Genomic DNA, 57,671 nt, shown 5'->3' on the forward strand with positions numbered 1-57,671 from the left:
CAGCGGTCACGTATTCAACCTTGGCCATGGCATCACGCCCGAGGTTGATCCGGAGCACGCCGGTGCATTCCTGCGCGCGGTGCATGAGTTGTCGGCGCAGTATCACGAGTGACCGACGCCCAGCTCTAAATTCTGCAAAACAAAAACGCCCGGCTTATGCCGGGCGTTTTTGTTTCCACGATTCAATGTCGGACACAGATCAACTGTGGGAGCGAGCCTGCTCGCGAAAGCGGTGGATCAGCAAACTTTGCATCAACTGACAAAACGTCTTCGCGAGCAGGCTCGCTCCCACATGGGTTTTGTCTCAGGCTTTGACACCCTGCAGCGGCGGTAATTTCGCCAGCTTCAACGCCACCAACAGCGCCACCAGCAACAGCGCGCCGATGAACAAGCCAATCCCGTTCCATCCGCCCAAGTGCCAGAACACCCCGCCTGCCGTGCCGGCAATGCTCGACCCGGCGTAATAGCTGAACAGATACAACGACGACGCTTGCCCCTTGGCCTTGATCGCGCGGCGGCCGATCCAGCTACTCGCCACCGAATGCGCGCCAAAGAAACCAAAGGTGAAAATCAGCATGCCGACGATCACCAGTAGCAGCGGCGTAAACATCGTCAACGCAAGGCCGGCAAACATCAGCGCAATGGTCGCCCACAACACTTTGCGTCGCCCCAGTTTGTCCGCCAGCGAACCGATCTTCGCCGAGCTGTAGATCCCCGACAGATACACCACCGACAGCAGACCCACGAATACCTGATCAAGGTTGTACGGCGCCGCCAGTAAGCGATAACCGATGTAGTTGAACAGGGTGACGAATGCACCCATCAGCACGAATGCCTCCAGAAACAGCAACGGCAGACCGGCATCGCGAAAGTGCATGGTAAAGCCGTCGAGCAAACTGCGCGGGTGCAGCGAGCGTGAGCGGAAGTTGCGCGACTCGGGGAGGATCTTCCAGAACACCGCTGCGGCAATCATCGCCAGACCACCGATCACCAGCATCGCCGTGTGCCAGCTGACGAAGTCGATCAACACGCCGGTGATCAAGCGCCCGCTCATCCCGCCAATCGCGTTGCCGCCGATGTACAAACCCATCGCCAGGCCAATGTGTTGCGGGTGAATTTCTTCACTCAGATAGGTCATCGCCACCGCTGCCAGACCGCTCAGCGACAGCCCGATCAGCGCACGCATGATCAGCACGCCTTCCCAACTCGGCATCATTGCACTGGCCATGGTGCACAGCGCCGCTGCGAACAGCGCAGTCACCATCACCGGTTTGCGCCCGACCCGATCGGAAATCGGCCCGGTGATCAGCAGGCCGATGGCGAGCATGCCGGTGGCCACCGAGAGGATCAGGCTGCTTTGCGCCGCGTTGATTCCGTACTCGTGGGACAGCAGCGGCATCATCGGCTGCACGCAATACAGCAGGGCAAACGTCGCGAAGCCGCCGCTAAACAGCGCCAGCACCGTGCGCATGAACATCGGCGTGCCTTTTTCGATGTAGATCTCTTGTAGCTCGGCGACGACATCGTCCGCCGCAGCAGGCGGGACTTCATGGGCAAGGGGTGCGACAGCAGTTTTCACTTCAGACCTCGGAGGGCACGGCCAGGCAGGCAATGAAAAAATCATATAGCTGGCTAATGTTTCTATCCAATATATTGTTCGACCTGTTTGATAGCTTTAACGACCTAATGGGGTTTCCATGGAATTGCGTCATCTGCGCTACTTCATCGCCGTCGCCGAAGAACTGCACTTTGGCCGCGCCGCACAGGTGCTGGGTATCTCGCAGCCGCCGCTGAGCCAGCAGATTCAGGCGCTGGAACAGGAAGTCGGCGCGCGGCTCTTCGAACGGACCAATCGTCGGGTCGAGTTGAGCGAGGCTGGTCGATTGTTCCTCGAAGAGGCGCGCTTGGTGCTGGCGCAGGTTGATAAAGCAGCGGACGTCGCCCGGCGTGCGCAGCTCGGTGAATTGGGCGAGTTGAAGATTGGTTTCACCTCGTCGGCGCCGTTCAACTCGACCATTCCGCAGGCGATCTTTTCCTTTCGTCAGCGTTTTCCGGCGGTGCATCTCAACTTGCGTGAGATGAGCAGTACCCAAGTCGCTGAGGGCCTGGTGGATGAGTCAATCGAGGTCGGCATCATGCGCCCGCTGGGTTTGCCCGATTCGCTGAGTGTGGTTGAGTTGATGCGCGAGCCGCTGGTCGCCGTGCTCGGTTCCAAGCATCCATTGGCGCAGGGCAGTGAAGAAGGCCTGTTCCTCTCGGCCCTGGCACTGGAGCCGTTTGTGTTCTTTCCGCGCAGCTACGGCAGCGGGCTGTATGCGCAATTGCTGAGTCTGGCGCGCGATGCCGGGTTCAGCCCGCACTTCGCCCAAGAGGCGGGAGAGGCAATGACCATCATTGGTCTGGTCGCAGCGGGGCTTGGAGTTTCGGTGCTGCCGGCGTCTTATCAGCGGATGCGCATCGACGGCGTGGTCTACCGGCCGTTGCTTGATCCGGAAGCGGTGTCGGCGGTGTGGCTGGTGCAGCGCAAGGATCAGAAATCGCCGATGGCCAAGGCGTTTGTCGACCTGCTCACGCGCAAGGTTGAACCTTCAAAGGCGTGATTGCTGCGCAATCAAATCGCGAGCAGGCTCGCTCCCACAGGGGAACGCATTCCAAGGTGGGAGCGAGCCTGCTCGCGAAGGCGTCGGCCCAAACATCACCGATTTCAGGGCAACCGCACCAAATCCCCCCTCAACGCCACCCGCGTGACAAAAATCCCCGCCCGGCACTCGTACGTATTCAAATCCTTGCGCACATGCTGGTCGTAATAGCTGACGATATTGACCACCGCATTCGCCCCGACCCGCTTGGCATCGGCCTGCAACTTGATCAGATTCGACTGCAACACCCACTCGCAGGAGTTGTGGTCACTCTTGTTGAAGCCGTTGGTCTTCAAATCACTGACCACTCCACGGCGCAATAACTGCTGAGTCCCCTGCGGCCCATTACCGAGCAGATAGAACTTCACACTGCCATCCAGCCGTCCGGCGCGAATCGCGTCCGACAGCACGGTTTCGAAGGGCATGTACATGAGATTGGTGGCGTGGCTGGCGCTGGGCAGTAGCGTGAAAAACGCAGCGGCGATCAGGGCTTTCACTTGCATGGTCATCTCCTTGACGTAGCGATGAACATTCGCTGATTCAAAGAGTGTAGACACCGTGCATCTGCTACAGAGAAAACAGTGTGGAGTATGTGTAGCTCAAGGGCTACACTTCAGCCATGACTGAGATTCTTCGAAGTTCTACATTTTCCAACTGGCTTTTAAAGTTGGCTGATAGTCGCGCCAGGATGCGTATTCAGGTGCGAATTGATCGTATGGCTGACGGAAATTTTGGCGATGTCAAAGCCATCGGTGAAGGGCTCAGCGAAGTCAGAATTGACTATGGCCCCGGATATCGAGTCTATTTCATGCAACAAGGTCGGCAAGTGGTCATCCTCCTTTGCGGCGGAGACAAGAGCAGCCAACCCCGAGACATCAAGCAAGCCAGGCTCATCGCGGAGTCCTGGCAGGAGCAAAACCCATGACCGAAAAATTCACTCGTTGGGACTCAGCCGAGTACCTCAAGACAGAAGAGGACATGGCTAACTATCTGGACGCCTGCATGGAGGAGGCTGGAGATGACCCGGCTTTTATCGCCAAGGCACTTGGCACCATAGCGAGAGCGCGAGGCATGACTCAGGTCGCACGTGACGCAGGGTTGTCCCGAGAGAGCCTCTACCGCGCACTATCAGGTGAAGGAAACCCCGAGTTCGGAACAATCCTGAAAGTGGTGAAGGCGTTAGGGTTGAAGTTACACGCCAGTACTTGATCCGGGCTGAATGACAAAGGGCGCCGAATGGCGCCCTTTGTCGTTTCTACAATCCCATCAATCCACGTGCGCCAAGTCCCCGCGCAACGCCACGCTCGACACCACCATCCCCGCGCGGCACTGGAATTTCTCGGTGTCTTTGTAGAGGTCGCGCTGGTCGACACTGGCGATGTTGATCACCGCGTTGGCGTCGGCTTTCTTCGCGGCATTCTGCAAGGTGGCCAAGGCCGACTGCAGGGCCCAGAAGCAGGCGTCTTCGTCGGACTTGTTCGAGCCGTTGGTTTTACGGCTGCTGCTCACGGTGTCGAGTTTGCGCACCTGTTTTGGCAGCGTTTCGCCGGCCAGGTAGAACTTCACGCTGCCGTCGAGCAGGCCGGCGTCGGTGGCGCGTTTGACGCCTTCACGGAAGCTCAGGTAGGTCGGCTCGTCGGCGCCTTGTTTGACGATGCCCAGGTCGTTGACGAACTCGATGTCCGGGTTGATCGACAGCTCTTTGAGCACGTTGTCGCGCAGGCGGTTGACCCAGCGGTTGTAGTTGCCGTGGATCTTGCCGTCCTTGGCATCGAGGCCGTAGCTGCTGCGGTAGTCGATTTCGAACGAGGTCGGGGTGAACGGGATGTCGACTTCGGCGTGATGACGACCGCGCACGGTGATCGCCGCTTTGATCATGCCCGGACGTACCGATTGCACGACCCACTGGCGATCGTTCAGCGCAGTGACGATGGCGCGGCTCATTTGTGACTGGGTAAAGCCGAGGTTCGGCGAGAACTCTTCCTTGGCGTTGTACACCGGTTTGCTGGTGCAACCGCCGAGCACAAAAGCCAGTGCCAACAGAGCGGCGATGCGGTGAAACTGAGTCATTCCCTTCACTCCAAAGGTGTTGCGGTCAGTGCCAGCGGCGGAAAATCAACGAGGTGTTGACGCCACCAAAAGCAAAATTGTTGTTCATCACGTAGTCGTGATGCATCTGGCGGAATTCGCCGCGCAGGTAATCGAGTTTGCCGCAGTGCGGATCGACCTCGTCGAGGTTGAACGTGTGCACGTACAGGTCGCGGTTCATCATCTCGATGCTGAACCACGACTCCAGCGCGCCGCAGGCGCCGAGGGTGTGGCCGAGGAAACTCTTCTGCGAGCTGATCGGCATGCGCTCGCCGAACAAACTGCTGGTTGCCAGTGTTTCGGCAATGTCGCCCTGTTCTGTAGCCGTGCCGTGACCATTTACATAACCGATGGCATCCGGCGTCAGGCCGGCGTCTTCCAGCGCCAGTTCCATTGCACGACGCATGGTCACTTGTTCCGGGCGTGTGGTGTGCTGGCCGTCGGCGTTGCTGCCGAAGCCGACGATCTCGGCGTGGATGTGCGCACCGCGGGCGAGGGCGTGCTCCAGCTCTTCGAGGACCAGCATGCCGCCGCCTTCACCGATCACCAGACCATCGCGGCCCTTGTCGTACGGGCGCGGGCTGGTCTGTGGCGCATCGTTTTTCAGGCTGGTGGCGTAGAGCGCGTCGAAGACCATGGCTTCGGTCGGGCACAGCTCTTCGGCGCCGCCGGCGAGCATCAGCGGCAGGCGCCCGAACTTGATTGCTTCGTAGGCGTAACCGATGCCCTGACTGCCGCTGGTGCAGGCGCTGGACGTCGGGATCAGCCGCCCGGTCAGGCCAAAGAAGATGCTGATGTTGGCGGCGGTGGTGTGCGGCATCATTCGCACGTAGGAGTTGGCATTGAGGCCTTCGGCGACCGAGTTGAGCAGCATATTGCCGAACGCTTTGATCTCGTCGGTGCTGCCGGTGGACGAGCCGCAAGCGACGCCCATGCGCCCATCCTTGATCGATTCGTCACCGAGCAAACCGGCGTCAGCCAGGGCGTTTTCTGCCGCACGAACCGCCAGCCGCGATACCCGGCCCATGCTGCGCAGTTGCTTGCGGGTCCAGTGCGCAGGCACTGCAAAATCATCGATCGGCCCGGCCAGACGCGTGTTGAGTTCGCTGAAGCGATCCCACTCGTCCATCCGGCGGATGCCGCTGCGGTTGGCCGCGAAATTGCCGGCGATGGTCTCCCAGTCACTGCCCAGCGAGGTGATGCCGGCCATGCCGGTGACGACGACGCGCTTCATCAGCACAAGCCTCCGTTGACCGCCAGGACCTGGCGGGTGATGTACGAGGCTTCCGCCGACATCAGGAAATTCACTGCACTGGCCACCTCTTCCGGGGTGCCCATGCGTTGTGCGGGGATCATTTTCATCAGTTCTTCCACCGGCACGTTTTCGTCGAGCATCGCCGTGTCGATCAGGCCCGGCGCGACGCAGTTAACCGTGATTTTGCGCTTGCCCAGTTCGATCGCCAATGCCTTCGCCGCGCCGATCACGCCGGCCTTGGAGGCGCTGTAGTTGACCTGGCCACGGTTGCCGATCAGTCCTGACACCGAGGTGATGCAGACAATGCGACCAGCGGCGCGGCGGCGGATCATCGGCATCATCACCGGGTGCAGCACGTTGTAGAAACCATCTAGGTTGGTGCGCAACACCACGTCCCAATCGTCGTCACTCAGAGCTGGAAACGCACCGTCGCGGGTCAGGCCGGCATTCAACACAACACCGTAATAGGCACCGTGGCTTTCGACGTCGGCTTCCAGAATGGTTTTGCAGGTTTCGCGATCGGCAACATCGAATTGCAGAATGCGCGCGTTGCGCCCCAGCGCTTCGATTTCCGCCTGAACGCCTTGCGCCTCAGTCACGCCGCTGCGGCAATGCAGGACGATATCGTGCCCGGCCTGCGCCAGACGCAAGGCAATGGCGCGGCCGATGCCACGGCTGGAGCCGGTGACCAGTACGGATTCAGTCATCGTTCGACTCCTGTGTCTGTTGCAGATATTGAGTAACCTGGGGCGGGCGGAACACGTTCAGCCGCGCGCTGGCGTGGATGCCGGCGCCGTGGATATGGCATTCGAAGACGCCCATGCCGTTGTCGTCTTCCAGCGAGCGCAGACCATGGATGGTCAGATCGCTACCGGCGGGAAAGGCTTCGACGTTGCACTCGAACTTGCGTGTGCCGAGCAGAAAACCCAGCTCCACCGGGTTGCCTTTCTGCCGCGCGTGGCAGCCGGCAAATGCGGCGACGCTCTGTGCCATCAGCTCGACGCCGACCCACGCCGGCAGGCTGCCATCGGGCAGGCTGAACAAGCCTTCGGGCTTGACCGTGAGGCGGGTGAAAATCTGCTCCTCGTCAAAGCTGAGGATGTTGTCGATCAGAATCATGTCGCCCGCATGGGGCAGCAGTTCGGCGAGCGGCCAATCAGTCATGGGGCGTCTCCGATAATCAGGCTGACGTTGTTGCCGCCGAAGGCAAACGAGTTGCTCATCAGGTAGCGGGGTGCAATGGACGTCAGGCGCTCGCTCGCGGTCACCCACTTCAGCGGTGGCAGCGCGGGATCGGCCTGAGCGTCCCAGACGTGCGGCGGCAAGGCGTGATCGGGGTTGTCGGCGCTCAGGCTCAACCAGCAGAACGCCGCTTCCAGAGCACCGGCCGCGCCAAGGGTGTGGCCGGTCATCGGTTTGGTCGACGAGCACGCGACGCCTTCGGGAAACAGCGCGGCAACCGCTAGGCTTTCCATGGCGTCGTTGTGTTGGGTAGCGGTGCCGTGCAGGTTCAGGTAGTTGATCTGCGCTGCTTGCAGGTGCGCGTGGCTCAAGGCTTTCTGCATCGCTTGCAGGGCGCCGCGCCCGGTCGGCTCAGGGGCGGAAATGTGATGCGCGTCGGAACTGGCGCCAGCGCCAAGCAAGGCAATGGCCGGGCCTTCGCCTTGCTTTTTGCTCATCACGAACAGCACCGCCGCTTCACCGATGTTGATGCCGCTGCGGTTGGCCGAGAACGGATTGCAGCGCTCGTCGGATATCGCTTCGAGTGACGAGAAACCGTTGAGGGTCAGTTTGCACAAACTGTCGACGCCGCCGCACAGCACCGCGTCGCACAGGCCCAGATCGAGCAAACGCTGAGCGCTCATCAGTGCCCGGGCGCTGGAGGTGCACGCCGTGGAAATCACATAGGCCGGGCCGCTCAGTTGTAGCCAGTCGGCAAGGAAATTGGCCGGGGCGCCGAGTTCCTGTTGCCGATAGTCGTATTCCGCCGGGAACTGCTGCTCGCGAATGTAGTGCGCCAGACCACGGCTGGCCTCGTCGATGCCGGAAGTGCTGGTGCCGAGCACCACACCGATGCGCTCGCGGCCGAAGGTCTGGATCGCTTGATCGATGTCATCGCGAATCTGCAACGCCGCTTCCAGCAGCAGTTGATTGTTGCGGCTGCGCTGATCGGCGAGTTCTGCCGGGATCGGCGCCAGTTCGCCCTGGACGGCAGCGACGGGCAACTCACGCTCCGCCACCCAGCCGGACTCGCGGCGCATGCCCGAGCAGTCGCCGGCGAACAGGTTGCGCGCGACGGCTTGCTTGTCGCGGCCCAGCGCGCAGATCACGCCGAGGGCATTCAGGTAAGCGGTCATGGTGTCGGTTCACCCAACGGAGAAACGCGGTAGTGCGGGCCTTGGGGCAGGTTCAATTGAAAGCTCAACGGTTGTGAATAGTGAATATCCCAGCGCGCAGGCAGCGAGCGTTGCTGACCTTGTTGTTGCGCGGAGGGGTAATTGCGCAGCAGCTCACCGGACGGGGTCAGGGCGAACAGCAGCGCGGCGAACAATTCCCGCGCTTCCGGATTCGGTGGCAGCAGACCATCGGCTTGCCAATGGCCGTCGATCAGTTGCTGACGTGCCTGGGGAATACCCAGCGGATCCATCATCGACCAGCGGATGCCCGGGCCTTCACGCTGGATCACCAGCAGCCAGTCCTGGCGTTGTTCGGCTTGCTGGCGTTCGATGTGCAGTTGCAGCGGCAGGGGCAGCGTCGGGTTGCCCGCAGGCAACGGCGCCTGGCTGGCGCAGGCACTCAACAGAAGCATCACGCCGACCACAAAAAGTCGCAGCGCTGCGGTCACTGTGGGAGCGAGCCTGCTCGCGAAGACGCCGGCACATTCAACAAAGAGGCTGGCTGACCCACCGCTTTCGCGAGCAGGCTCGCTCCCACAGGTTATGTGTCGCATCAACGATCACCTTCAAGCGGTTTACGCGCGACAACGTTCACCAACGTCTCTTCACGCTCACCAAACGGTTTCGGCTTGCGCACCCCGAACCGCTCCAGCAAGCCAAAATCCTTCGACCGGCTCCACCACAGATACGGGTAGGAAACATTGCATTCGCCAAACTCAAACCCCTGCCCACGAATCATCTGCAGATACTGCGCCGCACTCTTCTGCACATGCATCGGATGGCGGAATAGCCAGCGAATCACCCACGTATCAATGTAAGCCTCTGTGGATTCGGCGAACAGCAGATAGCCACCCGGTTTCAGCACCCGATAAAACTCGGCCAGCGCTTTTTCCTGCTCGACCAGATGGTGGAACGTCTGGTGACAGAACAGCAGATCAACACTGGCGTCCACCACATTGAGCGTCGCGCAATCACTACCGATCAGCTCTACATCGAGGCCCAGACGCGTCGCTTCTTCAGCGCTCAACTCCAGGCTATGCGGATCGGCGTCAACACCGATCAAACGCTGTGGCGCAAAGGTCTGGCGCAGATGACCGAACGACTTGCCCTGACCGCAACCGGCATCCAGCAGCACCGGATTTTCCGGCAGGGCGTCACTGAACAACCCGCGCAAATCGTTGATCGCCACGCGCAGCACATGGTGCTGCCAGGTGTGGCTGCGCAGGAACCAGAAACCAAAGCGGGTTTCCTCGACGTAGCTGTCGCTCAAGTAATTCATGTGGCGTCCTTTGCACAGAGTTCGGAAATCATCTTCAAGCGGCGGCGGGCTTCGCTGACGAACGGGTTGCGCTCATCCCAGGCGTAGCCGGCGAGGATCGAACAGATCATCCGACGGATTTCCGCCTGACTGTCTTCATAGAAAATCACGTCCTGAAAGGTGCCGGCGTACCAGCCCTCTACGTAGCAGCGAAAGGTGTCGACGCCGCGCTTGAGCGGCTCGGCGAATTCGCTTTGCCAGTCGACGGTTTCGCCCTGCAACTGACGGTGCAAAACCGCTGCCGCCATGCTCGCCGAGCGCATGGCGATGGTCACGCCGGAGGAAAACACCGGGTCGAGAAATTCCGCCGCGTTGCCGAGCAGCGCGAAGCCTGGACCATGCAGGGTTTTCACATTGGCGGCGTAACCGCCGAGGGTGCGCGCCGGGGTGTCCCACACAGCATTGGTCAGTACGCCGGCAAGGCTCGGGGTTTCGGCGATGAAACTGCGCAGGCAGGCATCCAGATCGCTGTCACGGCCGTTGAAATGCTCTTGCGCGGCGACCACACCCACCGAGCAGCGTCCGTTGCTGAACGGGATCGTCCAGAACCAGATATCGCGGTGTTCCGGATGGGTGGTGACGAGAATTTTTTCGCGGTCGAATGCCGGGTTGTCGATGTGATCCTCGACGTGGGTGAACACCGCTTGGCGCACCGGAAAATTCGACGGTGCTTCCAGATCCAGCAGTCGCGACAGGACACGGCCATAGCCGCTGGCATCGAGGACGAAATCCGCTTCGACGCGGTACTCACTGCCGTCCTCGCGGCGTACGTCGAGCAACGGTATTGTCCGCTCGAAATCGACGCTGACGATGGCATCGCCGTAGCGGATTTCCGCGCCCTGCAACGCCGCTTGATCAGCCAGCAGTTTGTCGAAGTCGGCACGTTGCACCTGGAACGTGGTCGGTTTGCCGCCGGTAAAGGTGTCACCGAAATCGAAGGCGCTGTAACGCTCGCCCCAGGCGAATGCGGCGCCGGTCTTGCGCTGGAAGCCGGCGGCATTGACGGCGTCGAGCATGCCGGCCTCTTCGACGAAATCCAGGCAATGGCTGAGCAGGCTTTCGCCGATCGAAAAGCGCGGAAAGTGCTGGCGCTCGATCACCAACACATCGTGGCCCTTGCGCCTGAGCAACGCCGCTGCGATAGCGCCGGACGGGCCAGCGCCGATGATCACGACCTGACGGGATTCCATTTCAACGATTGGCACGTGAGCTCCGGGACAGAGGCTGTTGCAGATTCAAAGGCGCGCGATGCAGGCCGATCAGGGCCGGTAGCAGCGTCGCGATCAGGCCCATCAGCATCAGCGCGAAGTACAGCGCCGGTGTGATCAGCTGTTGTTGCAAGAGCAGATTGAGAAAGACGATTTCGCTGAGGCCACGAATATTCAGCAGCACACTTTCGCGCCAGCGGCTGGCGCCTTCGAACGAGGCGCCGGCCCAGCCGAGGCCTAGCCAGTTGCCGAGCAGTTTACTGGCAATCGGTAACAGCAATAGCGCCGCCCATTGCAGCGGACCAAGGCTGGAGAGGGCGCTGTGCACGTCGATCTGCACGATGCCGAACGTCAGAATCAGCGGAATCGCCAGCCACGTCTGCAAACGGCTCATCCAGCGCGCCGGCAATGGCAGCACCAATGGCACTTTCAGCGCGGCCATGCACAGCAGATAGCCGATGCCGAAGATCAGCGCGTTGAGTTTGTAATGCTCGGCCATCACCAGCAGCGCGAAGAAACCGAGGCTGTAAGTCAGCGGTCGACGCACAGCGAACAGATGCAGCAACAGCGGCACGCACGCGAGGCCCAGCGGCAGTAACAGACTGCTCAGGTGCAGACTGCCCTGAGCGAGGCCGAACAATGTCCAGCAGGTCAGATCAATGAGGATCGCGGTCTGCACCAATCGGCGCGTGGCGGCCGGCGGATAATCGATGTGGCGCAGATACAGGTACAGCACCGGGATCGCGGTAATCGCGAACACCAGACCGATGGCTAGCGAGTTGAGCCACGGTTGCGTCGGCAGTAGCCAATACGCAGCGGCAAGACCACAGGCGAACGGCACGAGGAAACTCGGCACGGCGATTTTCACGCTCTGACGATCGAGTTTCAGATCGATCACATCACTGAGGATATGCCCGAGCAGCAGGGCAAAACTCAGGCTGTAGAGGTTTTTCAGCCAGTCTGGCGCGATCAGCTCGGCGCCGCTGAGCTGCCAGCCCGGCTCGATCCAGAAGTACATCAGCAGCGGCAAGCCGAAGCTCGCCAGCAGCAACTGGCTGACGATCGGGATCAGGCCGAAGTGGCGCCCGATACGAGTGGCTACGGCGAACAATGCCAGGGCCAGCAGCCAGAAACCGGCGACCATCATGCCGCTGGCTCCGCGACTGTCGCGGTGTGTTCGTGGCGCCCGGCCCAGGGTGCGAGCATGAAGCTGAAGGCCAGACCGAGGCTCACCGACAGACCGAAATTGCTCACCGCCGGCGTGCTGGAAACCGCCAGCAAACCAAACGACAACCATGTCGTCACAGCGGCCAGCAAGGTACCCAGCAAGCTCACCGCCGCACCACCCACTTGTTCGCGCATGAGAATCGCGTAATCGACGCTGATCGCCGTCACCAGCAGCAGGCCGAACAGGCTGAACAGGGTCAGCGGCTGACCGAGCCAGCCGAGACTGGCGAGGCTGCACAAAGCGGCGAGCAACGGCAGGGCGACAATGCGCAGCGCGCCGCCGAGACCAAAGGGCAGCATCAGCACCAGCACGATCAACACACAGGAGGCGAGTTTCAGTTCAGCAGCGCTGATCTGCGTCGCGGCAAACACTTCATTCAATTCGCCAAGGCGGTCGACCAGCATCACTCCCGGCAAATCCAGCGCCTGCACCCGTAGCAGCGCCGGGTTGTTAAAACCTTGCAGGCTGGTCATCGCCGCCACGCCGTTTTCGCTCGGGCCGAGCCAAAGCATGCGATAAGGCTCGCCAAGTGGGCCAGCCAATGCCGCGTCGATGTCTTCAGCGGGCACGGTCTGCAGCTGTTGCAGTTCGCTTTGCAGGGCGGCGAGCGGTACACCGAGGTCTAGCAGTGGCTGCCAGTATTGCGGCAGTTTGTTCAGCGCCTCGCGCACCTGTTCTTGCTGGTTCGGTGGGCTGACCAGTTGATCGAGGGCCAGATAACCCTGCAGCTTGTCGAGGTTGACCAGTTGCTGCAGACGCTCGCTCAGCGCGGCCTGCCGCTCGAGCAATTGCTGCTGATTGTCTGCGCGCACGAGGAAAAACTGGCTGGTCGGCTGATAGCCGGTGATGCGCGCGATGGCCTGCGCTTCGTCGGTCAGATGTTGCGGTGCGCCGACCCATTGGCGGATGTCATTCTTGCTTTGCAGCTGCACCAGGCCGCCCACGCAGAAGGCGATCAGCAGCGCCAGCAACACTGGCGTGCGTACCCGTTCGAGGAGTTTTTCGCGCAGATTGACCAGGCGCTGGGCCAGATGCAACGGCCATTGTGCGGGCCGCAGTTCGACGTTGTTCAGTAGCGCCGGCAGCAGGCAGACGGCCGACAAATACGCACCGAGCAATCCTGCGGCAGAGAACACTGCTATTTGCGTCAGCGCCGGGAACGGCGTCCATGCCAGCGCCAGATAACCGATGGCGCTGGTGATCAGGCTCAGGGTCAGTCCGGACAAGGTCAGGCGCAAGGCTGGCCAGCTGCGCCACGGCTTCAGGCTCCAGCTCTTCGACAAATAGTGCAGCGGGTAATCCACGGCCACGCCGATCAGGCTGGAACCGAGCACCAGCGTCATCACATGCATATGGCCGAACAGCGCCACACAGGCCACCGCGCCAAACAACATGCCGACCAGTACCGGCACGAACGCCAGCAACACGCGCCAGCGGCGGAAAGCGAGCAACAGCAGCAATAGAATGCCGACGGTGGCGCCGCCGCCGACCCAGGTCATTTCGCGAGTGGCTTGCTGCTGACCGTTGGCCGCATACAGCAAGCCGCTGGCGGCGAGCAGTTGCACGTCGGATTTCGCGGCTTGATCACGGCTGTGTTGCAGCAGTGCCGCGACTTGCAGTGGCAGGTTCATGTCGAAGGCATTGCCGGTGGTGCGTGCGCGCAGCAGCACCCAGCTCTTGCCGTCGGCATCGGCAATCAACGCGCCGCTGCCGATGTCCAGTTGTACCGAACCGTGTTGCGGTTGACTGTTCTGGATGCGCCCGGTCAGGCCCAGCCAATCGTCCTGACTCGGCACCAGACTGAAACCGCTGAACGGGTCGAACAGGGCCTGTACGCGTTGCTGAATGAAGGCGTCGGGGTGTTCGATCAGCAATTGCCGGTCGTCCGCCGAAAGCATCGCCAGCCGCCCTTGCAGCAGTTGCGTGCGCAGGGCGGGGAGATCCGCTTGCAGGTTCCACTGCACTTTCTCGAACAGACCGCTGGCCTGCCATTGCTCGCCCAAAGTCTGCGCCATGGCCACCGCTTGCTGGCGATCGGCGTGGCCGACCAGCACCAGCATTTCGCGGTTGAGCGGTTCCTGCATACGCTGCTCGGCGCGCTGTTCAAGGGCATCCGGGTGAGTGCCGGGCACCAGCTCCATCAGGTTCGCTGATAGCGGCGCACCGTCGCGCCATTGCCAACCGGCCAGCGCGACAACGGCCAGCAGCAGGATCAGAAACAGCCAGGGCAGCCTGCGTTCACTCGGCAAAGTCATGTTGCTCCGCGTCGCTCAACGGTTGACTGGCGTTGCTGTCCTGCATGCGCAGCACGGTGCTGTCGCCTTGGGTTTCCAGCAATTCGATGGTCTGCACCAGCGCGCCGCCGTCGATATTGATCTGGTTGAACACTTGCTTGAGCAACAGCGAGCGCGGGGTCAGGGTCAGTTTCCACTGTTGTGCATCGCCGCTCAGCGCCAGTTCGAAATCCCGTTGCAGGCCACTGCTGTCACCTTGCAGTACGGCGAGGAACAAGCGGTTCTGCTCGGCCCCGGCGCTCTTGTTCGGCAGCAATTGCCAGCCATTGCCGTCACGCCGGGCGATGCCTTTGGCGCTGATGCGGTAATCCTGTTTCAGCGGCGTTTTCAGCAGCCAGAGCAGGCCGTGGTTTTTTGCCAGAACAAAACTGCCCTTGCTGATCAGTGGCTGCGGTAATGCACGCAGGTGTTTTTCCTGGATGAACTGGCCGTGGATCACGTCCGGTTTCGCCAGTTGTTCGCTGAGCTGTTGCAGGTCGAAGGCGTTGGCCAGCGACGACACGGCCAGCAGCGCCACTGCGCCAAGGCTTTTGAATAACAGGTTCATCGCAGCATCCTTTCCACGGCATCGGTGAAGACCTTTGGCGAAGCCAGTTGCATCTCGCGACTGCTCACTTCAACGGCGACCTGCACCGAGCTGGCGCGGGTCAGGCGCTCGCCGGTTTGCAGGTCGGTGATCAGGTAATTGATCTTCAGCCGGTTTTCCCACTCGACCAGACTGGCGCGCACATTCAGGCGCTGACCGAACACCGCGCCACGCACGTAGCGCAGTTGCAGGTCGATGATCGGCCAGGCGAACCCGGACTCGAGCATCTGCGTGTAGTTGTGGCCGATCTTGTCCAGCAGCGCGCAACGCGCCACTTCCAGATACTTGACGTAATGGCCGTGCCAGACGACGTGCATGGTGTCGACGTCAAAAAACGGCACAAGGATTTCGGTGTCGGCGTGGAGCACTCCGGCGCTACGCATGCAGCCTCCAGTGTTGCGCGGCGATGCGTTGCAGGCACAGGCGCAATTCGCCTTCCAAGGCGCGGTCTTCGATCACCGGCGGGAAGTCTTTGGCCAGTTCTGCGTGCATCGCTGCCAGCGACGGTGGCAACGGCCGGGCATCTTCGGCTTGAGCACGCAGCCACACGCCCTGGTTGGCGGCGAGCAATGTCGCGGCAGCGACCTGTTCGGTCAGCTCCAGCACACGGATCGCATCACGGGCGGCAATGGTGCCCATGCTGACTTTGTCCTGGTTGTGGCACTCGGTGGAGCGCGAGAACACGCTGGCCGGCATGGTGTTTTTCAACGCTTCGGCGGTCCACGCGCTAGTGCCGATCTGCACGGCTTTGAACCCGTGATTGATCATCGCGCTATCCGCCGGCGCGCCGGAGAGATTGCTCGGCAGACCGTGGTTGTAACGCTCATCCACCAGCAAGGCGAGTTGACGATCGAGCAGGTCGGCGACGTTGGCCACGAGGTTTTTCAGGCTGTCCATGGCGAACGCGATATGGCCGCCGTAGAAGTGCCCGCCGTGCAAAACGCGCTCGGCTTCGGCGTCGATGATCGGGTTGTCGTTGGCGCTGTTCAGCTCGGTTTCGATGAACGAACGCAGCCAGTTCAGGCTGTCGGCCAACACGCCGAGCACGTGCGGTGCGCAGCGCAGCGAATAGCGATCCTGCAGGCGATGCAGCGGTGCGGTCGGCGCGTCGATCGCCAGATCCTTGCGCAGCCACGCGGCGACCTGCATTTGCCCAGGATGCGGTTTGGCGGCGAACAGGCGCTCGTCGAAGTGCTCCGGATTGCCTTGCAGTGCGACCACATTGAGCGCGGTGATGCGCGTGGCCAGTTGCAGCAGATAGTCGGCACGGGCGAAGGCCAGGCAGGCGAGGCCGGTCATCACTGCGGTGCCGTTCATCAGCGCCAGCGCTTCTTTCGGGCGCAGTACCAGCGGCGCCCAGCCGAGTTCGCGATGCACGTCGGCCGCCTGACGGCGTTCGCCACGGAACATCACTTCGCGCTCGCCGGAGAGTGTCGCGGCGACGTAGGACAGCGGCGTCAGATCGCCGCTGGCGCCGACCGAACCTTCTTCAGGAATCAGCGGCAGGATGTCGTATTCGAGAAACGCGTGCAGACGTTCGAGAAGCTCTACGCGCACACCGGAAACGCCATGGCACAACGACTGCAAACGCGCCGCCAGCACCGCGCGGGTGGCTTGCGCATCAAGCAGTTTGCCCAGCCCGCAACCGTGGAAGGTATAGAGGTGACGCGGCAACGCTTCAACGTGATGCAACGGCACCGCGACCACGCAGGAGTCGCCGTAACCGGTGGTCACGCCGTAGATCACGCCTTCCTTGTCCAGCAGCGAATCGAGGAACCGCGCGCCCTTGGCGATGCGCTCGCGATAATCGGCGTCGCTCTGCAACTGCACGGGCGCCTGACGGTTGGCCAGGGCCAGCACGTCTTCGATGCGCAAAGGGCGTTCGCCGAAGGTTACCGGCTCATGGGTTGGCGTCGTCATCGGTCTTCCAGAAAGGGTAAAAGTTGAACCATTGTTGCGGCGCTTCGAGGCAATAGTGACTCAGGCGCTGCGCATAGCGGGTGGCCCACTGATGAATGACCTGCTCGCGCTCACTGCGCTTCCATACCACGGCGTCGGCGAAGGGCTCGAGGGTCAGACGATAGTGACCGTCCGGCTGCTTGAGGCACATCAGCAGATTGACCGGGCATTTGAGCAGACCGGCGAGCAGCCATGGGCCTTGCGGGAATGGCGCCGGATGGCCGAGGAAATCGACGGTCACACTGCGCCCGCCATGCAGCGGCACGCGATCGCCGGCAATCGCCAGCCACTCGCCGCGCTCCAGCCGTTCGTGCAGTTGCAGCATGATCACCGGGTCGAGTTCGCTGACCTGAATCAAACGCAGATTGGTCGCTCCGGCTTCACCGAGCAGGCGATTGAATTGCTCGGCGTGCTTGGTGTGCACCAGCACATTCATGGTGACCTTTTCGCCGATCTCCGCCAGTGCGCGGCAGACTTCGAGATTGCCCAGATGCGCACCAACCAGCAGTTGCCCGCGACTGCCGCGCAACTGATTGCGCAGCAGCGCCGGGTCAATGATTTCGATCTGCTCGATGCGCAGCTTGCCGTTCCACACGTCAAGCTTGTCGAGCATCGAATCGGCGAAGGCCATGAACTGACCGAACACCCGCCGATGCGTCGGGCGCAACGCGTCGCGCTGACTCCATGCGGCCAGGCGTTGCTGGTATTGCCAGGCGCTGTGTCGTGCGGTGCGGCCGAACAGGAAAAAGTACAGGACGATGCCGTACAGCAACGGGCTGAGCAGGCGTCGCCCGAGGACCTTGGCGGCGAACGCGGTGAATTTCATCAGCAGGAAACTGCCGCGTTCCTCGCGGTCAGCCCAGTGCTTCTTGTCGGTCTCGCTGGTCATGTTCGCCACCGCCGCCAGAGGATCAGCGGGAAGCGCAGCAACATGCCAAGAAACAGCCGTGTGTGCATGCTGGAAATCAGTGCGTTGTCGTGGAACAGACGAAAGTGCGACACGCCGTCCAGCGGGTAGTGCACGCTGGTTTGCAGCCAGCGCATCGGCTGATTGCGCCACGACAGGCGCACAAGAATGTCCGAGTCGAAATCCATGCGTTTGCCGACTTTCGCCGAGTCGATCACTGCCAGCGTCGGCGCCAACGGATAGACACGAAAGCCGCACATCGAATCGCGGATCTGCAGCGACAGCGTGTTGACCCAGACCATCACGTGGGTCAGGTAGCGCGCGTACAAACGGCCTTTCGGCACGCTCTCGTCGAACAGCGGATAACCGCAGATCATCGCCTCGGGATGGGCGCGGGACTCGTTGACGAAACGGGCGACGTCTTGCAAGTCGTGCTGGCCGTCGGCGTCGACCTGCAATGCATGGGTGAAGCCCAGCAGCGCGGCCTCGCGAAGGCCAGTCATCACCGCGCCGCCCTTGCCTTGGTTGGCGGTGAGGCGTACCAGATACACGTTGTCGCGTTCCGCCAAACCGTCGAGCACCTTGGCGCAGGACTGGGTGCTGGCGTCATCCACCAGAATGCACGGCAGATTTTGCGCGAGCAGAGCATCGACCACAGTACCGATGGCAGTTTCGTGGTTATAAACCGGGATCACTGCACAAGGATTATGCATATCGGTGATCCCTGTAGGAGTGAGCCTGCTCGCGATTGAGTGCGCAGCACTCACCAAGGTCAATCATGCTCTACACCCAAAAGAATCCGCCCACTGGAGCAGGTCGCCGTGTCATTGCGATAGGCAAAATACAACTTGCGCCGCTCCGGGTCGAACCGCAGGTGCAACTGGACTTCATCACCGGGCCGAACCAGTTGCTGGAACTTCAGCACTTCCATCCCGGCAAACGGGCCGGTCAGATTCAGCAACTGCCGCCCAAGGTGCAGCGCCCATTCCACCTGCACCACACCGGGCAATACTGGAGCTTTGGGAAAGTGACCACTGAAATAAGCCAGATCCGGTGGCACGCTCAGTTGCAGACTCCATTCACCCTCGGTCTCGACCTGCGACAGCACTTCGGGCGCTTTCGCTCGCGGCGCCATCAGCAGCGTTTCGATATCGGCCTGCGGCAGCTTGCCTTGGCTGTTCAACGGCAATTGCCGCACCAGTCGCCAGCGTCGGGGCAGCGCCAGGGCTTCGCAGTGCTGGCGCAAATGCTGGCGCAGGGTTTCGGTCAGGTTGCGACGGCCGTGTTCACGCAAGGCAAACAGGCCGGTCTCGCTGAGTACCAGCAGTGCACCGAGGGAGGCGCGGTTTTCCTGCACTACGCCGAGACGTGCTTCGGCGACCCAGTCATGGGTCACCAGCGCTTGTTCGAGCATGGGCAGAGAAATGCGTTTTTCTTCGAGTTTGACGATCCGGTCCAGCCGCCCGAACAGTTCGAAACGACCATCGGCGGCGATGCGCGCTGCATCAGCGGTGTGCTCGACGTGTCCGGCAGGCAGGTAAGGTGAAGCGATCAGTAGAGCGCCGTCGTTATCCTGGCTCAGTTCGACACCGGCGAACGGTTGCCACAGTTGTTCGCCCTGACGCCAGGCGATTCCGCCGGTTTCCGAGCTGCCGAGGATTTCCGTCGGCCATTGTTGCAAGCGTTTTTGCAGACTCTGCGCCGCTTCGAGCGGTAGCGCGCCACCGGAGGAAAACACCCGGCGCACGGCGCTCAGGGCTGGCCAGTCGAGGTTGTCGCCCATGCGTTTGAGCAGCGCCGGGCTGGCGACCCAGGCGAAGGCCGGATATTCGCGGCTGGCACGCTGCAAGTCTTCCGGAAACGCCAGTTGCTTGCGCAAGAACGGGCGCCCGGAGCACAGCGGCCAGAGGACGCGAAAGAGCAATCCGTAAATATGTTGAGTAGCGAGGCTACCGATGATGCAGGCCTCACCGAGGTCCGCGCCCCACAGTTGCTCCAGCGCTTCGACCTCGTTGGCCAGTTGGCGCAGAGTCTTGTCGATGCGCTTGGGCTCGCCGCTGGAGCCGGACGTGCACAGGCTCAGACGGCACTGGTCGAGATCCAGTTCGGCGCCGGGCAACGGCGGATGTTTAAAGTCGCTCAGTTGCGCGTCATCGGCCTGATCCGTCAGCCAGAGGTCGACTTCGCCCGACCAGCGCTGGCGGGTTTGCGCTTGCAGATCAGACGGCAGCAGAACACTGACGCCTGCACGCCATGCACCCAGCAGAGCGATGGCCAGTTCGGCGGCATCCTCCAGGTGCACAGCCAGACGTTTCACGCCCTGAACTTGCAGGTCGGCGGCAACGCTCAACGCCTGTTCGCACAGTTGCGCGTGTTCGAGCGCCGGTGCGTGGCTGATCGCCCGCGCCGGCACAGGCTTGAGCAGCAACTGCTCAAGTTTTATCCAGTTCATGTACGGCCTCTTACCCGTTGTCGTATCAGCCATTCAATGGCAAACATCAGGCCGATCAATCCATAGGAGATCAGACCGGTGTACAACATCCACCAATTCAGCGGCGCCCACAGGGTCAGGAGGGCGGCGCACAAACCGTTGCAGAAGAAAAACATGCTCCAGGCCACCGTGACCTTGCGCGTGTAGCGAATCGCGATGTCCGGCAGCTCTGGCTCACGCAAGCGCGCCAGTCGCTCGACCATCGGCGGCCCGAATTTCAGGCTCAGGCTGAACAGCACCAGCATGAAGCCGCTGATCAGCACCGGGTACCAGCGCAGCAACAACGGGCTGTCGAACAGCGCCAGCAGCAGGCAAAAAACAATGGCCACGCCAGCCATCCACAGGCTGCCGGGTTTGCGCTCGCCGGTCAGCGCCCGCGCCAGCCACAGGCTGCCCAGCAGCAGGCCGAACTGCCACGGAGCAAAATGCTCCATGCCGAAATACACCGCAAAGGGGTACAGCAGACCGGCCAGCAGCAGGCCGAGGCCGATCAGTCGGCTCATGCGGCCGGTTGAACCAGACGGTAGACCGCCTCGACCACGTCACCGACCGTGCGCACCGATTTGAACTCTTCGGCGGCGATTTTCTTGCCGGTCTGGCGCTTGATGTGATCGATCAGATCGACCGCGTCGATGCTGTCGATTTCCAGATCCTGGTACAGATTGGATTCCAGGCTGACACGGGCCGGATCCAGTTCGAACAGCTCGACCAAGGCATCGCGCAGGGTGTTGAAAATATCGTCACGAGTTTGCATGGTCCGGTCTCAAGCTGCCTGTTTTGCCGTGACGAACGCCGCAAGGCTGGCCACGTTGGTGAAATGGTTACGGGTGTCTTTGGCGTCGGCGTCGATCTTGATGCCGTATTTTTTCTGGATCGCCAGACCCAGTTCCAGCGCGTCGACGGAATCCAGACCCAGGCCTTCGCCGAACAGCGTCTGCTCGTCGCCAATGTCGTCGACACTGATGTCTTCGAGGCCGAGGGCGTCGATGATCAGCAGTTTGATGTCACGATTCAGATCGCTCATCTTCGGCGAGCTCCTTAATAAAGTAGGTGTGCAAATAATCGTTGAGCTTGCGCGAAGCTTGCGGGGCTGGCCCCTGCGCGGCGAAAGTCTGTGGGTCTATATCGGCGCCGACGCGAAAACTGAAGTGCACGCGGCGATTGGGGATTCGATACCAAGGCTCGGCTTTGGTCAGCGTGGTCGGGCTGACCTTGATAATCACCGGCGTGAGGATTTTCGCACCGCGCAGGGCAATCGCCGCAGCGCCCCGATGAAAGGCCGGCGCCTGACCGGGCTGGGTGCGCGTGCCTTCGGGAAAGATGATCAGGGTCTGGCCGTTTTGCAGGGATTGGGCGGCGCCATCGAGCATGTCCATGCTGCCGTCGTTGCTGATGTATTCGGTGCTGCGCAGCGGGCCACGGGTGAAGGGGTTTTCCCACAGGCTTTTCTTCACCACGCAATTGGCCTGGCGCACCAGACCGATCAGGAACACCACGTCGATCAACGACGGGTGATTGGCGATGATCATCTGCCCGGGGCGGCCAAGACGTTCAGCCCCTTGAATGTCATAGGTCAGCACGCCGGTACGGGCCATGAACCGGACGAAAAACCAGAACAGCCGACTGACGGTCTGCCGCGCGCGCTGCCGATGTTTCAGCGCATCACCCGGCAGGCATCCGAGCAGCGGAAACACCAGCACGCGCAGGCACAGTCCGCCCAGCCCGAACAGGGCGAAGCTTGCAGCGGTAGCCAGCAAGCGCCAGTAATAGGCGTCGCGGTTTTTCTCGGTCACGGGTTGCGTTGCCAGGTCCATACGCGATTTTTCCAGGCATGTTGGCAATGGGGTTGCTGGCCGAGCAGGGTTCGCAGCAAGTTGAGCGCGTGCGGCCAGTGCGCTTTTGACCGTGTTTCTGTGGTGCTGTTCAGGGTCAGCCGCCAGTCGGTACCGGGGGTGAGCAAAAGACCGAGCGCGTAGGGAAACGGCACGTCGTCGATCCACGCCGAATACGCTTCGGGCGGTTGTTCTTCGGTGATCACCAGCAACACCGCCGGGGCGCCTTCATTGAGCAGGGCTGCGGCTTCGAGCATGCCGTGTTCGAGGCCGTCGCCGGCAGCGGCGAGGGCAGTCATTTCGCTGGTCTCGCCGCGCATGATCGACCACAAGCCGATGATCGCGTTGTGCACCGAGAGGCTGAACTGCGTCGGCGACAGCGGCTGTTCGTTGGCCAGATCGGTGAGGATCTCGTAGGTACGCGGGGTTTCGCCGTGACGCGAAACGAACACCAGCGGCAGATTCTCCCGTCCGTCGGCCAAGGGCCAGCCCACGCTGAACGCCATGCGCGCCAGTCGGCTGAGGCGGCGGCGCTGCATGGCCGGCAAAAACGACACATCGGGCGCGGCATCACTGCGCTGGAGCACGACCGGTTGTCGGCTCCAGGCCTGCCAGGCGTCCACGCTGTCGAGGCCAGGAGCCCACGCGCGCCATTGGGCGATGTTGAAGTTGATCACGGACATTCATCCCGCCCCTGCGGGCTTTTGTTGACGCGTTTGGTCGCCAAAGCCGCAGCAGGCTTGACGTGGCGCTTGGCGCCGGGTGGCGCGCATTATCCCGGTGCGACGAGTGTGTAGCAAATGCTGGTTACATTTTGTGCAATGAAATGTACCGAGTGGTTCGCAAGAAAACTGTCACTTGGCCATTATCCAGATCGTGAGCGGCTTGTCTGTCAGGAATCTCGGCGATCAATGGCGGCGATTGCCCTATCTGTCCGCGGATATTTGCACCTGACTTTGTAGTCCGTGTCCGTCAAGGTAGCGAAGCGAGGTCGAGCGCATCTACACTCGGTCATTCTTTGATACACGGAGGTTTGGTCATGCGGCGCGTGGTGTTCAATCAGAAAGGTGGCGTAGGCAAGTCGAGCATTGCCTGCAATCTGGCGGCGGTCAGCGCGAGCGAGGGTTATCGCACGCTGTTGGTGGACCTCGATGCCCAGGCCAACTCCACTCAATATCTGACCGGGCTGACCGGCAATGACATCCCGATGGGAATTGCCGACTTCTTCAAGCAGACCCTGTCTTCGGGGCCGTTCTCGAAGAAGAATCAGGCGGATATCTACGAAACGCCGTTCGACAACCTGCACATCATCACCGCGACGGCCGAGCTGGCCGATTTGCAGCCCAAGCTCGAGGCCAAGCACAAGATCAACAAGTTGCGTAAGTTGCTGGATGAGTTGTCCGAGGATTACGACCGGATTTACCTCGATACCCCGCCAGCCTTGAATTTCTATGCAGTATCGGCGTTGATTGCCGCTGATCGGGTATTGATTCCCTTCGACTGCGACAGCTTTTCCCGTCAGGCTCTGTACGGCCTGATCGCGGAAATCGAAGAGCTGAAGGAAGACCACAACGAAGGTCTGGAAGTAGAAGGCATTGTGGTCAATCAGTTTCAGGCCCGGGCAAGCCTGCCTCAGCAGATGCTCGATGAGTTGATTACTGAAGGTTTGCCGGTATTGCCGGTGTATCTGAGCAGTTCTGTGCGCATGCGCGAATCGCACCAGGCCAGCATGCCGCTGATTCACCTCGACCCACGACACAAGCTGACCCAGCAGTTCGTTGAACTGCACAATCTGCTCGAAGATCACTGATTTCCCGGATTGCACCCAACCCCCTGTGGGAGCGAGCCTGCTCGCGAAGAGGCCAGTACATTCAACATCTGTGTTGACTGAACGGACGCCTTCGCGAGCAGGCTCGCTCCCACATTGGGTCCTGGTGTGTCAGATCCCCTGGCTACGCAGCCACGCCATCAGCTGCGGCAGCGGAAACGCACCACTCTGCCGTGCCACTTCCTTGCCGTTCTTGAACAGAATCAAACTCGGAATCGAGCGAATCCCCAACTGCGCCGACAACTGCTGATTCGCCTCGCTATCAAGCTTGGCCAAGCGGCACTTGCCCGCCAACTGCGCCGCCGCCTGCTCGAACACCGGCGCAAACGACTTGCACGGCCCGCACCAATCCGCCCAGACATCCACCAACAACGGCAGATCGCCTTTGATCTGGCTGGCGTAATCACCTTGCTTGAGTTCGAAGGGTTTGCTCAACAGCACGGCGGATTTGCAGCGCCCGCACTTGGGCTGATCCGCCAGGCGCTCGGCGGGGATGCGGTTGAGGCCGTTGCAGGAGGGGCAGGGGATGAGGAGTGGTTCGGACATGATGGGTTCTCAGGCAGGACGTCTATGAGACTGATCTGGAGGCAAAGTCACGATTATCAAGGAATTGATCTGTAGGTCGTTACCTTCCTCAGTTGAGGAAAGGGCCTACGCACGTCTGCGCGGAGGCTGACTATCTGTATTTTATCTAATCGGTCATTTTGTGCAGAACTGAGCGAAATACCTTCCTATGACCGCCAAGACCGTTAAACGCCTTCCACTCTCGGAGCTTTTGAAGGGCTCTGAATATCTAAAAACCTTAAATGCCCGGACGAGTTGTTCGCTCACCGGGGACTCTGTTGGCTTTGAAAGTGTTTGCCTTGATTCCGGTGCGGACCAAGGTCCGGGTCTCTTTACTCGTTTTCTGCAGTTGCCAGAAAACGAAGACGACTACGATGCCTTGGTGTTGGCGGTCGACGAACTGCTGGAAATTACCGGCGATGACGAGTCTCATCCGTTGATGAGCTTGGTGGATATCATTGGTGACTGGATTGAAGAATGGGATCAAACGCATCACCCGGTCCCAAAACCTCCGGGTTTTGAAGTATTGGGATATCTGATGCGTGAGCATGGTTTGACCCAGAGCGACTTGCCTGGAGTGGGCACTCAGTCAGTCGTCTCTGAGATCCTGAGCGGCAAGCGGCAACTAAACCTGCGACAGGTTCGATGGTTGGCTGAGTACTTCAAGCTGCCTGTAGACGTGTTTATCTAGGCCGCCTCAGGAAGAACAACTGATCTCCAAATGCTTGCCCCACTCCGGCGGCCGCTCGGCATAACCGTCCATCCCCGGCTGCTCGTCAAATGGTTTGCTCAGCACCGCGTGCAGCCGGCGTACTTCTGAGTAATCCCCTTGCTCTGCCGCGTCGATGGCTTTTTGCGCCAGGTAATTGCGCAGGATGTATAGCGGATTGACTGCATGCATGCGGGTGCGCCGTTGTTCCTGATCGGTGTCGCCATCGCGGGCAACCCGGGCGACGTAGCGTTCGCCCCAGGCGTCGAAACCCTTGATGTCGACGAAGTCATCACGCAACTGGGCGACGGCCTGTTCGGCGGACTCTTCACCGAGACGACGGAAGAACAGCGTGTAGTCGACGCCACTGTTCTGCATCAGTTGCAGCAGGTTTTCCAACAGCTTCTGGTCATCGTCTTCGGCGGTGGTGAAACCGAGGCGCCGGCGCATCAGGTCGAGGTAGTGCGCCTGAAACAGCGGCAGATACAAGCCGAGGGTTTCGCGCAGGGCTTCAACACTGATGAACGGCGTCAACGCTTGAGCCAATGCACTGAGGTTCCACTGGCCCACCGGCACCTGATTGCTGAACGAGTAGCGACCCTGATCATCGGAGTGGTTGCAGATGAAGTTGGCGTCGAAATCGTCGAGGAAGGCAAACGGGCCGAAGTCGAAGGTGATGCCGAGGATCGACATGTTGTCGGTGTTCATTACGCCGTGGCAGAAGCCGTAGGCCTGCCATTTGGCGATCAGTTCGGCGTTGCGCTCGACGATCTCGCGGAACATCGCCAGATACGGTTCCGGTTGCTCCAGGCACTCAGGGAAATGCATCGCCAGCACGTGCTCGCCCAGCTGCTTTTGCTGCTCGGGGCGTTTGGTGTAATAGAAATATTCGAAGTGGCCGAAGCGGATGTGGCTCGGCGCCAGACGCAGGACCATCGCTGCGCGTTCCTGCTTTTCACGCCAGACCGGGGTGTCGGAGCCGATCACGCACGCCGCGCGCGACGAAGGAATGTTCAGCGCGTATAGCGCCTCGGAAGCAAGGAACTCGCGGATCGACGAACGCAGCACCGCACGGCCATCGCCCATGCGCGAAAACGGCGTCTGCCCGGCGCCCTTCAGGTGCAGGTCCCAATGCTCGCCGGCCGCGTTGTACACCTCGCCGAGCAGCAAGCCACGACCGTCACCCAATTGCGGCGTGTAGCCGCCGAACTGATGTCCGGAATAGACCATTGCCCGCGGTTCGGCATCGGCCCACAGCTTGTGGCCGCCGAACAGTTCGGCAAATTCCTGGGTTTCAGCGGTCGCCGGATCGAGATCGAGCAAGGCTAGGGCCGCCGGGCTGGCGACGACTAGGCGCGGATTGTCGATCGGCTCGGGCAGCACATGGGCGGAGAACGCATCGCCCAAGCGGGCGAAGCGATTATCGAAGGTCAGTTCGTCGAGGGCTTTCAAGGGCCGGCTCCAGCAGAATGTCCGAGCATTCTGCTGGGTATAGACCGGTTAGTCGAGTTTGGCCGGCGGCGGCTCTTGCAGCGGTTTCTGATCGTCGGCGATCGGCACGATGGTTTTCGTTTCCGGTTCGATCGGCACCATCTTGTATTCCTGACCGTGAAGGTTCTTCAGGTAGACCTCCATCTGGCGGAACGAGATGTTGATGTGCTGCTTCTTGAACTCGCGGTTGATAAAGCGGTTGACCTCATCGAGCACCGGATTGCGGTCACCGAGGTCGCGCACGTGCATGCGCAACTCGTGGTCGAGGGTGCTTTCGCCGAAGTTGAGGAAGTACACATGCGGCTCGGGTTCCTTGAGCACGCGCGGGTTCTCGCGGGCAGCCTTGAGCAGCAGTTCCTTGACCAGATCCAGATCCGAGCCGTAATCGACACCGAGCTTCAGCGTCACGCGGGTGATGGTGTCGGTCAGCGACCAGTTGATCAATTGCCCGGTAATAAACGTCTTGTTCGGGACAATGATGTCCTTGCGGTCGAAGTCGGTGATGGTCGTGGCACGGATGCGGATCTTGCTCACCGTGCCCGACAGGTTGCCGATGGTGATGGTGTCACCGATCCGTACCGGACGTTCGAAGAGGATCATGATGCCGGAGATGAAGTTCGCAAAGATCTCCTGCATGCCGAAACCGAGGCCGACCGACAGCGCCGCCACCAGCCATTGCAACTTGTCCCAGCTGACGCCGAGGGTCGACAGGGTCGAGACGAAACCGACACCGGCGATCACGTAGGACAGCAACGTCGTGGTCGCATAAGCGCTGCCCTGGGCCAGATTGAGCTTGGACAGCACAAACACTTCCAGCAGGCCGGGCAAGTTGCGCGCGAGGGCGAAGGTAATGCCGATGATGATCAGTGCGCCGAGCATGTCGCCGATGCTGATCGGCACCATGCTCATGTTGGCGCCGGTGCCGCTGGTGTATTCGTAGAGGGTGATGTTGTCGAGGTACGAGAACACCGATATCAGGTCCGACCAGACCCAGTACAGCGCGGCGATGAAACCGCCGAGCAGGGCCAGACGGATCAGGCGCAGGGACTGTTCGTTGACCTTTTCGATGTCCAGAGTCGGCTCTTCGATCACCGCTTCGCCATCGCCAGCCTCTTTCGCTGCCTGACGTTTAGCCAGAGCGCGCTGGTAGGCCAGACGTCGCGCGGCGACGCTCAGGCCGCGAACGAATGTTGCTTCGATGACCAGCCAGAACATCAGCAGGTACAGGGTGTTGATCAGACGGTCGCTGAGTTTCAGCGCGGTGTAGTAGTAGCCGAAACATACCGCGACAAAAAGCGCGATCGGCAGCAGGGTGAACATCACGCCGACGGCCTTGCGGAACAGCGAGGCGTTTTCGTGGGCCGGGCTGCTGATCAGCAAGCGACTGAGCAGCCATGCCATCAACGCGTAGCAGGTCAGCACCACTGGCATGCCGAGGACGTCGTCGGCGAGCGCCGCCGGTTGTAATTCGGCGACCGCCACCACGGCCACCAGCGCCATGACCACCAGCCCGAGCCGGCGTACCCAGCCCTGAAGGAATTCGACCTGGGGTTTTTCCCAGCGGAAGTGCAATTCGGCCACACCGCCGGGCGCGAGGATTCGATAGGCGGTGTAGAACACCAGCCATGCCTGCCCCATCTGCAGGAGCGCTGCGCCCATGTTGGCATTCTGGCCGCGCGCGTCGATCTGCAAGGCCAGCCCGCACAAGGCGAGGCCCAGCGCCACCGGCATCGCCAGCAGAATATTGATCAGAATGGCCTGCGGTGTGTGCCACTGGCTGTCGCGCTTGAAATGGCCGATGTCCTGGTGAACCTTGTTCAGGCGACCGTAGAGACTTTTGCGGCGCCACAGCAGTGCGCCGATCAGCAATGCCAGAGGCAGAAACAGCAAGGGGCGCTGGGTCAGGCCGTCGGTCAGCTCGCTCAGGCTGGAGGCCCACGGCAGTGTATCGACCTGGCGTTTCAGCCGCTCCGGTACACCCCGCATCCACTCCAGATCCAGCGGCTTGTTGCTGGGAATCCAGAACATTTGCTCATCGAGGGTCGCACGCAGGCTCTGCGCGGTGCTCAGCAGTTGTTTCTGGTTGAGTTGCAGGGTGATCGATTCGTTGAGCATCGAGCTCAGTTCGCGGTTCAGGCGCTCCAGCAGATCAACGCGTGTGTTGGCCAGATCCAGCAGGCTTTTGCGCAACTGCGGGGTGACTTGTTCCGGCGGCTGAGTGGCCAGCAGGGTGTCGACATAGGACGCCGGATTGCTCAACAGTTCACGCTGCTGGCTGACGTCGAACTGATACAGGCGAATGTCGGCGATCTGATCCGCCAGATCACGATCGACCTTGAGTCGTGGCAGAGCTTGCTTCTGTTTGTAGAGAATCTTCGACAGCAGCAGGCTGCCCTTGAGCACGTTGATCTGCTCATCGAGGGCGGCATCGCTCTGGGTCAGGGTGTCGAGTTGCTGCTTGGTCTGCAGGTTCTGCTGGGTGACTTCGTTGAGGCGGTCGGTGCTTTTGAGCAGATAGTCCGAAAGCTTGAGGTTGGCTGAACTCTCAGTGGCGAGCAAGCTGCTGCTGCCGGCCTTCTGCGCCTCGATCGACTGCTGGGTCACGGTTTCCTGCGACTGCGCCAGACGCTTCTGATTGATCAGCGTCTGCAGTTCCTGAATCTCGCGGTCGAGGCGGTCGGATTTCTCCGAGAGCAGGTCATGCTGGGCGTTGCCCAGATCCTGCAACTGGCTGTTGCCGGCCAACTCCTGGCGGCGCAAAGGGATCAGCGCGTTCAGCGCTGCCAGTTCCGCGTTCAACTGATCGCGTTGCTCGTTGCTGACAGTCTTGCCGGCGTCCTTGCCGGACTTGAGGATGTTGTTGATCTGCTGGATGCGCGTCTGGCTGGCGGAAATTTCCGCTTGGGCGCGCTCGGGACGGGTCTGGGCAGTGATGATCAGACTGTTGGCGTCGGCCAGCGCTTTTTGCAGATCGCTTTGCTGGGTCGAGCGATCCGTCAGGATCTGCTCCAGCTGCTGGATCGACTCCTTGGGAAAACGCTGTGCCACCGGCACGACCGCCGTGGCCTTTAGGCGCGTCAGTTCGCGAGTGTTTTCGATCGTCTGCTTCGGCGCCGTGGCCAGCTGCTGTTTGAGGTCGATCAGCTTTTGTGCGTAATCACGCTGATTGTTCAGCTGAGTCAGCGTGCTCTGCAGGGTGGTTTGCAGGGCCTTTTTATCGGCATCCGGCAGTTTGCTGTCGGCGAGCTTGTCGAGGCTGGCCTGCACGGCGTCGCTGGACGGCGGTTCGGCGGCGTACAGCGGGCCGACAGTAAGACTCAGGCCCAGCAGGGCCGCGGCGAAAAAGGAGCGCAGGGTAGGCATAGAGACCGGTCAAGCAAGTGAGAGTGGACGCAGTTTAGAGGAAGAGCCCGGGGCCCGGGCGACTTCCTTCGGGGAATCTGACGCCCACTTTGCCGATCTTGTTCCCGTCCATGACCGCAACCGTCCAGTGGGTGTTGTTCCATTCCACCTGGTCACCGACGATGGGCGCACCACCGACTTTCTGCGCGATGAAGGCGCCCAGGGTCATGTCCGGATCAATACCCTCGGCCGGCAGGCCATAGAGTGCGGCAACCGCTTTAAGCTGGGCATCTCCTTCGAGTACGAAATCGCCGAAGAAACGCAGATCGAGGCCACGTTGCGGCGCCTGGCTGAACAGTTTTCCGAGGGCGCCGAGGTTGTGTTCATGGCCGATAACACACAGTAAATCATCGACTTCCAGCACCGTACTACCCGACGGATGGAGCAGTTGCTGGCCACGAAACAGTGCGGCGATACGTGTGCCTTCGGGCATTTTCAGTTCGCGCAGGGGCGAACCGATGCACCATTTCTCTGCGCCGAGCTTATAAACGAACAGCTCCCATTCGCTGGTGACGTGGACTTCCAGCGCCGCGCGGGAAATCGGCGCGGGCTCTGGCGGTACCGTCACCTTCAACAGCTTGGCCACCCACGGCAGGCTCGTGCCCTGCACCAGCAGCGACACCAGCACGATGAAGAACGCGAGGTTGAAGTACAGCTGCGCATTCGGCAGCCCGGCCATCAGCGGGAACACCGCGAGAATGATCGGCACCGCACCGCGCAGGCCGACCCAGGAAATAAAGGCTTTTTCGCGGCCATGGAAGGCCTTGAACGGCAGCAGGCCGACCATCACCGACAGTGGCCGCGCAAACAGAATCATCCACAGTGCCAGACCGAGAGCGGGCAGGGCGATCGGCAGCAAATCATGCGGCGTTACCAGCAAACCCAGCACAAGGAACATGCCGATCTGCGCCAGCCATGCCATGCCGTCGAGCATGTGCAGAATGCCGTGGCGACTGCGCACCGGGCGGTTGCCGATCACCAGACCGCACAGATAAACCGCGAGGAAGCCGCTGCCATGCAGGGCGTTGGTCAGGGCGAATACCACCAGACCGCCAGCGATCACCAGAATCGGATACAGGCCGGCGGCCAGATTGATCCGGTTGACCAGTTGCAACATCAGCCAGCCGCCACCGAGACCGATCACGCCGCCGATGCCGAACTCGCGGATCAGGTGGGTCAACAGGCTCCAGTGCAGGCCGGTCTGGCCGCTGGCGAGCATGTCGATCAGGGTCACGGTGAGAAACACCGCCATCGGGTCGTTGCTGCCGGATTCGATTTCAAGAGTCGCGGTGACCCGTTCGTTCAGGCCTTTGCCGCCGAGCAGCGAGAACACCGCTGCGGCGTCCGTCGAGCCGACGATGGCGCCGATCAGCAAGCCCTGGATGAGGTTCAGATCGAACAGCCACGCGGCGGCCATGCCGGTCAGCCCGGTGGTGATCAACACCCCAACCGTGGCCAGCGATAGCGCTGGCCATAACGCCACGCGGAAACTCGACACCCGCGTGCGCAAACCGCCGTCGAGGAGGATCACCGCCAGTGCGAGGTTGCCGACCAGATAGGCCGTCGGGTAGTTATCGAAAATGATCCCGCCGCCATCGACCCCGGCGGCCATGCCGACAGCGAGGATGATGACCAGAATCGGGATGCCGAGACGGGAAGAAAGTGAGCTGACGAGAATGCTTGCGCCTACCAGCAACGCGCCGATCAAGAACAGGCTGTTGATGGTCGTCGCATTCAAAGGCAGTACTCCAGAAGCGTAAAGACGGGCACAAACTGACCATGCAGTCTGCGTGCCAGCGATTCTAACCTGTTGAAATGTGATGCTGTCAAAAAGGTTTTTACGTTGGGGGATTCGAGGTTTGGGTTCGGCTGGCGATTGCTGCCCTCACCCTAGCCCTCTCCCAGGGGGAGAGGGGACTGATCGCGGTGTTTGTGCGAGGTACGCTGACTTGCAATATCGAGCCGAACTCAAAATCTGAAAGGCCCCCAATCTGCTCCCTTTCCCCCTCTCCCTCTGGGAGAGGGCTGGGGTGAGGGTGCTTTTGATCTTGATCTACTAAATTAAAGGCTGAACCGCCCAACCATGTTGTTCAGATCCAGCGCCAACCGCGACAGTTCATTACTCGCCGCACTGGTCTGATTCGCGCCCGTCGCCGATTGCACCGACAAATCACGAATATTCACCAGATTGCGATCCACTTCCCGCGCCACTTGCGCCTGCTCTTCGGCGGCGCTGGCGATCACCAGGTTGCGCTCGTTGATTTCGACGATGGCGGTGTTGATGGTGTCCAGCGACATGCCGGCACCACGGGCGATGTTCAGGGTCGACTCGGCGCGCTCGGTGCTGTTGCGCATCGAATCCACGGCGTGTTCGGTGCCGCTCTGAATGCTGCCGATCATCCGCTCGATTTCGCTGGTCGACTGCTGGGTGCGGTGCGCCAGGGCACGTACTTCGTCTGCTACCACGGCAAAACCACGACCGGCTTCACCGGCGCGTGCCGCTTCAATCGCTGCGTTCAGTGCCAGCAGGTTGGTCTGATCGGCCAGACCACGAATCACGTCGAGCACCTTGCCGATGTCACGGGATTCATTAGCCAGATCACCGATCAGAGACGCTGTGCTCTGCACATCGGCGCTCATGCGTTCGATCGCGCTAACGGTTTCCTGCACCAGATCACGCCCGTCACCGGCGGAAGTGGTGGCGTTTTTCGAGGCTTCCGAAGTGCTCACGGCGTTGCGCGCGACTTCTTCCACGGCGCTCGTCATTTCATTGACCGCAGTGGCCGCCTGTTCGATTTCATTGTTCTGCTGAGTCAGGCCGCGCGCGCTTTCGTCGGTGACGCTGTTCAGTTCTTCAGCCGCCGAAGCCAATTGAGTGGCCGAGCCGGAAATACGCTGCAGGGTGTCACGCAGCTTCGATTGCATCTTGGCCATGGCCGCGAGCAGACGTCCTGCCTCGTCTTCACCGTCAACGTGGATCGGCTGGGTCAGGTTGCCTTCGGCGATGGTTTCCGCAGCTTCCAATGCTTTGGAGATCGGCTTGGTGATGCTCACAGTCAGCAGCCAGGCAAAGAGGAACGTCAGGCCAGTGGCGATCACCAACAGCGTAACCACAAGGTTGAAAGACATCGAAAACTGCTCGCTCGCGCCTTTATCCGTCTCGGCGATTTGCTGAGTGTTGATCTCCAGCAAACGCGCCAGGGCGGTGTTCACCGCTTCCGAGTTGCTCAGCAAGTCCGAGTTGAGCATTTGCCGCAGTTCATCAATCTGATTGTTGCGCGACAGGGTTTTCATCCGGTCTTCAAGCTGGCGGTACTGCGCGAGCAACTGCACGTATTGATCGTAAGCCGCACGTTCTTGCGGGCCGTCGATCAACGGTTCGTAGGCGCGCTGGGCGTCGGCGATCTGCTTGTTGCGCAACTCGAACAGTTCGACAGTCTTTTGTTGAACGTCCGGTTCACGGTTGATCAGCAACCGATACGACAAAACGCGCAGGCGCAGGGTCAGTTGGGTGAATTCGTCGAGGGCTTTGATGGAAGGCACGCTGGCCGTGGCGATGTCTTCGCCTGCTGCGCGGATTTTGCTCATCTGATTCAGCGCGAACACGCCGAGAATCAGCATCAGGCCGCCGATCAGGGCGAAACCGGTAAACGCCCGTGGGGCGATATTCATATTGCGGAGGGACATGGGCGGATACCAAGAGAGGGCCGCTTCCATGCGGGCTGAGACTGCTGTATGGATGACTTATCGGTCATACGACTAAAGTCTTGAGGCACTGTGCGTATTTGTCGCAGAAGGGCTTGGGCGACGAAGTGCAGGAACCAGATCGGCAGATCACAGTCTTTAAAACTCGCAGGAACGGTCGGCCGCCAGGAAAATCAAGGCTTTGCGCCGGTTTAACCCTGGCATCCGTGATGACTTTTCTTTATCGTACGCGCCCTTTGAAAAACGCTTGGAAGATCAAAATGTTGGAAGCATCCCTCAGCCAATTGGAACAGCTCGTCAGCGACCTGGTGCAACAGAACCAGACCCTCGCGCAAACCAACCAGACCCTGTCCACGGAACTGGCCCAGGCCAAGGATGAAAACGAAAGCCTGCAACTGAACCTGATGGAGCAGGAAGAAAAGCACGGCGCCACTGCTGCACGCATTCAGGCACTGGTTGATCGCGTCAACGCCGGTCCTGTCAGCGCATGAACCACCACACAGCAGGGGTAAAAGTCGTCTCCATTCTCGGGGAGGACTATTCGATCAAGGCACCGGCCGGGGAAGAACAGACCCTGCTGGACGCGGCCATGATGCTCAAGGCTGCGCTGGACGACACCAAACGCAAATACCCGACGCTGATCGGTGATCGCTTGCTGGTGTTGGCGGCGATGAATCTGTGCTCGCAGCAGATCGAAATGAAGAAGCAACACCAGGAAGAACTCGACCGTTACCAAGAGCAAGTCAGCGCCACGGTCGACACCATCGCCAAGACCATTAACCAGGGTTAATGGAGCTGCGCACAACCAAAGAATAGATTGTCGACTGAGTTGTATACAATCGGCACGGCTGTTGCATTGTTTCGGCCACTTATTCTTTGGGGGTGCTCCATGCAGTTGTGGCGACGCAGTATTCAATGGCAGCTGATTCTCAGCATGGGCACGGCCCTGCTGATCAGCATCCTGATCGTGGTTGGCATTTATACCCTGGTGGTCAACCGCCTCGCCCAGAGCTATCTGGTCGAACAAGCCCTGCCGTCGAGCATCGAAGCGACGCGTAACGATATCGAACGCATCCTTGTGCAACCGCTGACGGCGGCCAAGGATATTGCCAGCAACACAATGGTCCGCGACTGGCTCGCTACTGGCGAAGACAGCAGCAAAACGGCGGGCTTCGCGCAGTATCTGGAAGGCATCCGCGCCGAACATAAAGCCTTTACCGCTTTGATCATCGGCACCGAATCCAATCATTACATCACCGAAAAAGGCCTGGATCGCACCCTCAGCCGTTCAAAACCGGCTGACGCGTGGTTCTATTCCTTCCTCGACAGCAATCAGCCGCGCACTCTCAATATCGACAACGACGGCGCCACCGGAGAACTGGCGCTGTTCATCGATCTGAAGGTCGAGCAGGCCGGCAAAGTCGTCGGTGTGGCCGGGCTCGGTTTGAGCATGAAAGAGCTGTCGGAGCTGATTCACAACTTCAGCTTTGGCGAGCGCGGCAAGGTCTATCTTGTGCGTTCCGACGGTTTGATCCAGGTGCATCCCGAGGCGCAGTTCAGCGGCAAACGCACCTTGAGCGAGCAGATCGGCGCCAATGCAGCGCAGGCCGTCATGGGCCAGAAAACGGCGATCAGCAGCAGCTTCCAGAGGGATGGCGAAGATTTCCTCGCCTTCAGCCTGCCGTTGCGTGATCTGGGCTGGACTCTGGTGGCCGAAGTGCCGCAATCGCAGATCTACGCCGAAGCCCGTAAAGCGATGTGGATGAGCGGCGGCATTGGTCTGGCCGTGGCACTGGTGTGCCTCGCGTTGGTGGTGTGGCTGGCGCAAGGTTTGGTGCGGCCGATTCGCCAAGTAACAGCTGCATTGGTAGCAATCGGTAGCGGTGGGGGAGATTTGACCCACCGGTTAGATTCCAGTCGCGCCGATGAGTTGGGCGACCTCGCGCGCGGCTTCAATCGTTTCCTCGACAGCCAGCGCGGGATGATCGCTGAAGTGCTGACCACCAGCGAGCGTCTGCGTACGGCAGTGGGGCAAGTGGCGAAAGTGGTGGAGAACACCGCAGAGCGCTCGGGTCGTCAGCAGGAAATGACTGACATGGTCGCGACTGCCGTTCACGAGATGGGTCTGACCGTGCAGGAGATTGCGCAGAACGCTGGTAATGCGGCACTGGCCTCGCAAACCGCGCGCGATGAAGCGATGCAGGCGCGGGAAGTGGTCGGTGGCTCGATTCGGCATATTGAAAGCATGTCCGATGAGATTGGCGTTGCGGCGGGGGCAGTGGGGGAGCTGGCGCATCAAGTGGCGTCGATCGACTCGGTGTTAGCTGTGATTCGCGGGGTGTCCGAGCAGACCAATCTTTTGGCGCTGAACGCGGCGATCGAAGCGGCGCGGGCTGGGGATATGGGGCGCGGCTTTGCGGTTGTCGCTGATGAAGTGCGCACCTTGGCGCGACGCACTCAAGCGTCTACTGACGAGATTCAGCAGATGATCGGTAGCCTCAAGCAAGGTGCGGAAAACGCCGTGTCGTCGATGCGTACCGGCCAGGCGGCGACTGGCACCGGGGTTGAGTCGAGTCAGCGCACCGGGGCGTCGCTGACGGCGATTACCGGTCAGGTCGAGCGCATCAGCGACATGAACCATCAGGTGGCGACGGCGACGGAAGAGCAGTCGGCGGTGACTGAAGAGATCAACCGTAATGTGCAGGGGATTTCTGATCTGGCGCGGGCGACGGCGGGGGAGGTGCGGGCGTGTCGTGAAGACTGCCAGATGTTGCAGAGGTTGGCGGATGATTTGGCAAGGCAGATGGGTGGGTTCAAGTTGAGTTGAGTGTTGAGCCAGAAAAGCCCCTCACCCTAACCCTCTCCCAGGGGGAGAGGGGACTGACCGAGGTGTCTTTCGCTATACATCGACCTGAAAACGCCAGTCGATTATGGATTCGGTGAGCTTCTTTCAGGTCGACGGAGTATTCAAGCATCCCCCGTTCGGCCCCCTCTCCCTCCGGGAGAGGGCTGGGGTGAGGGTGGCGTTTCAGAACCAAGCATCCTGCATCGCCAGACACGTATCATCCCGCGCCTCCAGCAACACCAGCTCATGGTGGCAACCCGGCACTTCCCACGTCAGAAAATACCGCGCCGCCTGCAACTTGCCCTTATAGAAGTCAGCATCCGCTGCATTCCCTTTGGCCAACCCTTCCTCGGCACGAATCGCCTGCTCCAGCCAGCGCCAGCCAATCACCGTGTGCCCGAACACCTTCAGGTACAGCGCAGAGTTCGCCAGGCTGCTATTGACCTTGCCCTGTGCCAGATCGGTCAACAAACCGATGGTCACCGTTTGCAGGCGCGCCACCAGTTTCTCTAAAGGCTCACGCAACGCGGTCAGCGATTCGTATGCCGTTGCGCGCTCAGCCGTGTTGGCGATCAGTCGAATCAGTTGCTTCAGTCCCGCGCCGCCGTTCTGCGCCAGTTTGCGCCCGAGCAAGTCCAGCGACTGAATACCGTGGGTGCCTTCATGGATCGGGTTCAAGCGGTTATCGCGGTAGTACTGCTCCACCGGGTATTCACGGGTATAACCGTGACCGCCGAGAATCTGGATCGCCAGTTCGTTGGCCTTGAGGCAGAACTCCGATGGCCAGGATTTGACGATCGGAGTCAGCAAATCCAGCAACTCATGCGCCTGTTTACGCTCGGCTTCAGACTCAAGCGTGGTGGTGTCATCGAACAAACGGGCGGCATACAAACCGAGGTCAAAGGCACCTTCGACGTAGGATTTTTGCGTTAGCAGCATGCGTCTGACGTCCGCATGCTGAATGATCGCTACCGGCGCAGTGGTCGGATCCTTGCTGTCCGGCACGCGACCCTGCGGCCGCTCGCGGGCGTACTCCAGCGAGTACAGATAACCGGCATAACCGAGCATCACCGCGCCCATGCCGACGCCGATCCGTGCTTCGTTCATCATCTGGAACATATAGCTCAAACCGCGATGCGGCTCGCCCACCAGATAGCCGACACACTCGCCGTTATCGCCGAAGTTCAGCGCTGTGGAGGTTGTGCCGCGCCAGCCCATCTTGTGAAACAGCCCGGCCAGCAGTACGTCATTACGCTGACCGAGGCTGCCGTCATCGTTGACCAGAAACTTTGGCACGATAAACAGCGAGATACCTTTAACACCCGCAGGCGCATCGGGCAGCTTGGCCAGGACCATGTGCACGATGTTCTCCGACAGCGGGTGATCGCCGCCGGAAATGAAGATCTTGTTGCCCTTCAGGCGATAGGTGCCGTCGGACGCCGGCTCGGCGCGTGTACGAATATCTGACAGCGATGAACCCGCGTGCGGTTCGGTCAAGGCCATGGTTCCGAAAAAACGGCCGTCGATCATGGGCTGCAGGAAGCGCTGTTTCTGCTCGTCGGTGCCAAAACTCTCGATCAGATTCGCCGCGCCCATGGTCAGGAACGGGTACGAGGTCGAAGCCGCGTTGGCTGACTGGAAATGCGCGAAGCAGGCTTGCGACAGCAGTGTAGGAAGCTGCATGCCGCCGGCGTCGAAACTTCTCGCGGCGTTGAGGAATCCGGCTTCAAGGAAGGCATCCACCGCTGGTTTCACTTCAGGAATCAAAATCGCCTGACCGTCTTCGTAGCGTGGTTCGTTCTCGTCGCCCTTGCGGTTGTGTGGTGCAAAGTACTTCTCGGCGATGTTGCGCGCGGTGCCGATGGCGGCGTCGAAGGTTTCGCGATTGTGCTCGGCAAAGCGCTCACGCCGGGTCAGGCCCTCGGCATCAAGGACTTCATACAGCTCGAAAGCCAGATTGCGGGAACTGAGCAGCGTCTCGGACATGGCGGCCTACCTGAAATTGGGGTTGGGCCGAGTCTAGGCGTGCTGATAAAGGCTGAACAGGATGATTGATCGCGGTGATGTTAGAGCCGAGCACCAACTTAACAAACACCCCAAAACAACTGTGGGAGCGAGCCTGCTCGCGAAAGCGGTGGTTCAGGCAACATTGATGTCGACTGACACTCCGTCTTCGCGAGCAGGCTCGCTCCCACAGGGGAATTGCAATCCAGGCGGCCATTGCGGTCGCCTGGGCTTACAGCGGTTTAGCCGATGGTCATCAAGCTCGCATTACCACCCGCCGCAGCAGTGTTAACACTCAACGCCCGCTCAATCACCAGACGCTCCAGCGCAATATTGGTCTCGCCCTGGGACAAGCCCTGAACGCCAACGATCGCGCCGGCACGCTTGGCAATCTGCTGGCAAACGCCGCGCAACTGGTCGGAATGGCCGTGATGCAGAACCGCATCAAACACCACCTCATCCTTGTTCCAGTCAGAAACCAGCTTGATCCGCGCCTGAATCTCCTTCGGCAGGCGTGCGAACAATGCCTTGCTGATGTCGGACTCTGGCCACACCGCCGAACCACCTACCGCCAGCACCGCTGCCAGTTGCGTCAGCAGATCGCCTTCAACCTCGGCCAGGCACAACACGTGCTCGCGCGGCAGAATGGCGTAGCTGTTTTTCTCACCGGTCGGGCCGGCCAGAACGCGAGTGATGCCGCTCTGCGATTGCGCAGCGTACTGCACGCACAGGGTGCTCAGGTCAGCGAACTTGTTGCTGTCAGCCCAGGCTTTCAAGGCGTTCAGCGGTTTGCTCATGGCGTCGCGCAAACGAACGTCCGGTGCTACCACGGCATCACCGCGAGCGAAGGATTGTTCGATGGCGTCGGTAGGGCGTGTCGCCAGCAAACGGTACAGGTACAGCGGGCCACCGGCTTTCGGGCCAGTACCCGACAGGCCTTCGCCGCCGAACGGCTGCACGCCAACCACGGCACCCACGATGTTGCGGTTGACGTAGACGTTACCGGCGTTGACGTTGTCGATCACCTTGGCGATGGTCTCGTCGATGCGCGTGTGTACGCCCAGTGTCAGGCCATAACCGGAAGCGTTGATCTGAGCGATCAGTTGATCGATTTCTTTACGCTTGTAGCGCACCACGTGCAGCACCGGGCCGAAGATCTCGCGTTGCAGTTCGTCGAAGCTTTCCAGTTCGATCAGGGTCGGCATGACGAAGGTGCCGCGTTTGACTTCTTCGGTGTCGGCAATCGCCACCTGGTACACGTTGCGACCTTTGTCGCGCATGCCCTGGATGTGCTTGTCGATGCCAGCCTTGGCTTCGGCGTCGATCACCGGGCCGATGTCCACGGACAAGCGCTCAGGGTTGCCGAGACGGCTTTCGGCCATGGCACCTTTGAGCATTTCGATGACGCGATCGGCGGAATCTTCCTGCAGGCACAGTACGCGCAGCGCCGAGCAACGCTGACCGGCGCTGTCGAAGGCCGAGGACACCACGTCGATCACCACCTGTTCGGTCAGTGCCGAAGAGTCGACGATCATCGCGTTCTGGCCACCGGTTTCGGCGATCAGCGGAATCGGACGGCCCTGGCTGTCGAGACGGCCAGCAATGTTGCGTTGCAGCAGGCGCGCGACTTCGGTGGAACCGGTGAACATCACGCCTTTGACGCGCTCATCGCCAACCAGACCAGCGCCGACGGTTTCGCCGCGACCCGGCAGCAGTTGCAGCACGCCTTCCGGGATGCCGGCTTCGAGCATCAGGCGCACCGCTTGAGCAGCCACCAGCGGAGTTTGCTCGGCAGGCTTGGCCAATACCGGGTTACCGGCAGCCAATGCCGCAGCGACTTGGCCACTGAAGATCGCCAATGGGAAGTTCCACGGGCTGATGCACACCACCGGACCCAGTGGGCGGTGGGCGTCGTTGCTGAAATCGTTGCGCGCCTGCACTGCGTAATAACGCAGGAAGTCGACCGCTTCGCGGACTTCAGCGATGGCGTTGGCGAAGGTCTTGCCGGCTTCGCGAGCCAGCAGGCCCATCAGCGGCTGGATCTCGCCTTCCATCAAGTCAGCGGCGCGCTCCAGAATCGCTGCGCGTTCGGCCGGCGGGGTGGCCTGCCAGATCGGCGCAGCGTTCAGCGCGCATTGAATGGCGTTGTCGACGTCTTCGACGGTGGCTTCCTGCACGTGACCGACCACATCACGGTGATCCGACGGATTCAGAACGGCTGCCGGTGTTTCGTTGCTGGAAGCGCAACCGAGCATCGGCGCGGCTTTCCAGTCGTTGTGCGCAGTGGCGAGCAGGGCGCAGGACAGCGAAGCCAGGCGATGTTCGTTGGCCATGTCGATGCCGCTGGAGTTGGCGCGTTCGGCACCGTACAGGTCACGCGGTAGCGGAATGCGCGGGTGCGGCAGGCCGAAACCACCTTCCACGGTCGCCATCTGCTCGATCTGCGCCACCGGATCGGCCACCAGTTCCTGAATCGAAATCGACTGGTCGGCGATGCGGTTGACGAACGAAGTGTTCGCGCCGTTTTCCAGCAGTCGACGCACGAGGTACGCCAGCAGGGTTTCGTGGGTGCCGACCGGTGCGTACACGCGGCACGGACGATTCAGCTTGCCTTCGGAAACTTTGCCTACAACCTGTTCGTAAAGCGGTTCGCCCATGCCGTGCAGGCACTGGAATTCGTACTGGCCGGGGTAATAGTTCTGACCGGCAATGTGGTAAATGGCCGACAGGGTGTGGGCGTTGTGCGTGGCGAACTGCGGGTAGATGACTTCCGGTACCGACAGCAGTTTGCGGGCGCAAGCGATGTAGGAAACGTCGGTGTACACCTTGCGGGTGTAGACCGGATAGCCTTCCAGGCCTTCGACTTGGGCGCGCTTGATTTCGCTGTCCCAGTACGCGCCTTTTACCAGACGGATCATCAGACGATGACGGCTGCGGCGAGCCAGGTCGATCACGTAGTCGATCACGTACGGGCAACGCTTCTGGTAAGCCTGGATGACGAAACCGATGCCGTTCCAGCCAGTCAGTTGCGGCTCGAAGCACAGGCGCTCAAGCAGATCCAGCGACAGTTCGAGACGGTCGGCTTCTTCGGCATCGATGTTCAGGCCGATGTCGTATTGCTTGGCCAGCAGGGTCAGCGACAGCAGGCGCGGGTACAGCTCGTCCATCACACGCTCGTACTGCGCACGGCTGTAACGCGGGTGCAGTGCCGACAACTTGATGGAGATGCCCGGGCCTTCATAAATCCCACGACCGTGGGAGGCTTTGCCGATCGAGTGAATGGCTTGTTCGTACGACGCCAGGTACTTCTGCGCGTCGTGTTCGGTGAGTGCCGCTTCACCGAGCATGTCGTAGGAATAACGGAAGCCCTTGGCTTCGAACTTGCTCGCGTTGGCCAGCGCTTCGGCGATGGTTTCGCCGGTGACGAACTGCTCGCCCATCAGGCGCATGGCCATGTCGACGCCCTTGCGGATCATCGGCTCGCCGCTCTTGCCGATGATGCGGCTCAGCGACGACGTCAGGCCGGCTTCGTTGTGCGTCGAGACCAGTTTGCCGGTCAGCAGCAGGCCCCAAGTGGCGGCGTTGACGAACAGCGACGGGCTGTTGCCCAAATGCGGATGCCAGTTGCCGGTGCTGATCTTGTCGCGGATCAGTGCGTCGCGAGTGCCCTTGTCCGGAATGCGCAGCAGCGCCTCGGCGAGGCACATCAGCGCCACGCCTTCCTGGGACGACAGGGAAAATTCCTGCAGCAGACCTTGAACAATGCCTGCACGACCACCGGCACTTTTCTGGTTACGCAGTTTTTCCGCGATGGAGGCGGCGAGTTTGTTGGTGGCTTCAGCCATGGCGACCGGCAGGCGAGCCTGCTCGATCAGCATCGGCACCACTTCCGGCTCAGGGCGACGGTAAGCGGCAGTGATCGATGCGCGCAGTACAGACTGCGGCAGGATGCTTTCAGCAAATTCGAGGAAGCATTGGTGGGCGTGATCAGTGTGGACTTCGCCCGCCTCATCGGCGTCCTTGGCGGTCAAACCGTTCAGCTCGGTCAGGGTTGCACCACCCTCGAGTTTCTCCAGGTAATTGAAAATTGCCTGCTTGATCAGCCAGTGCGGTGTGCGATCAATCGAGGTCGCGGCCGCCTTCAGGCGCTCGCGGGTCGGGTCATCAAGTTTGACCCCAAGGGTGGTGGTAGCCATATTTTTATCCTCATGGTTGCCACAGTTGCGTGGCATCAGCTGGCCGCAAGATTAGCCGTGCGCCGAAAGAGGTGCAACCGGGTGCAACCCTTTTTTTGTCGGAATAATAGGCAGCTCGTCAGGAATTATTTTCTGGTACGAAAGTGCTGCTCCTGCTTGGTGCTTTTGCTTCTAGCAAAGGGCCGTGACTGCCACAAAAGGGAGCAAAAACGGGGTGGTCGTCGATAAATCCGACTAGGTGCAACTAATTCTCACGAAACTGGTTGCACCTTATTTGATTTGTTGCATAGCATTCGCGCCCAAGGTGCAACCGGGAATAACCCGGTGTACCGGCTGATGGCTTTCCTGGGGAAACATCAGTCCTAAATGCGCGGGATCCCGGATCGTCTGCCAAACGTCGTCGTTTGCGTGCGGTTCACCACCGCCGCTACATAAAAACAAAGCCAGGGCGTAACTCAATGAGCGTAAGCAATCCAACCCTGATCACGTTCGTGATCTACATCGCAGCAATGGTGCTGATCGGCTTGATGGCCTATCGCTCCACCAACAACCTTTCTGACTATATTCTCGGCGGTCGCAGCCTCGGCAGCGTCGTCACCGCGCTGTCCGCCGGTGCGTCCGACATGAGTGGCTGGTTGTTGATGGGCCTGCCGGGCGCCATCTATATGTCCGGTCTGTCCGAAAGCTGGATCGCCATCGGTCTGGTCATCGGTGCCTACCTGAACTGGCTGTTCGTTGCCGGCCGTCTGCGCGTGCAGACCGAGCACAACGGCGACGCCCTGACCCTGCCGGATTACTTCGCCAGCCGTTTTGAAGATAAAAGCGGTCTGCTGCGGATCATTTCGGCGATCGTGATTCTGGTGTTCTTCACCATCTACTGCGCTTCCGGCATCGTGGCCGGTGCCCGTCTGTTCGAAAGCACCTTCGGCATGTCCTACGAGACGGCGCTGTGGGCCGGTGCTGCGGCGACGATTGCTTACACCTTTATTGGTGGTTTCCTCGCGGTGAGCTGGACCGACACCGTACAAGCCACGCTGATGATTTTCGCGCTGATCCTCACGCCGATCATCGTCCTGCTGGCTACTGGTGGCGTCGATACCACGTTCCTGGCGATCGAGGCGCAAGATCCGAGCAACTTCGACATGCTCAAAGGCACCACCTTCATCGGCATTATCTCGCTGATGGGCTGGGGTCTGGGCTACTTCGGTCAGCCGCACATCCTCGCGCGTTTCATGGCGGCGGATTCGGTTAAGTCGATCGCCAAGGCGCGTCGCATTTCCATGACCTGGATGATCCTGTGCCTGGGCGGCACCGTGGCGGTGGGCTTCTTCGGTATCGCGTACTTCTCGGCGCACCCGGAAGTTGCCGGTCCCGTGACCGAGAACCACGAACGCGTGTTCATCGAACTGGCCAAACTGCTGTTCAACCCATGGATCGCCGGTGTGCTGCTGTCGGCCATTCTGGCTGCGGTGATGAGCACCTTGAGCTGCCAGTTGCTGGTGTGCTCGAGCGCCCTGACCGAAGACTTCTACAAAACCTTCCTGCGTAAATCCGCCTCCCAGGTTGAACTGGTCTGGGTCGGCCGCGCCATGGTGCTGTTGGTTGCACTGATCGCGATCGCCTTGGCCGCCAACCCGGAAAACCGCGTACTCGGCCTGGTGTCCTACGCCTGGGCCGGTTTCGGTGCTGCGTTCGGTCCGGTTGTGCTGATCTCGGTTATCTGGAAAGAAATGACCCGCGACGGCGCACTGGCCGGTATTCTGGTCGGCGCGATCACCGTGGTGGTCTGGAAGCATTTCGAACTGCTGGGTCTGTACGAAATCATCCCGGGCTTCATCTTCGCCAGCCTGGCCATCTACATCGTCAGCAAGATGGGCGAGCCGACCAGAGGCATGGTGCAGCGCTTCGAAGCGGCGGAAAAAGATTTCCACCTGAACAAGTGATTGTTCTGAGCTGAGGCTCACCCGAAAACGGCCCGTTTCCTACAGGATACGGGCCGTTTTTTTGTGCCTGTGATTTCTCGAATCCTGTGGAAATCCATTGTGGGAGCGAGCCTGCTCGCGAATGCGATTGATCATTCAATGAATGTGTCGACTGACATGCCGCTTTCGCGAGCAGGCTCGCTCCCACAGGGTTCGGTGGTGGTTTTGGAGATTTGTCTGTAGTTGAAGGCGCTGCTTTTTGCAGGGTTTTTCGTCAATGAAAGTAGGGCAAATCTGATTTTCTCGTCACCCATTCATCACCCCTTGCCCCTCATGCAGAATCGCCCGCCCTTCATTCTGCAGAGAGACATCGGATGTTCGCGCCTGCCAATCAACCGCGTTTCACGTTGACCCTCGAAGGCGCCCAACATGACCTCAAGGTCCTTGAGTTCACGGGCAAGGAAGCCATCAGTCAACCCTTTCGTTTCGAGCTGGAACTGGTCAGTGAACGACCGGATCTGGATCTCGAAAGCCTGCTGCATTGTCAGGCGTTTCTGAGTTTTGATGCGGACGGCTCCGGCGTTCACGGTCAGATTTATCAGGTCGGGCAGGGCGATTCCGGGAAACGTCTGACGCGTTATCACCTGAGTCTGGTGCCGCGTCTGACGTACCTCGGTCACCGCATCAATCAGCGGATCTTCCAGCATCAGAGCGTGCCGCAAATTGTTGCGCAGGTGCTTAAGGATCACGCGATCCTTCGTGATGCTTTCGATTTTCGGTTAGGCAGTGAATACCCGGTTCGTGAGTATTGCGTGCAGTACGCTGAAAGCGACTTGGCGTTCATTCAGCGGCTATGTGCCGAGGTCGGCATTCATTACCACTTTCAACACAGCCCCGACGCGCACGTACTGGTGTTCGGTGATGACCAGACGGTGTTTCCAAAACTGGCCACGCCGACCCTTTATTTGCCGGGCAGTGGCATGTCTGCCGGAGCCCCGGCGATTCAGCGTTTCAACGTGCGCGTGGAAACCCGCACCAGCGTGGTCACTCGGCGCGACTACAACTTCGAAAAGCCCCGTCTGCACCTGCAAAGCCGTGTCGACGGCGAGCAGCGCCCAGTGCTGGAGGACTATCACTTCCCTGGCCAATTCAACGATCGTGAAACCGGCAAGCACCTCGCCCAGCGTGCCCTTGAGCGACATGTCGCTGATTACCGTCAGGCCGAAGGCATCAGCGACGAATCCGCACTGGTTTGCGGACATTTCCTGCAACTGACCGAGCATCCGCGCCACGACTGGAACGACCTGTGGCTGCTGACTGCCGTCGAACATCATGGCCGACAGCCGCAAGTGCTGGAGGAATCGGTGACCAGTGATGGGGAAGGATTCCAGGGTTACCGTAATACCTTTCTCGCCACGCCGTGGGACGTGTTCTTCCGTCCGGCGCTGGGGCCGGAAAAACCACGCATGCTCGGCTATCAACCGGCGGTTGTGACCGGGCCGACAGACACGGAAATCCACTGCGACGAGTATGGCCGGGTCAAGGTGCAACTGGCCTGGGATCGCGACGGTGAATTGAACGAGCATTCCAGTTGCTGGCTGCGCGTTGCCAGCGGTTGGGCCCATGACCGTTATGGCAGCGTGTTGATTCCGCGAGTCGGCATGGAAGTGCTTGTCGGTTTCATCGATGCCGATGCCGACAAACCGCTGGTCGTGGGTTGCCTGCCCAACGCCGCGACGCCGATCCCGCTGGATCTGCCCGCGGACAAGACCCGCAGCATTTTCCGCAGCCAGAGCAGCCCCGGCGGTGGCGGCTACAACGAACTGCGCATCGAGGATCGCAAAGGCGCCGAGGAAATCTACCTGCGCGCCCAGCGCAACTGGACGCAGCATGTGTTGCACGATCAACAAGTGCAGGTCGATAACCAGCGCAGCATCGTCGTCACCGGCACCGCCCGCCATGAGTTGAAGGCTGATGAGCAGCGCATTACTCACGGTCAGCGGCAGATCGAAGTGAAGCAGGACGACCATCTGAGCGTGAGCGGCGACCGGCATATTCGCGTGAGCAATCAGGCGATCAGCGCCAGTGGGCAATTCCACGTCAGCGCCGGTCAGCAAGTGGTCATTGACGGTGGCGCGAGTGCGACGATTCAGGCCGGTGGGCAGTGGATCAACATCGGTCCCAGCGGCATTTTCAGCAGTGTGCCGATTGTTGTGGGTGGTGTGCCGATGGCGGCGATGAGTGCCGCGCCGGTTGTCCCGGGATTACCGGAGAAACTGGTCGCTGCGCCGGCAGCGATGCTCACTGCCGCACAAATCATGAGCTTCAAGGGTGATGCACCATTCTGCGAAGAGTGTGAGCGTTGCAAGGACGGTCTCTGTGCAGCCTGATTTTCTTTTGCCTGCCGATTGGTTGGCGCGGGAGCCGTTGAAAACTTCCGAGCAGTTGTTTGCGGTTTTCAGTAATGCCAATGAGGCAAAACCGCCTGTCGCTTGGCGAGACACGGCGAGCCCGATCTGGGCCGAGACGATCTATGCCGAGTGGGATGCGGTGATGCCCTACGTGGGAATTGTCGCTACTGACAGTGAGTTTCTGCATTGGGTCACCACCACCGAGTCGCAGGATTGGGGGTGGCTGGCGGTTTCTTCGGCGAGTCTGGAAGAGGTGGTGGCGCACTTTCGCAGTCTCACCCAAGTGCTGATGCCTGGCGGGAAAACGGTGTTTTTTCGTTTTTGGGACGGGCGGTTTCTGTTGCCGATTTTGCAGGCCAACGAAGTGGATGCGGCGCAGCTGTTTCCGCTGATCGAGCGTTGTTTGATCAATGGGCAGGCGCTGGAAATTGGCGGCAGGGCGCAGGTTTCGGGAAGGGTATTTCCGTGGTGGCAGGTGCCGGAGTCGGTGCTGGCGCAGCAAGGCTATGACGTTCGAACCGCCAATGCGTTGCAGTGGTTGAGCGAGGAACATCCGGCAGTTTTCGAGGCCTTCCCCGAGGCGATTTTGCGCTGCAAAGTGAGGCGGTTTTTTCAGGTTTCTATGTCGGAAGAATCGTCGCAATCGGCGTTGCTGGCGTTTTTGCTGGCAGAGTCGGAGTGAGTTTTCGGGGCGAAGGTCTCGGACGATTCCTTCGAGTTGCGGCGGTTTTCATGAACTGGTGGGCGATGGGTTGCAGGGATAGTCTTTTCGTTGTCACTGCGAGAGTGGTGACAGGGTGTAGGAGCCCTCTACCTATGGTGCATCAGCGCTGTTGTTTGCATTGCGGCACGTAACTTGTGTGAGCAATGTCGTCAGCGGCGGCTGTGTGCGGGACACGCTTCGGCGTGGCCGAATTCCATGGGTCGGTTTCCTACTCCCGTGCACGGCTGCCACCCAATCCCGTAGGAAGGAATGCGGCAGTTCACTTTTACACTCTATGGAAGATAGAAATGACGACAATACGAACGGCTCCACCCTACGAAAAAATCATCCCCCATCCCGATAACCGCTTCATGGCCCTGACCGGCAATTGCAGCGACATGCCTACGCTGTTCATCGACACCCACGTGCCCCTCGACATCCTCATGGACGCCGCCAACCATCGTCTGCGCGCCGTGATCCAGGTGCTGGAAAACATGTGCATGCGCGGCTCGGTCGAATGCGACTCCGTCATCCTCAGCGATTTCGCCCAGCTCTGCGTGATCCCCTTGCGTGACGGCTGTGATGTGCTTGATGTCATCGGCAGGCGCCTGCGCAGCATGCCTGCCTGAAAAAGATCAAAAGATCGCAGCCTGCGGCAGCTCCTACACCGGAATAACGCTCACTCTGTAGGAGCTGCCGAAGGCTGCGATCTTTTGATGTTGATGGCGATCGGAGCATCAGTCGGAAATGTACGCGTCCTGAGTTTTGATAAAGCGGTTGAACGCCTCGGAGTTGTAGACCTTCAGGCACACAAGGAACACTACTTTTTCATTCGAGTATTTGCTGTTTGAAGGTGTCTGCTCGCAAGTCGCCAACACGTAGTTTCGGGTTTCTTTGTAGGGATCGTGCAGCACTTGCAGCGTGTCTTCATTTTGCAGGATGGAATGCATGCCTTTGCCCATGACGGAATAGGCATTGGCGGACAGGGCAATGTCTTTTTCCAGCGCGGAGCGCTCGTTGAATGGCTCTAGGATGCAGTGGCTCAGGCCGTAGTTCTTTAGTGTCTGGCGTGCCTGTTCAATGTGGGTTTCGTCGGCAAGGGCGAGGTATGGGCCAAGCAGGCTGAATAAGCAGATGATCAGATATCGCATGAGTTTTTGACGTCCTGTCGTTCATGGTTAGCCAGTTTAACGCCATAAAAGCAAAGCCCCTCACCCTAGCCCTCTCCCAGAGGGAGAGGGGACTGACCGAGTTGCCTGGGCGGTGTACGCCGACTTGCGACTTCAGCGGTGAACTTCGCTTGGCCAAGCCTGGATGGTGGTGCTGTTTCGGGGACTGACCGAGTTGTCTGGGCGATGTACGCCGACTTGCAACTTCAGTGGTGAACTTGGCTTGGCCAAGCCTGGATGGTGGTGTTTTTTCGGGGGGGGGACTGACCGAGTTGTCTGGCTGATCTACGCCGACTTGCGACTTCAGCGGTGCACTTCGCTTGGCCGAGTCTGGATGGAGGTGTTGTTTTGGGGGACTGACCGAGTTGTCTGGGTGATGTACGCCGACCTGCGACTTCAGCGGTGAACTTCGCTTGGCCAAACCTGAGATCACGCTGATCTTTCAGGTCGATGTAACTCGCAAGATCACTCGGTCAGTCCCCTCTCCCTCCGGGAGAGGGCTAGGGTGAGGGAAAGGCTTTTGTCCGCTCGGCTGCGAACCCCTGACTTGCCGCCCGGTAAAAGGTAAACTTTGCGCCCTTCGCAGGAGCAGCCATGAATTATCGTCACGCCTTCCATGCCGGCAATCACGCCGATGTGTTCAAACACCTGACCTTGACCCGCCTCATCGCCCTGATGTCGCGCAAGGAGCAGCCGTTTGCCTATCTCGACACGCACGCCGGCATCGGTCTGTATGACTTGCAGGGCGATCAGGCCAACCGTACCGGTGAGTACCTGGAAGGCATCGCGCGCTTGTGGGAGCAGCCGGATCTGCCGGCGCTGACCGCCGACTACATGAAGGTGCTGCACGAGATGAACCCGGACGGCCAGTTGCGCTATTACCCGGGTTCGCCGGAGCTGGCGCGGCGCCTGACGCGCCCACAGGATCGGGTCATGCTCAACGAGAAGCATCCGGAAGACGGTGTGCTGCTCAAGGACAACATGGCCGGCGATCGTCGGGTCAAAGTTCATCTTGGCGAAGGCTGGCACGTCGCGCGGGCGATGTTGCCGGTTCAGGAAAAACGCGCGGTGATGTTGATCGACCCGCCGTTCGAACAGCTCGATGAAATGCAGCGTTGCGCAGCGTCGTTGAAAGAGGCGATTGGCCGCATGCGCCAAACGGTGGCGGCGATCTGGTATCCGGTGAAGGATCAGCGCGCGTTGCGTCGTTTCTATCAGGATCTGGCCGGCACGGGTGCGCCGAAGTTGCTGCGTGTGGAGCTGCTGGTGCACCCGCTGGATACGCCGAACAGTCTGAACGGCTCGGGCATGGCGATTGCCAATCCGCCGTGGGGCCTGGAGGAAGAGTTGCGTGAGTTGCTGCCGTGGTTGTCGAAGAAGCTTGGGCAGACCCAGGGTGGCTGGCAGATGGATTGGCTGATTGCCGAGAGCTGATCAACGGCAAGATCAAAAGATCGCAGCCTGCGGCAACTCCTACAGCGATCGTTCCCACGCTCTGCGTGGGAATGCCTCAATGGACGCTCTGCGTCCGCTGTTGGGACGCGGAGCGTCCCGGGCTGCATTCCCACGCAGAGCGTGGGAACGATCAGTCGGCGGGGTTAGTTGCCTGCCAGACTCGCTGGCATGCACACGCCGGTGCCGCCAATCCCGCAGTAACCCTCAGGGTTCTTCGCCAGATACTGCTGGTGATACGTCTCGGCGAAGTACACGGTCGGCGCCTGTTCGATCTCGGTGCTGATTTCGCCCAGACCCGCTTTCGACAGTTCAGCCTGGTAGGTCGCTTTGCTTTTCAGCGCTGCGTCCAGGTGCTCAGGTGAGGTCGCGTAGATCACCGAGCGGTACTGCGTGCCGATGTCGTTACCTTGGCGCATGCCCTGTGTCGGGTTGTGCAGTTCCCAGAACATCGCCAGCAGCTCTTCGTAGCTGACTTTGGCCTTGTCATACACCACCAATACTACTTCCGCGTGGCCGGTCAGGCCCGAGCAGACTTCTTCGTAAGTCGGGTTCGGCGTGAAACCGCCGGCATAACCGACGACCGTGCTGACCACGCCTTCACGCTGCCAGAAGCGGCGCTCGGCGCCCCAGAAACAGCCCAGACCGAAAATCGCAAAGTCGACGTCCTGGAAAAACGGGCCAAGCAGCGGGGTTTCTTCGAAAACGAAGTGCTTTTCAGGCAAGGTCATCGCGGTTTCGCGGCCGGGCAGAGCTTGTTCTTTAGTCGGGAGCACGTTTTTGTTCACCAGAATTTCCGAGCGCAGAACCATGATCGTTCCTCTCAGTCAGGATGGGATGTAAAAAGTCAGACCGCCAGTGTGCCGAATGATGCCCGACTTCGCACTATCCAAATGTGGGAGCGAGCCTGCTCGCGAAAGCGCTGTAGCATTCAATATTTGCAGTGACTGACCCACCGCTTTCGCGAGCAAGCTCGCTCCCACAGGGGGAATTCATCCATAGGGGGAGTTTGCGGTGTTTTTAGAGGCAGAGCGGCCCGCGCGGGTAGCGCTTGAGGGCCTGGATCAGTTCGCCACCGGGGATCGGCCGGTCGAACAGGTAGCCCTGGCCAACATCGCAACGATGCCGACGGAGGAACGCCAATTGCTCGGCGGTCTCAATACCCTCGGCCACAACCTTGAGTTTCAGGTTGTGCGCCATGGCGATCACCGCGGAGGTGATTTCCATGTCGTCCTGGTTGTCGGGGATTTCGTGGATGAAGCTGCGATCGATCTTGATGATGTCGATCGGGAATTTCTTCAGATAGCTCAGCGACGAATAACCGGTGCCAAAGTCGTCCATGGCCAGGGTCAGGCCCAGGCGCTTGAGCTGGTCGAGTTGCAAGTGCGTGTCTTCGGTGGCTTCCAGCAGCAGGCCTTCGGTCAGTTCCAGTTCGAGCAGATTGGCCGGCAGCGCTTCTTCCTTGAGGATGTTGGCGATGGAGGCGACCAGATCCGGATCGGAGAATTGCTTGGGCGACAGGTTGATCGCCACTTGCAGATTGCCCATCCCAGCAGCGGTCAGCGCTTTGCTCATGCGGCAGGCCTGACGCGCGATCCACTTGCCGATCGGAATGATCAGGCCGGTTTCTTCGGCGACGCTGATGAACTGGTCCGGGCGGATCATGCCGCGCTCCGGATGGTTCCAGCGCAACAGCGCTTCCATGCCCAGCAGACGCCCGCTGCGCAGGCACAGCTTGGGCTGGTAGAACACGTCCAGCTCGTTCTGGGTCAGGGCGCGGCGCAGGTTGTTCTCGACGAACAGTTTGTAACTGGCCTCGGCATTCAACGCTTCGGTGAAGACCTGCACCTGATGTTTGCCGTTGGCCTTGGCCTTGTGCAGTGCCAGACCGGCGTTGCGCATCAGCGTTTGCGGGTCGCGACCGTGCAGCGGCGCGCACGCCAGGCCGACCGAGCCGGTAACGCTGATCAACTGGTTGTCGACGAACATCGGCTTGTCGAGCGTCGCCAGCAATTGGTTGGCGATCTTCTGACCGGTCGCGAGGTCGGTGTCGTCGAGCAACACCGCGAACTCGTTACTGGCGAACCGCGCGAGGCTGCCACTTGGGCTCAGGCTGTTGCGCAGACGTCGGGCCAGACTGATCAGCAGCTTGTCGCCGGTCTGGTGACCGAGGCTGTCGTTGATCCGTTTGAAGTTGTCGATGTCCACCAGCAACAGGCTGATCGGCGTGTCGCTGTCGCGGGCGAAGCGTTCGTCGAGATTGCGGATAAACGCCGGCCGGTTGCCGAGGTTGGTCAGGTTGTCGGTGTAGGCCAGACGCTCGATGCGCTGTTGCGCCAGTTTGGTCTGGGTGATGTCTTCGTAGATGCCGATGTAATGCGTCAGCTCGCGGTTATCGCCATAGACCTTGGAGATCGACAACTGGCCCCAGTACGGTTCGAGGTTCTTCCGGCGGCTCTTGAATTCACCCTGCCAGCTGTTGCTCTTGGCCAGCGCCGAAGGCGCGTCGAACAACAGTTCACTGAGGTTTTCCAGCGCCGGCAGCTCGGACAGACGCTGGCCGTGGACTTCTTCGGTGGTGTACTGGGTGATCGCGGTGAAACTCGGGTTGACGTACTCGACCACACCGTCGCAATTGACCAGCAAAAAGGCGTTGGCGCTTTGCTCGACCGCACGCTGGAACAGGTGCAGGGCGCTGGTGGCGGTGCGGCGGTTATGGTTGTTGATCACTTGCGCGAACTGGTCGGCCAGCTCCCCGGCAAAGGCGATTTCGTCGGACTGCCAGGCGCGGGTGACGCCGGTTTGCTCCAGACACAGTACGCCGACCACTTGGCCATCGACGCGAATACTGGCGTCGAGCATGGCGTTGACGTCGCGCGGGCGCAGGGCTTCGGCCATTTCCCGGGTGCGCGGATCGCGCATCGCATTGTGTGCGTCGATGGCGCGGCTGCTGTGCAGGGCTTCCATGTAGTCAGGGAAACTGCTGATGTCGATCACGTCCGGGAGGATGTATTCCTGGGTCGCGCGGTGGTACGCGGAGATCGGCACCAACTGCTGGCCTTCGAGGTTCCACAGACTGGCGCAGTCGATTTCATAGATATCACAGGCGCAGCGTGTGATCAGTTCGGCGGCTTCCTGCAGCGAGTTGTGCGTGCTGTAGCGCTGACGGGCGAGCAGCAGAATCAAGTCTTGCTGGGCGCGCACGCGTTCCAGGTGCTGCAGCTGTTCTTGCTGAGCGCGTTGATTGAGTTCAAGGGCGATTTGCAGGCGTGAATTTTGCGTTTCGAGGTCAACGGAGGGGGGCAGCGGCACTTCATCGAAAACGTGATCGACCGCCAGCAGATAGCCACGCAGCAGATGACGGTTGTGTTGTTTGTAGGTTTCGCCCAGCTCAAGGATGTTCAGTGCACCGGCAGCCGTGTGCAGGGTGTAACGCACCAGATAATGCGGGCTGACGGTGAGTTGTTGCTGGATCGCGTCGTGCAGTTGATAGCGCGCTTCGGGTTCCATCAGGCTGGCGTAGGGTGAGCCGACCAGCGCGCAGAGTTCGACGGCCGGCTGGCCGAACTGGCGTTCGCAGTTGGGATCGAGAAACAGCATGGCCCAACTGGCTTCATTCAAGCGCTCGAAACGCAGCATGCCGAGCCGCGAGGGCACAGGCAACTGCGTCACTACCTCGGCCGCCATACGGCTGGCGGCATCGGGTTGGCTCTTCATGAAGGGAACTCGCTTGGAAATATGCTGAACGCGCCGGGCTCTCGCCCTCTTTACTGTTGCCTGCGGCAAGGTTGCATCATTGCGGCACCGACTGACAAGAGACATGAAGGCCAAGTGCTATAAGAATATGTCGGCTGCGCTGAACATTTCTCCAGCGTGCGGCAGAAAGTAATGCTGTTGAATGGAAAAAAACGCCGTTCCAGAGCGCTTTGTGCCCCGAAACGACGCCCCTTCAACCGGTTATTCAACGCAAGGGAATGACGATCGATTGCAGCTGTTTGCCATCGCGATCGTGGTAATTGACCTGAATCTGCCCGGCGTCGACCACCATGTGAGCGAAATTGTCTTCGCTGACCACGGTGCTGGTCAGTTCATGCCGGTAATCGCCCGCCGCCGTGCGCACCAGCGGCTGATCCAGAATGAACGTGGACGCCTTGGCGTAAGGCAGCAGTTTGCTGTTGCAAAGCGGTGAGGACACCACCGTATGGACTTCAAAGTCGGGGTCTTCGCTGTGAGTCAAGCGAGCGGTCAGCGAGCCATGCACGTCCCCTGAGATGAACACGACATTCTTGATCCGTCGGGTGCGGATGGTTTCCAGCAGACGCAGACGCTGCTCGGGAAAGACTTTCCAGGCGTCATCGCCGTGGAGTTTGCGATCGGGGTAGAACATCACGCTGGTGACCACGAACTTGACCCGCGCGGTGCTGTTGCTCAGCCATTCAAGCAAGGCTTGTTCCTGTGCCTCGTCGAGGATCCGTCGATCCTCGGCGGACAAGTTGCGACGGGTACGACTGTCGGTGACAAACCATTCGATATCGCCATCGCTGAATTGATACCAGTAATGCTCGAGTGTTGCGTGATCTATATCTCCGTTAGTTGTCAGTGGGTGGGCCGGGCTGTGACTAACCTGATACAGCTCATAAGCAGCCATGGCATTACGATATAAATCACCGTCGGACTTGCTGGCATTGGCCGGCCAGTTATCTTCGATTTCATGATCGTCAAGAATCATGTAAGTCGAAGTGCCGGACATCAAGCGTTGAATATTCGGTTGGGAAAATGCGGCACGGTATTTGTTAAGGATGTCTTTGTATTCGCGATCCGGTGCGATCAGATTCAAATCATCCACATAAATTTGATCGCCGGTCATCAATACCGCGCTGATCGGTGGCTGTATGCCTTCGATCAGCTGATTGATGGATGCAAAGATCCGGTCGCCTAGTTGCGGCAGGGAGGCGATGCCTGCCGTCATGCGCAGGTAGCGGCAGGAGCCGACGATATAGGCTTTGGGTTGCAGGGTTTTGCTGGAGCGGGTGCGCATGCGGTAGATTTCCCGCGGCCATTGCAACGGCAATTCGGCAACGCTGTCCGGGGTATGCACTGGATTCATCGGGCTGAACCAGCCGGCCTGAAATTCATATTCTGTGTCGGCACTCAAGTTGTTGAGGGCGAACACATGTGACAGGTCGCGTAATTCGCTCAGATGCGCGAAGTTACCGTTGGACCATTGTTGTGTGCCGCAAACGCGATAACGTACTCCGGCAAATACTCTTGAATTGTTCTGCCGGTCGCCACGCATGAAGATGCGTGCATGATGAGTTGTAACGTGGCCGACAATCGGGCCGATAGTTGGTTTTAACATGTCGAATCCATTCGAATTAACTTGAATTAACAGGGTTCTACTAAGTTTTATTAGTTGAATTGGCTGCGCCTAGGTTAGTTGCGTATCGAATAAAAAAGATCAGTGTCAAGCCGACCAGAGTTGTGGCCGATATCAGCGCAACGTGTGGGAAAAAGAAGAGAAGGTGTTTTCTTCAGGCAAAAAAAAGCCCCGCCAAACTGACGGGGTTGAGGTACGAGCGTGTGGCGCTCGAAAGGGTGCAGCAATCGGCCCTCCGTTGCCGGAGGGCCGATCGAGTTACAGCAGGATCGTGCGGATGTCCGCCAGCAGGCTGCCCAGACGCTGGGTGAAGCGTGCGGCAGCGGCGCCGTTGATCACACGGTGATCGTAGGACAGCGACAGCGGCAGCATCAGTTTCGGCTGGAAGGCTTTGCCGTCCCAGACTGGCTGAATGGTTGCCTTGGAAACACCGAGGATCGCCACTTCCGGCGCGTTGACGATCGGCGTGAAGCCGGTACCGCCAATGTGGCCGAGGCTGGAAATGGTGAAGCAGGCGCCCTGCATGTCGTCAGCGGTAAGCTTCTTGTCGCGGGCTTTGGCGGCCAGCGCAGCGGCTTCGGCTGCCAGTTGCAGCAGGCTCTTCTGGTCGACATTCTTGATGACCGGTACCAGCAGGCCATCCGGGGTGTCGACGGCGAAGCCGATGTTCACGTATTTCTTGCGGATGATCGCTTTGCCGCTTGGCGCCAGCGAACTGTTGAAGTCCGGCAGTTCCTTGAGCATGTGCGCGCACGACTTGAGCAGCAGCGGCAGGATGGTCAGCTTGACGCCAGCCTTCTCTGCAACGGCTTTCTGTGCAACGCGGAACGCTTCCAGCTCGGTGATATCAGCCGAATCGAACTGAGTCACGTGCGGGATGTTCAGCCAGCTGCGGTGCAGGCTCGACGCGCCGATCTGCATCAGGCGAGTCATCGGCACTTCTTCGATTTCGCCGAAACGGCTGAAATCGACGACCGGAATCGGCGGGATGCCCGCGCCACCGGTTGCGCCAGCAGCAGCGGCCGGTGCTTCCTTGGCCTTCTGCATCATCGCTTTGACGTAAACCTGCACGTCTTCTTTCAAGATACGACCGTGCGGGCCGCTGGCGCCGACCGCGTTCAGCTCGACGCCGAACTCACGGGCCAGTTGACGCACGGCAGGGCCGGCGTGAACTTTGGCGCCCGGTTTCGCTGGCGTAGCAGCCGGTGCGGCGGCTGGAGCGGCAGCAGGTGCAGCGGCAGCCGGAGCAGCAGCGGCAGGTGCCGGAGCGCTCGAAGCAGCAGCGGCGGCAGCTGGAGCCGGTGCAGCAGCAGGCGCTGCGCCTTTGACTTTCAGCTTCAGAATCAGGTCGCCGGTACCGACTTCGTCATCCAGCTTGATGGAAACGCTTTCCACCACGCCAGCGGCAGGCGATGGAATTTCCATGCTCGCCTTGTCGGATTCCAGAGTGATCAGCGACTGGTCGGCTTCAACGCTGTCGCCAGCCTTGACCAACACTTCGATGATCTTGGCTTTGCCAGCCGAACCGATGTCCGGAACGTGGATGTCCTGAACGCTGTCAGCCACCGGTGCAGCTGGCGCGGCTGCCGGAGCAGGCGCAGCAGCAGCGGCCGGGGCAGCAGCCTGGGCTGGAGCGGCAGCCGCAGGGGCCGCAGCACCCGCCACTTCCAGATCCAGAATCAGGTCGCCAGT

The 57,671-nt window shown here is 60.2% G+C and carries 49 protein-coding genes (2 of these 49 only partly in view); 14 read left to right on the top strand and 35 right to left on the bottom strand.

Annotated features, from left to right (window positions below; genetic code table 11):
- On the top strand, positions 1-112 hold the final stretch of the coding sequence (gene hemE / locus HU718_RS03100) for a uroporphyrinogen decarboxylase (protein WP_016983859.1). Its footprint begins 956 nt before the window's first position; the window shows 112 of its 1,068 coding nt (coding positions 957-1,068); its start codon lies off the left edge, out of view; the stop codon is at positions 110-112.
- 192 nt (positions 113-304) lie between these two features.
- On the opposite strand, the gene HU718_RS03105 is transcribed toward hemE, so the two are convergent.
- A complete protein-coding gene (locus HU718_RS03105; protein ID WP_186612988.1) occupies positions 305-1,579 on the bottom strand; it encodes an MFS transporter in 1,275 nt (424 codons plus the stop codon).
- Positions 1,580-1,697: 118 nt separating this feature from the next.
- On the opposite strand from HU718_RS03105, the gene HU718_RS03110 reads away from it, so the two are divergent.
- Complete coding sequence (locus HU718_RS03110) at positions 1,698-2,600, top strand: LysR family transcriptional regulator (protein ID WP_016983863.1); 903 nt, start codon at positions 1,698-1,700, stop codon at positions 2,598-2,600.
- A gap of 104 nt (positions 2,601-2,704) precedes the next feature.
- On the opposite strand, the gene HU718_RS03115 is transcribed toward HU718_RS03110, so the two are convergent.
- Entirely contained in the window at positions 2,705-3,142 is a 438-nt protein-coding gene (locus HU718_RS03115) for an excinuclease (protein WP_186612986.1), read from the bottom strand.
- A gap of 116 nt (positions 3,143-3,258) precedes the next feature.
- Between HU718_RS03115 and HU718_RS03120 the strand changes: the two genes are divergently transcribed.
- Both HU718_RS03120 and HU718_RS03125 read left to right on the top strand, forming a co-directional pair.
- Positions 3,259-3,564 carry a type II toxin-antitoxin system RelE/ParE family toxin gene (locus HU718_RS03120; protein ID WP_102899512.1) on the top strand — a complete coding sequence of 102 codons (306 nt, stop codon included), beginning with the start codon at positions 3,259-3,261 and terminating at the stop codon, positions 3,562-3,564.
- Complete coding sequence (locus tag HU718_RS03125; RefSeq protein WP_038360089.1) at positions 3,561-3,848, top strand: addiction module antidote protein; 288 nt, start codon at positions 3,561-3,563, stop codon at positions 3,846-3,848. The genes HU718_RS03120 and HU718_RS03125 overlap by 4 nt, the downstream gene beginning before the upstream one ends.
- Positions 3,849-3,905: 57 nt before the next feature.
- On the opposite strand, the gene HU718_RS03130 is transcribed toward HU718_RS03125, so the two are convergent.
- The 21 genes from HU718_RS03130 to HU718_RS03230 form a co-directional block, all read right to left on the bottom strand.
- A complete protein-coding gene (locus HU718_RS03130; protein ID WP_150708724.1) occupies positions 3,906-4,709 on the bottom strand; it encodes a hypothetical protein in 804 nt (267 codons plus the stop codon).
- A gap of 25 nt (positions 4,710-4,734) precedes the next feature.
- Positions 4,735-5,961: a beta-ketoacyl-ACP synthase gene (locus HU718_RS03135; RefSeq protein ID WP_016983866.1), complete on the bottom strand. Its 1,227-nt coding sequence runs from the start codon at positions 5,959-5,961 to the stop codon at positions 4,735-4,737.
- The gene (locus HU718_RS03140) at positions 5,961-6,689 is read right to left on the bottom strand and encodes a 3-ketoacyl-ACP reductase FabG2 (RefSeq protein WP_150708723.1); all 729 of its coding nucleotides are present in this window, start codon (positions 6,687-6,689) and stop codon (positions 5,961-5,963) included. The genes HU718_RS03135 and HU718_RS03140 overlap by 1 nt, the downstream gene beginning before the upstream one ends.
- Positions 6,682-7,146, bottom strand: coding sequence for a hotdog family protein (locus tag HU718_RS03145; RefSeq protein ID WP_186612983.1), 465 nt, complete (start codon positions 7,144-7,146; stop codon positions 6,682-6,684). The genes HU718_RS03140 and HU718_RS03145 overlap by 8 nt, the downstream gene beginning before the upstream one ends.
- On the bottom strand, positions 7,143-8,339 hold the full coding sequence (locus HU718_RS03150; RefSeq protein ID WP_186612982.1) for a beta-ketoacyl-[acyl-carrier-protein] synthase family protein: 1,197 nt from the start codon (positions 8,337-8,339) through the stop codon (positions 7,143-7,145). Before HU718_RS03150 ends, HU718_RS03145 begins: the two co-directional genes overlap by 4 nt.
- Entirely contained in the window at positions 8,336-8,791 is a 456-nt protein-coding gene (locus tag HU718_RS03155) for a hypothetical protein (RefSeq protein WP_367617180.1), read from the bottom strand. The genes HU718_RS03150 and HU718_RS03155 overlap by 4 nt, the downstream gene beginning before the upstream one ends.
- Positions 8,792-8,931: 140 nt before the next feature.
- On the bottom strand, positions 8,932-9,657 hold the full coding sequence (locus HU718_RS03160; protein WP_150708720.1) for a class I SAM-dependent methyltransferase: 726 nt from the start codon (positions 9,655-9,657) through the stop codon (positions 8,932-8,934).
- Positions 9,654-10,901: an NAD(P)/FAD-dependent oxidoreductase gene (locus HU718_RS03165; RefSeq protein WP_186612978.1), complete on the bottom strand. Its 1,248-nt coding sequence runs from the start codon at positions 10,899-10,901 to the stop codon at positions 9,654-9,656. Before HU718_RS03165 ends, HU718_RS03160 begins: the two co-directional genes overlap by 4 nt.
- Positions 10,888-12,051 (bottom strand): cation:proton antiporter, encoded by a 1,164-nt coding sequence (locus HU718_RS03170; protein ID WP_186612976.1) that lies wholly within the window; start codon positions 12,049-12,051, stop codon positions 10,888-10,890. Before HU718_RS03170 ends, HU718_RS03165 begins: the two co-directional genes overlap by 14 nt.
- Positions 12,048-14,387 carry an MMPL family transporter gene (locus tag HU718_RS03175; RefSeq protein ID WP_186612974.1) on the bottom strand — a complete coding sequence of 780 codons (2,340 nt, stop codon included), beginning with the start codon at positions 14,385-14,387 and terminating at the stop codon, positions 12,048-12,050. Before HU718_RS03175 ends, HU718_RS03170 begins: the two co-directional genes overlap by 4 nt.
- A complete protein-coding gene (locus HU718_RS03180; RefSeq protein ID WP_150728911.1) occupies positions 14,371-14,973 on the bottom strand; it encodes an outer membrane lipoprotein carrier protein LolA in 603 nt (200 codons plus the stop codon). The genes HU718_RS03175 and HU718_RS03180 overlap by 17 nt, the downstream gene beginning before the upstream one ends.
- Positions 14,970-15,395, bottom strand: a complete 426-nt coding sequence (locus HU718_RS03185; protein ID WP_110719524.1) for an acyl-CoA thioesterase — start codon at positions 15,393-15,395, stop codon at positions 14,970-14,972. The genes HU718_RS03180 and HU718_RS03185 overlap by 4 nt, the downstream gene beginning before the upstream one ends.
- Positions 15,388-16,932 (bottom strand): HAL/PAL/TAL family ammonia-lyase, encoded by a 1,545-nt coding sequence (locus HU718_RS03190; protein WP_186612972.1) that lies wholly within the window; start codon positions 16,930-16,932, stop codon positions 15,388-15,390. Before HU718_RS03190 ends, HU718_RS03185 begins: the two co-directional genes overlap by 8 nt.
- Entirely contained in the window at positions 16,913-17,860 is a 948-nt protein-coding gene (locus tag HU718_RS03195) for a lysophospholipid acyltransferase family protein (protein ID WP_186612970.1), read from the bottom strand. The genes HU718_RS03190 and HU718_RS03195 overlap by 20 nt, the downstream gene beginning before the upstream one ends.
- Complete coding sequence (locus HU718_RS03200; protein WP_186612968.1) at positions 17,857-18,591, bottom strand: glycosyltransferase family 2 protein; 735 nt, start codon at positions 18,589-18,591, stop codon at positions 17,857-17,859. The genes HU718_RS03195 and HU718_RS03200 overlap by 4 nt, the downstream gene beginning before the upstream one ends.
- A 59-nt stretch (positions 18,592-18,650) precedes the next feature.
- On the bottom strand, positions 18,651-20,330 hold the full coding sequence (locus tag HU718_RS03205) for an acyl-CoA synthetase family protein (RefSeq protein WP_186612966.1): 1,680 nt from the start codon (positions 20,328-20,330) through the stop codon (positions 18,651-18,653).
- Complete coding sequence (locus HU718_RS03210; protein WP_186612964.1) at positions 20,327-20,872, bottom strand: COG4648 family protein; 546 nt, start codon at positions 20,870-20,872, stop codon at positions 20,327-20,329. The genes HU718_RS03205 and HU718_RS03210 overlap by 4 nt, the downstream gene beginning before the upstream one ends.
- Positions 20,869-21,123 (bottom strand): acyl carrier protein, encoded by a 255-nt coding sequence (locus HU718_RS03215; RefSeq protein WP_007909503.1) that lies wholly within the window; start codon positions 21,121-21,123, stop codon positions 20,869-20,871. The genes HU718_RS03210 and HU718_RS03215 overlap by 4 nt, the downstream gene beginning before the upstream one ends.
- A 9-nt stretch (positions 21,124-21,132) precedes the next feature.
- On the bottom strand, positions 21,133-21,393 hold the full coding sequence (locus HU718_RS03220) for a phosphopantetheine-binding protein (protein ID WP_016983882.1): 261 nt from the start codon (positions 21,391-21,393) through the stop codon (positions 21,133-21,135).
- A complete protein-coding gene (locus HU718_RS03225; protein WP_150708711.1) occupies positions 21,374-22,183 on the bottom strand; it encodes a lysophospholipid acyltransferase family protein in 810 nt (269 codons plus the stop codon). Before HU718_RS03225 ends, HU718_RS03220 begins: the two co-directional genes overlap by 20 nt.
- Complete coding sequence (locus HU718_RS03230) at positions 22,159-22,884, bottom strand: beta-ketoacyl synthase chain length factor (RefSeq protein WP_102899495.1); 726 nt, start codon at positions 22,882-22,884, stop codon at positions 22,159-22,161. The genes HU718_RS03225 and HU718_RS03230 overlap by 25 nt, the downstream gene beginning before the upstream one ends.
- Before the next feature lie 356 nt (positions 22,885-23,240).
- On the opposite strand from HU718_RS03230, the gene HU718_RS03235 reads away from it, so the two are divergent.
- Entirely contained in the window at positions 23,241-24,011 is a 771-nt protein-coding gene (locus HU718_RS03235; RefSeq protein WP_150708710.1) for a ParA family protein, read from the top strand.
- 129 nt (positions 24,012-24,140) lie between these two features.
- Here HU718_RS03235 and trxC read toward each other — a convergent pair whose 3' ends face one another.
- Positions 24,141-24,575, bottom strand: a complete 435-nt coding sequence (gene trxC, locus HU718_RS03240; protein ID WP_186612962.1) for a thioredoxin TrxC — start codon at positions 24,573-24,575, stop codon at positions 24,141-24,143.
- A 361-nt stretch (positions 24,576-24,936) separates the two neighbouring features.
- On the opposite strand from trxC, the gene HU718_RS03245 reads away from it, so the two are divergent.
- Entirely contained in the window at positions 24,937-25,284 is a 348-nt protein-coding gene (locus HU718_RS03245; protein WP_052229391.1) for a helix-turn-helix domain-containing protein, read from the top strand.
- Between the two features lie 6 nt (positions 25,285-25,290).
- On the opposite strand, the gene selO is transcribed toward HU718_RS03245, so the two are convergent.
- From selO to HU718_RS03265, 4 genes are all read right to left on the bottom strand, one after another.
- Entirely contained in the window at positions 25,291-26,754 is a 1,464-nt protein-coding gene (gene selO, locus HU718_RS03250) for a protein adenylyltransferase SelO (RefSeq protein WP_186612960.1), read from the bottom strand.
- 48 nt (positions 26,755-26,802) lie between these two features.
- The gene (gene mscK / locus HU718_RS03255) at positions 26,803-30,156 is read right to left on the bottom strand and encodes a mechanosensitive channel MscK (RefSeq protein ID WP_102899491.1); all 3,354 of its coding nucleotides are present in this window, start codon (positions 30,154-30,156) and stop codon (positions 26,803-26,805) included.
- 34 nt (positions 30,157-30,190) lie between these two features.
- Complete coding sequence (locus HU718_RS03260; RefSeq protein WP_095120691.1) at positions 30,191-31,933, bottom strand: potassium/proton antiporter; 1,743 nt, start codon at positions 31,931-31,933, stop codon at positions 30,191-30,193.
- Between the two features lie 323 nt (positions 31,934-32,256).
- A complete protein-coding gene (locus HU718_RS03265; protein WP_095120690.1) occupies positions 32,257-33,882 on the bottom strand; it encodes a methyl-accepting chemotaxis protein in 1,626 nt (541 codons plus the stop codon).
- 278 nt (positions 33,883-34,160) lie between these two features.
- Here HU718_RS03265 and HU718_RS03270 point away from each other — a divergent pair, with 278 nt between their 5' ends.
- From HU718_RS03270 to HU718_RS03280, 3 genes are all read left to right on the top strand, one after another.
- Entirely contained in the window at positions 34,161-34,391 is a 231-nt protein-coding gene (locus HU718_RS03270) for a hypothetical protein (RefSeq protein WP_007909525.1), read from the top strand.
- Positions 34,388-34,690, top strand: a complete 303-nt coding sequence (locus HU718_RS03275) for a cell division protein ZapA (protein ID WP_016987569.1) — start codon at positions 34,388-34,390, stop codon at positions 34,688-34,690. The genes HU718_RS03270 and HU718_RS03275 overlap by 4 nt, the downstream gene beginning before the upstream one ends.
- 99 nt (positions 34,691-34,789) lie before the next feature.
- A complete protein-coding gene (locus HU718_RS03280; protein WP_186612958.1) occupies positions 34,790-36,727 on the top strand; it encodes a methyl-accepting chemotaxis protein in 1,938 nt (645 codons plus the stop codon).
- A gap of 201 nt (positions 36,728-36,928) precedes the next feature.
- On the opposite strand, the gene HU718_RS03285 is transcribed toward HU718_RS03280, so the two are convergent.
- Positions 36,929-38,731 (bottom strand): acyl-CoA dehydrogenase, encoded by a 1,803-nt coding sequence (locus HU718_RS03285; protein ID WP_186612956.1) that lies wholly within the window; start codon positions 38,729-38,731, stop codon positions 36,929-36,931.
- 260 nt (positions 38,732-38,991) lie between these two features.
- The gene (gene putA / locus HU718_RS03290) at positions 38,992-42,945 is read right to left on the bottom strand and encodes a trifunctional transcriptional regulator/proline dehydrogenase/L-glutamate gamma-semialdehyde dehydrogenase (RefSeq protein ID WP_186612954.1); all 3,954 of its coding nucleotides are present in this window, start codon (positions 42,943-42,945) and stop codon (positions 38,992-38,994) included.
- A 458-nt stretch (positions 42,946-43,403) separates the two neighbouring features.
- Here putA and putP point away from each other — a divergent pair, with 458 nt between their 5' ends.
- The 4 genes from putP to HU718_RS03310 all read left to right on the top strand — a co-directional run bounded on the left by putP (position 43,404) and on the right by HU718_RS03310 (position 48,610).
- Positions 43,404-44,888 (top strand): sodium/proline symporter PutP, encoded by a 1,485-nt coding sequence (gene putP, locus HU718_RS03295; RefSeq protein ID WP_134175892.1) that lies wholly within the window; start codon positions 43,404-43,406, stop codon positions 44,886-44,888.
- A 353-nt stretch (positions 44,889-45,241) separates the two neighbouring features.
- Positions 45,242-47,257: a type VI secretion system Vgr family protein gene (locus HU718_RS03300; RefSeq protein WP_186612952.1), complete on the top strand. Its 2,016-nt coding sequence runs from the start codon at positions 45,242-45,244 to the stop codon at positions 47,255-47,257.
- A complete protein-coding gene (locus HU718_RS03305; RefSeq protein ID WP_186612950.1) occupies positions 47,247-47,960 on the top strand; it encodes a DUF4123 domain-containing protein in 714 nt (237 codons plus the stop codon). Before HU718_RS03300 ends, HU718_RS03305 begins: the two co-directional genes overlap by 11 nt.
- 329 nt (positions 47,961-48,289) lie before the next feature.
- Complete coding sequence (locus HU718_RS03310) at positions 48,290-48,610, top strand: hypothetical protein (RefSeq protein WP_095113464.1); 321 nt, start codon at positions 48,290-48,292, stop codon at positions 48,608-48,610.
- A 108-nt stretch (positions 48,611-48,718) separates the two neighbouring features.
- Here the strand turns inward: HU718_RS03310 and HU718_RS03315 are convergent, their stop codons facing one another.
- Positions 48,719-49,132 carry a T6SS amidase immunity protein Tai4 family protein gene (locus HU718_RS03315; protein ID WP_186612948.1) on the bottom strand — a complete coding sequence of 138 codons (414 nt, stop codon included), beginning with the start codon at positions 49,130-49,132 and terminating at the stop codon, positions 48,719-48,721.
- A gap of 612 nt (positions 49,133-49,744) precedes the next feature.
- On the opposite strand from HU718_RS03315, the gene HU718_RS03320 reads away from it, so the two are divergent.
- On the top strand, positions 49,745-50,584 hold the full coding sequence (locus HU718_RS03320; protein ID WP_064117137.1) for a 23S rRNA (adenine(2030)-N(6))-methyltransferase RlmJ: 840 nt from the start codon (positions 49,745-49,747) through the stop codon (positions 50,582-50,584).
- A 164-nt stretch (positions 50,585-50,748) separates the two neighbouring features.
- On the opposite strand, the gene msrA is transcribed toward HU718_RS03320, so the two are convergent.
- The 4 genes from msrA to aceF all read right to left on the bottom strand — a co-directional run.
- The gene (gene msrA, locus HU718_RS03325) at positions 50,749-51,414 is read right to left on the bottom strand and encodes a peptide-methionine (S)-S-oxide reductase MsrA (protein WP_016985652.1); all 666 of its coding nucleotides are present in this window, start codon (positions 51,412-51,414) and stop codon (positions 50,749-50,751) included.
- 208 nt (positions 51,415-51,622) lie between these two features.
- A complete protein-coding gene (locus HU718_RS03330; protein WP_186612946.1) occupies positions 51,623-54,319 on the bottom strand; it encodes a putative bifunctional diguanylate cyclase/phosphodiesterase in 2,697 nt (898 codons plus the stop codon).
- 244 nt (positions 54,320-54,563) lie between these two features.
- On the bottom strand, positions 54,564-55,961 hold the full coding sequence (locus HU718_RS03335) for an alkaline phosphatase D family protein (protein ID WP_186612944.1): 1,398 nt from the start codon (positions 55,959-55,961) through the stop codon (positions 54,564-54,566).
- A 276-nt stretch (positions 55,962-56,237) separates the two neighbouring features.
- On the bottom strand, positions 56,238-57,671 hold the 3' portion of the coding sequence (gene aceF, locus HU718_RS03340; protein WP_186612942.1) for a dihydrolipoyllysine-residue acetyltransferase. It continues 543 nt past the right edge of the window; the window shows 1,434 of its 1,977 coding nt (coding positions 544-1,977); its start codon lies beyond the right edge, outside the window — the gene reads right to left on this strand; the stop codon is at positions 56,238-56,240.

The sequence above is a fragment of the Pseudomonas tensinigenes genome (assembly GCF_014268445.2).
GTDB lineage: Bacteria > Pseudomonadota > Gammaproteobacteria > Pseudomonadales > Pseudomonadaceae > Aquipseudomonas > Aquipseudomonas tensinigenes.

Coding starts and splice junctions, on each gene's coding strand:
- msrA (WP_016985652.1), bottom strand. CDS start 51,414: ATGGTTCTGCGCTCGGAAATTCTGGTGAACAAAAACGTGCTCCCGACT.
- HU718_RS03200 (WP_186612968.1), bottom strand. CDS start 18,591: ATGCATAATCCTTGTGCAGTGATCCCGGTTTATAACCACGAAACTGCC.
- HU718_RS03235 (WP_150708710.1), top strand. CDS start 23,241: ATGCGGCGCGTGGTGTTCAATCAGAAAGGTGGCGTAGGCAAGTCGAGC.
- HU718_RS03180 (WP_150728911.1), bottom strand. CDS start 14,973: ATGAACCTGTTATTCAAAAGCCTTGGCGCAGTGGCGCTGCTGGCCGTG.
- HU718_RS03195 (WP_186612970.1), bottom strand. CDS start 17,860: ATGACCAGCGAGACCGACAAGAAGCACTGGGCTGACCGCGAGGAACGC.
- HU718_RS03175 (WP_186612974.1), bottom strand. CDS start 14,387: ATGACTTTGCCGAGTGAACGCAGGCTGCCCTGGCTGTTTCTGATCCTG.
- HU718_RS03300 (WP_186612952.1), top strand. CDS start 45,242: ATGTTCGCGCCTGCCAATCAACCGCGTTTCACGTTGACCCTCGAAGGC.
- HU718_RS03330 (WP_186612946.1), bottom strand. CDS start 54,319: ATGAAGAGCCAACCCGATGCCGCCAGCCGTATGGCGGCCGAGGTAGTG.
- HU718_RS03145 (WP_186612983.1), bottom strand. CDS start 7,146: ATGACTGATTGGCCGCTCGCCGAACTGCTGCCCCATGCGGGCGACATG.
- putP (WP_134175892.1), top strand. CDS start 43,404: ATGAGCGTAAGCAATCCAACCCTGATCACGTTCGTGATCTACATCGCA.
- HU718_RS03215 (WP_007909503.1), bottom strand. CDS start 21,123: ATGCAAACTCGTGACGATATTTTCAACACCCTGCGCGATGCCTTGGTC.
- HU718_RS03210 (WP_186612964.1), bottom strand. CDS start 20,872: ATGAGCCGACTGATCGGCCTCGGCCTGCTGCTGGCCGGTCTGCTGTAC.
- HU718_RS03310 (WP_095113464.1), top strand. CDS start 48,290: ATGACGACAATACGAACGGCTCCACCCTACGAAAAAATCATCCCCCAT.
- HU718_RS03120 (WP_102899512.1), top strand. CDS start 3,259: ATGACTGAGATTCTTCGAAGTTCTACATTTTCCAACTGGCTTTTAAAG.
- HU718_RS03140 (WP_150708723.1), bottom strand. CDS start 6,689: ATGACTGAATCCGTACTGGTCACCGGCTCCAGCCGTGGCATCGGCCGC.
- HU718_RS03185 (WP_110719524.1), bottom strand. CDS start 15,395: ATGCGTAGCGCCGGAGTGCTCCACGCCGACACCGAAATCCTTGTGCCG.
- mscK (WP_102899491.1), bottom strand. CDS start 30,156: ATGCCTACCCTGCGCTCCTTTTTCGCCGCGGCCCTGCTGGGCCTGAGT.
- HU718_RS03205 (WP_186612966.1), bottom strand. CDS start 20,330: ATGAACTGGATAAAACTTGAGCAGTTGCTGCTCAAGCCTGTGCCGGCG.
- HU718_RS03110 (WP_016983863.1), top strand. CDS start 1,698: ATGGAATTGCGTCATCTGCGCTACTTCATCGCCGTCGCCGAAGAACTG.
- putA (WP_186612954.1), bottom strand. CDS start 42,945: ATGGCTACCACCACCCTTGGGGTCAAACTTGATGACCCGACCCGCGAG.
- trxC (WP_186612962.1), bottom strand. CDS start 24,575: ATGTCCGAACCACTCCTCATCCCCTGCCCCTCCTGCAACGGCCTCAAC.
- HU718_RS03270 (WP_007909525.1), top strand. CDS start 34,161: ATGTTGGAAGCATCCCTCAGCCAATTGGAACAGCTCGTCAGCGACCTG.
- HU718_RS03125 (WP_038360089.1), top strand. CDS start 3,561: ATGACCGAAAAATTCACTCGTTGGGACTCAGCCGAGTACCTCAAGACA.
- HU718_RS03335 (WP_186612944.1), bottom strand. CDS start 55,961: ATGTTAAAACCAACTATCGGCCCGATTGTCGGCCACGTTACAACTCAT.
- HU718_RS03155 (WP_367617180.1), bottom strand. CDS start 8,791: ATGCTTCTGTTGAGTGCCTGCGCCAGCCAGGCGCCGTTGCCTGCGGGC.
- HU718_RS03135 (WP_016983866.1), bottom strand. CDS start 5,961: ATGAAGCGCGTCGTCGTCACCGGCATGGCCGGCATCACCTCGCTGGGC.
- HU718_RS03130 (WP_150708724.1), bottom strand. CDS start 4,709: ATGACTCAGTTTCACCGCATCGCCGCTCTGTTGGCACTGGCTTTTGTG.
- HU718_RS03115 (WP_186612986.1), bottom strand. CDS start 3,142: ATGCAAGTGAAAGCCCTGATCGCCGCTGCGTTTTTCACGCTACTGCCC.
- HU718_RS03230 (WP_102899495.1), bottom strand. CDS start 22,884: ATGTCCGTGATCAACTTCAACATCGCCCAATGGCGCGCGTGGGCTCCT.
- HU718_RS03280 (WP_186612958.1), top strand. CDS start 34,790: ATGCAGTTGTGGCGACGCAGTATTCAATGGCAGCTGATTCTCAGCATG.
- HU718_RS03320 (WP_064117137.1), top strand. CDS start 49,745: ATGAATTATCGTCACGCCTTCCATGCCGGCAATCACGCCGATGTGTTC.
- HU718_RS03150 (WP_186612982.1), bottom strand. CDS start 8,339: ATGACCGCTTACCTGAATGCCCTCGGCGTGATCTGCGCGCTGGGCCGC.
- HU718_RS03170 (WP_186612976.1), bottom strand. CDS start 12,051: ATGATGGTCGCCGGTTTCTGGCTGCTGGCCCTGGCATTGTTCGCCGTA.
- HU718_RS03225 (WP_150708711.1), bottom strand. CDS start 22,183: ATGGACCTGGCAACGCAACCCGTGACCGAGAAAAACCGCGACGCCTAT.
- HU718_RS03275 (WP_016987569.1), top strand. CDS start 34,388: ATGAACCACCACACAGCAGGGGTAAAAGTCGTCTCCATTCTCGGGGAG.
- HU718_RS03220 (WP_016983882.1), bottom strand. CDS start 21,393: ATGAGCGATCTGAATCGTGACATCAAACTGCTGATCATCGACGCCCTC.
- HU718_RS03190 (WP_186612972.1), bottom strand. CDS start 16,932: ATGACGACGCCAACCCATGAGCCGGTAACCTTCGGCGAACGCCCTTTG.
- HU718_RS03160 (WP_150708720.1), bottom strand. CDS start 9,657: ATGAATTACTTGAGCGACAGCTACGTCGAGGAAACCCGCTTTGGTTTC.
- HU718_RS03265 (WP_095120690.1), bottom strand. CDS start 33,882: ATGTCCCTCCGCAATATGAATATCGCCCCACGGGCGTTTACCGGTTTC.
- HU718_RS03315 (WP_186612948.1), bottom strand. CDS start 49,132: ATGCGATATCTGATCATCTGCTTATTCAGCCTGCTTGGCCCATACCTC.
- HU718_RS03285 (WP_186612956.1), bottom strand. CDS start 38,731: ATGTCCGAGACGCTGCTCAGTTCCCGCAATCTGGCTTTCGAGCTGTAT.